Source organism: Shewanella sp. SM68 (assembly GCF_025653925.1).
Taxonomy (GTDB): domain Bacteria; phylum Pseudomonadota; class Gammaproteobacteria; order Enterobacterales; family Shewanellaceae; genus Shewanella; species Shewanella oncorhynchi.
Genome location: NZ_JAKKRU010000002.1, coordinates 1 through 57671, shown reverse-complemented (window position 1 = coordinate 57671; position 57671 = coordinate 1). Strand labels below are relative to the sequence as shown.

Sequence of the window (57671 nt, the reverse complement as noted above, 5' to 3'; positions counted from 1 at the left end):
TAATTTACTGGACAAATAGCACTCCCAATAGCGAATAAGAAAGCAAGGTACGAGGTTGGTTAACCATCGCAAGATAATTTTAGTTTACGAGCCATAGCCGATAATTGCTAACGGAAAATAACAATTGCCTCGGTAGACTTAAACAAAAGTGCGTGAAAGCAAAAGGGCGACTAAGTCGCCCTTCTTTATATAGGTACTGATATCGGTACTGTTTAAGCCGATTTAAAGCTTATGGCTTAAATTGAGTCACACCCAGTTCATCATCTTGCTTGCGCTTGGCTAGAATTTCAGCCGGACGCAGGCTACGACGTAGATCCATTTCATCTTCGCCGCGGATAAAGACACCACGCAGTGAGTTAGTGTAAACGTCGACGATTTCGACATCCACGAAAGTACCAATGTGTTTTGGCTGACCTTCGAAGTTCACCACTCGGTTGTTCTCAGTACGGCCGCGCAGTTCCATAGGATTCTTCACCGATGGTCCTTCAACCAGAATACGTTGCACTGTGCCCATCATGTGGCGGCTGTAGCGCATGGCTTGCTGGGTGATGCGGTCTTGCAGAATCGCCAGACGTTGTTTTTTCTCTTCCATATCGACGTTATCGGGTAAATCTGCCGCTGGCGTGCCCGGACGTGCGCTATAGATAAAGCTGAAGCTGTGGTCGAAACCTATGTCTTCAATTAACTTCATGGTATCGGCAAAGTCTTCTTTGGTTTCGCCAGGGAAGCCAATGATAAAGTCCGAGCTGATTTGAATCCCTTCACGGGCTTTACGCAGGCGGCGGATGATTGACTTATATTCAATCGCCATATGGCCGCGTTTCATCGCTGTGAGAATACGGTCAGAACCCGATTGCACTGGCAAGTGCAAGAAGCTTACAAGCTCAGGGGTATCTTCGTAAACGTCGATGATATCTTGTGTAAATTCAATAGGATGACTGGTCGTGAAGCGGATACGGTCGATACCGTCGATGGCTGCCACGAAGCGCAGTAATTCCGCAAAAGTACAAATTGCGCCATCGTGAGTTGCGCCGCGATAGGCATTCACGTTTTGGCCGAGCAAGTTTACTTCGCGCACACCTTGCTCCGCCAATTGGGCGATTTCAAGGATAATATCGTCCGATGGACGGCTGACTTCTTCGCCGCGAGTATAAGGTACAACACAGAACGAGCAGTATTTGCTGCAACCTTCCATGATAGACACAAACGCGGTTGGGCCTTCGGCGCGTGGCTCTGGCAGACGGTCGAATTTTTCGATTTCAGGGAAGCTGATATCGATAACCGCTTTGTCGCCACGGCGCACTTGCTCGATCATCTCGGGCAGACGGTGCAATGTTTGTGGTCCGAAAATAATGTCGACACATTGGGCTCTGTCTTTAATGGCTTTGCCTTCTTGTGAGGCAACGCAGCCGCCCACGCCAATAATCAAATTGGGATTTTTATCTTTAAGCGTCTTCCAGCGTCCTAGCTGATGGAACACTTTTTCTTGCGCTTTTTCGCGGATAGAACAAGTGTTGAGCAGGAGAATGTCTGCCTCAGACGCTTCTTCAGTCAAGGTATAACCTTGGTATTCGCCTAACAGATCAGCCATCTTGGATGAGTCATACTCATTCATTTGACAGCCCCAAGTCTTGATATGGAGTTTCTTACTCATCAGTTGTGTCGCCCTAAGATGACCAATAAAAATAGCGCGACATTTTACCTGCTGTTACGGCTGCTGACCAGCTTTGTCCACACTTTTAGCTGTTGGCTTTTGACAAGGGTGATACCCTCACAAATGCTAGGTTTTTATTGTTCGGCTGCATTTGGGCAAGATTAATATTGTTAACAGGTTGAGCTTTCATTATTTCCAGCAAACTATTCGGGCTTGAATGCCTATGTCTTCACGGATTTCGAATCGAAATGCGCTCAACATTTCCGTGGTATCTTGATATAAGGCATAATCGAGCGGGTTTGTGAAAAGTCGCTTGAGCAGAAATACAGAAGGGCTTAAAGGTGCTAACTAAGGTCGTAACTAAGGTGGTAAGTAGGATGAGCCAGATTGAAGATACACATGCACAGATGATATCCGACACCACAGATTCTAACGTGACTCATGCTGACGTTACTCATGCTGAAAGTACTGAGTTCGATGTCATTCTTGTCGGCGGCGGCATGGTTGGTGCGGCGACGGCAATTGGATTAGCCCAACAGGGTTTGCAAGTGGCGGTGATTGAATCTTTTACGCCAGAGGCTTATCAAGCCGAACAGCCATTAGATGTGCGAGTCTCGGCCATCAGTGTGGCTTCTGAAACGCTGCTTGAACGTCTTGGCGTCTTGGACTCATTGCTCAAGATGCGTAATGTGCCTTATTTGGGCTTAGAAACTTGGGAGCTCGATGGCTGCATCACCCAATTCCACAGTTCGCAAATTGGTGCCAGCCATTTAGGTCATATAGTCGAAAACCGTTTAATCCAACTTGCCCTGTGGCAACAGATGACACAATTAGCTGGCATCACCTTATATTGTCCCGATAAAGTGGTGACATTTGCCCGCGATAGCGACGGTGTGAGCATGCACTTACAGTCAAATAGTAAACTTACCGCTAAGTTGTTGGTTGGCGCCGATGGTGCTCACTCGCAGGTACGCCAATGGGCGGGAATTGGCATTTCGGGTTGGGATTACGCTCAATCGGCCATGTTGATTAATATCAACACCGCACAGGGGCAACAGGATGTGACTTGGCAGCAGTTTACGCCCAAAGGGCCACGTTCATTATTACCTTTACCTGGCAATAACGCTTCGCTGGTGTGGTACGACGATGCCAATCGAATTAAACAGTTAATGCAGCTTAATAATAAACAGCTTGCAGATCAGATAAGAGTGCATTTCCCAGCGCGTTTGGACGCTGATTTTACCGTTGAGAATAAAGGCAGTTTTGGCCTCACTCGCCGCCATGCCCAGCGCTACTATAGTCATAATGTGGTGATTTTAGGCGATGCCGCCCACACCATTAATCCCCTCGCTGGCCAAGGGGTGAACCTTGGGTTTAAGGATGTCGAAGCATTTTTGGCGGTAATAAAGGATGCATTAGCCCAAGATAATATCTGGTGGTCGAATGAAGTGCTTGCCCAATATCAGCGCAAGCGTTATCGCGATAATCAATTGATGATGACGGCGATGGATTTGTTTTACGCCGGTTTTAGCAACGATATTCTGCCGATAAAGCTGCTGCGTAATGGCGCGTTAAAGTTGGCAAACATCAATTCCCCGCTCAAAAAGACTGTCCTTAAATATGCTATGGGACTTAATTAACGCTTTGTTGTTCTGTGTTCTGACCTTGTGTTCTGCTCCTGTGCGATGACGTGGCATTTGTTGACTTGGGGTTTGAGTGCTAAAATGCCGCGTTTTTAGCTGGTATGGTCAGTTCAGTCGGCGCTTTGCGCGGCTGTCATCGACGAAATAACGATATTGAGTGTCATGAGCGAAATAAAATTAATAGTTGGTCTGGCTAATCCAGGTGCTGAATATGCACACACTCGCCATAATGCGGGGGCTTGGTACGTTCTTGAGTTAGCGAGAATTTGCGGCGTGACTTTAGTGGCTGACAGTAAGTATTTTGGCTTGACTGCCAGAGCCGTATTGCACGGTAAAGATGTCCGCTTATTGATCCCGACGACTTATATGAATTTAAGCGGTAAAGCGGTTGGCGCTTTGGCGAATTTTTTTCGTATCACGCCGGAAGAGATTCTGGTCGCTCACGATGAACTCGATCTGCCGCCCGGTGTGGCTAAGTTTAAGCTCGGTGGCGGTCATGGCGGCCACAATGGTCTGAAAGATATTATTGCTAAACTGGCTAACGATAAAAACTTCTACCGTTTACGCTTAGGTATCGGTCATCCCGGTGATAAAAATCAAGTGAGTGGTTACGTACTGGGAAAAGCACCTGCTAAAGAGCAAGAGCTTATCGAGGCGGCGATAGATGAAGCCGTGCGTTCTACCGAAATTTTGTTTAAACAAGACATGGTGAAAGCCATGAACAGATTACACTCCTTTAAAGCGGAGTAGGTTTTGCCTTTGGCGAGACTCAGTGTCAAGTGATTCAAGTGATTTAATTATTCAGTAATGTGCTGCCATAGGGCAGGACGACTAAACCTCGCTGATGAGTGTGACTTGTCAGCCAATAATCGAGAGAAAGGTAAGCATATGGGTTTTAAATGCGGCATTGTTGGTCTTCCTAACGTAGGTAAATCAACGCTTTTTAATGCGTTAACTAAGGCTGGCATCGAAGCGGCTAACTTCCCGTTTTGTACCATTGAACCTAACACTGGTGTTGTACCTGTGCCGGATCCACGTCTGGATGCGTTAGCTGCGATTGTGAATCCACAACGTGTGTTACCTACCACCATGGAATTCGTGGATATTGCGGGTCTTGTGGCTGGCGCATCTAAAGGTGAAGGCTTAGGTAACAAGTTCCTCGCTAACATCCGTGAAACCGATGCGATTGGTCATGTCGTACGTTGTTTTGATGATGACAACATTGTTCACGTTGCTAACAAGGTTGATCCAGCTGGCGATATTGAAGTCATCAACACTGAATTAGCGTTAGCTGACTTAGACAGTTTAGAGCGTGCGGTTCAGCGTCAGCAGAAACGTGCTAAAGGTGGCGATAAAGACGCTAAGTTTGAAGTGGAAGTATTAGAAAAAATGCGCCCCATTTTAGACGAAGCTAAAATGTTGCGTTCAATGGATTTATCGAAAGAAGAGCTGGAAGCGGTGGCTTACCTGAACTTCTTAACCTTAAAACCGACCATGTATATTGCTAACGTTGCGGAAGATGGTTTTGAAAATAACCCGCACTTAGATGCCGTTCGCGCCATTGCTGCCACTGAAAACGCTATCGTTGTTGCCGTATGTGCGGCGATTGAATCTGAACTGGCCGAGATGGAAATCGAGGAGCGCGATGAGTTTATGGCGGATCTGGGTATCGAAGAACCAGGTTTAGATCGTGTGATCCGCGCAGGTTATGAATTACTGAATCTGCAAACCTATTTCACCGCAGGCGTGAAAGAAGTGCGTGCTTGGACTGTGCCAGTGGGTGCGAGTGCTCCGCAAGCGGCGGGCGTTATCCATACCGATTTTGAACGCGGTTTTATCCGTGCCCAAGTGATGGCATTTGATGACTTTATTGCCCACAAAGGTGAAGCTGGCGCGAAAGAAGCCGGTAAGTTACGCGTGGAAGGTAAAACCTATATTGTTAAAGATGGCGATGTGATGCATTTCCTGTTTAACGTATAGCAAAGCTTATTCACGCTGTAAGTCTCGATAAATTAAGCTAAGTATGAGCAACAAGGTGTTATTTAGCACATCTGTTGCTCAGTTTGGTGAAGTAATAGCCGAACAGCTTAACCTAAGGGAAATAGCGAAAAAAAGCTGTTGACCTAGATACCTCGAATAAGCATAATACGCCCCGTTCCTCGCTGAGAGGGGCGCGTAATATCGATGTGGCAATGTAGCTCAGCTGGTTAGAGCACAGCACTCATAATGCTGGGGTCGCAGGTTCAAGTCCCGCCATTGCTACCATTTTATTTAAGATAAATTTCTTATATAAAATGAATCACGATTTACTCTAGCATTGATTGCTAGCATCTCTTCACGATGTAAACATGAAGCTGTGCGGGAATGGTGAAATTGGTAGACACGCCAGATTTAGGTTCTGGTGCCGCAAGGTGTGAGAGTTCAAGTCTCTCTTCCCGTACCATTTTTTAGATATATGAATTTAGAAACATCGGCGATAGCGGATGTTTGAAACAGAGTTAGTTGGGGTATCGCCAAGTGGTAAGGCACCGGGTTTTGATCTCGGCATTCCAAGGTTCGAATCCTTGTACCCCAGCCATTTTTCTCAGTTTCCAAGTTGATTGGGGTATCGCCAAGTGGTAAGGCACCGGGTTTTGATCTCGGCATTCCAAGGTTCGAATCCTTGTACCCCAGCCATTGGCAATGTAGCTCAGCTGGTTAGAGCACAGCACTCATAATGCTGGGGTCGCAGGTTCAAGTCCCGCCATTGCTACCATATTTAGCTCTGTTAAAGTGATTTTTCAGAGAAAAATCCAAAACTGTTGAATAGACAATTTTGGTACATTTTGATGCGGGAATGGTGAAATTGGTAGACACGCCAGATTTAGGTTCTGGTGCCGCGAGGTGTGAGAGTTCAAGTCTCTCTTCCCGTACCATCAAAATGCAATCTTCTATAGAAGATTAAACAAGTTTATTGGGGTATCGCCAAGTGGTAAGGCACCGGGTTTTGATCTCGGCATCCCAAGGTTCGAATCCTTGTACCCCAGCCAAAAAGTTAAAAAGCCTGTCTTCGGACAGGCTTTTTGCTTTTTAACTTTTAACTAATTTCAGCTTAGCGCTATTTTGCTTTGAGTTTCCCTTCAATTAGCCCGTCCAGCCTTTCCCTTGTTTCTATAATTCCCGTTGGTTGTGGCAATTCAGCTATTTTCAAAGTTAATCCACAGTGCCATTTGAGCTGACACTGTGGTGATCCGTTTTATTGCTTTTTGACTTCAGGAGCAACGGGTGGCGATTTTATTTCTGCTGGAGCCGCTGGAACGGCGACTTTTGCAGCTGCTTCAATGATAGTGATTGGCATTGCAGCATTCTTAATGACGGCATTCTCTGTGACCGCACTATCAATAACGGCACCTTGAGCCGCTTTAACATCACCTGTTGCAACGGCTTTGACTGCATCAGGTATTGCTAACTGTTGCTGTACTTGATTTGCCCCCGCTTCTAAGGCTTTTTGTTGTAACTTCTGTGGATCGGTATAGTCGGCTAATTCCTTCGGCCAACTAGGGACCCGTTTTTCTGCCTGATTACTGAATTGCTCAGAAATCACTAAGGGTGCACCGCCTTTCATCAGCATGACTGCCATTTGGTTGGTGTCTGAGTTCCAAACTAGACCCGCTTTTTCGGCCATTTCGGGGACAGGGGTGTAAGTCGACACTAAGTAGATGAGTGGACCTTCCTGTTGGATCTTGTCGGCCGTTTTGAGCAGGGATAGGGTGGTATCGTAATTTTTACCCAGCAATTCCTGCATACGGTTTTTGATGAGCGGTTGTTCGAATAATCCGACATCGTTCGGATCTAAACCGACAAGGGGTTTAAGCAGGGCCCACATGAGCTGGCCTTGAGGTGACATTAATAATAGTGGTGCAACGCAGGCGTTGAGCATTAATGCGAGCCACACAATATGCAGGCAGCGCATTTTTTTGAGCAGAGATGTACTCAAGATGATATTTCCTTGGAAGTACCAGCAAGTCGCCGGCGGCGGATTGTAGCTGATTGGCATAAGGTAAACGAGAGGGTGGCAAAGTAAATTTTAAGCAAAAAAATTAACCCAAATGTTGGATTTTATCCTTATGAATTTGAAAGGTATTTACAGGTGATACAATAAATTATTTGCTGCTAATTTAATCGAAGGTAATGGTTTTTGAGTGCTAAAAACAGATTTACCCCTAAGTGCTTTATTTTTAGCACTTATTTTTCTTCTTACTTTTTAATTTCTTTTTCAGTATTGAATATGTAAAGTTTGTAAACTTTGTTCTGTTTGATAATCGATCTCATTTAATCTCGGCGCATTAAATTAGTTTAATGCAGCTCATTTCTATCTTTAGCTGCATAGGGAAAGCAGACTCTGGAGGTATTTCTCTTTGGTTTGTTTTTGAGAGTGCATCATTGAAATTAAGAGTCAGTAAGTCATCTTTGTCCTTTGCCCGCATTATTCATGTTTATGTGTCTATGGCTTTATTGTTGCTGATGCTGTTTTTTGCGGTGACAGGTATAACGTTAAATCATCCTAATTGGTTTTCTCAAGCTGATCAGGAACCTAAGCGGGAACAAGTGCCAATCCCAGCCTATTTGTTACCCGTTAATGCCCAAGACTCACAATGGCGTCTGGCTGCGGGTCATTGGTTGAAAAGTGAATGGGCTATGGATATGGCGAGTGCCGATATCGATGAAGATGAAATTAGTTTAGTCAGTAAAGGGCCCGGCACTTACCGCAGCCTGACATTGGACTTGCTCGACGGGCAAGCCTATGTCGAAACCTTAGATTACGGTGTCGTTGCCGTAGTGAATGATTTGCATAAGGGCCGTAACACAGGCACAGCTTGGGCTTGGATACTCGATCTCAGCGCTGTGCTTATCATTTTATTTTCGCTCACTGGGGCTTATTTGTTGCTGCCTCAAACCAAGCGCCTCAAAAAGTCATTGTTATACATGGTACTCGTCAGCAGTAGTTGCGGGCTTGTGTATGTTTATTTTGTTCCATAAGGAGTGTAGGCCGAGTATGCGTCATCTTATTCGCACCATTGCGGTGAGTGCTTTGTTTGTCAGTTCTGTGGCGTTTGCGACGCCTAAAATGACAGTCGATTTAACCTTGCCTGAAATTACCGAAGGGCAATATCACAGACCTTATGTGGCCGTATGGGTTGAGGATGCCAAGGGGCAAACGGTTAAAACCTTAAGCCTTTGGGTATGGGATGAAGGCCATAAATGGCTGAAAGATATCCGTCGTTGGTGGCGTAAAGCCGGACGCGAAGATATGAGCTTTGTTGACGGTATTGCATCTGCGACACGTCCCGCTGGTCATTACAAAATCGATTGGGATTTAAAAGATGAGGCGGGAAAAGTGCTTGAACCTGCCACTTACACTGTATTTATTGAAGTGGTGCGTGAACACGGTGGTCGTGATCTTGTACGACAAAATATCGATTTAGCTGCAGGAGATTTCTCTGTGCAGTTGCCCGCCACGACAGAAACTGGCGTTATCGACATACGCTTAAGCGGCATGGCTCGTTGAGTCAATCCATTAAATATTTAGCCCGTATATTAATTTTTAAACTTAAGGAAAAGGCATGAAATTACGTCTTATTGCATTACTTGGCACACTTTGTATTAGCCCATTGGCAAGTAGCCACGACAGATGGATTTTACCTAGCCACTTCAACGTTTCGGCTGAAAGTGAAGAAATTGTGTGGATTACCTCAGATGTGTCTGCCAGCAATCAAGTGTTTATGATGGATAAACCTTTTAGTGCCAGTGATGTGCGTGTGTTACAACCAAATGGAAAACCAACGTCTCCAAGCTCAAGTTATACGGGCGGACGTAAGTCGGTGTTTGATGTGCAACTGATGCAAGATGGCACTTATAAGTTTGAAAAAGAAGTTTCACCTCGTTATTTTTCTCAATATAAAGTTAAAGGAAAAGAAGGGGTTGTACGCAGCCGTATGGATAAAAAAGCCACAACTGCTGCTATGCCAAAGGGAGCCTATGAACTTGAAAGTTCTTTAAATGTGTCGCGGGTTGAAACCTATGTCACACGTAATAAGCCAACTGAGGAAGTGTTAAAGCCTAAGGGGGAATATTTAGAACTAGTGCCTGTGACTCATCCTGCTGATATTGTTGAGAACGAAGCTGCTACCCTGCAATTTGTTTTCGATGGTAAGCCCGTTGAAGGCGTTAAAGTCGCCATTATGAAAGACGGTAGCTTATATCGTAACAAACCAGAGGAAATCGAATTTACCTCAGATAAAGACGGTAAAGTTTCAATGATCTTACCTTCAGCAGGACGTTATCTCTTACATGCGGCAATTGAGCGCCCTAATGCAGATAAATCCCTTGCTGATAAAACGGTTAGCGAAATCTTTTTGACCTTTGAGGCTGGGCTTGAATAAGTGAGTTAACCTCTAATTTGAGGTTTTTGCTTTGAGTCCTAATGCCCACGGTCTAAATGGCGAGTGGGCATTTTTGTATTCATTTCGTACTAAAACGTGTGCGAAATTTCCTTAGGTATACAGATTTGAATTTGATTACTGGTAACTCTGCTTAAGGTTGGGTAAGCTGCGTCAATGCATTGTTCTTGGTGCATCAAAAGCGCATAACGATTAGAATAGCGCAATTCCACCCTCATTTGACTGTGTTGACCTTAGCGTTGGCACGGGTTGCTTTTGTTTTAAAGGAGACGAAAGAAGTTATGACTAAGGTTCCTATGACAGTTGTCGGTGCAGAGCAGCTGCGTAAAGAGTTAGATATTCTCAAGTTTGACCGTCGCCCTAAAATCACTGAAGCAATTGCTTCAGCGAGAGAGTTAGGCGACTTGAAAGAAAACGCGGAATACCATGCGGCTCGTGAGGAACAAGGTATTTGTGAAGCACGTATCCGTGATATTGAGGGTAAGTTATCTAACGCGCAAATTATCGACGTCACTAAGATGGTGAATAACGGTCGTATCATTTTTGGCGCCACTGTGACTATTTTAAATCTTGATACCGATGTCGAAGTGACTTATCGCATAGTCGGCGATGACGAAGCGAATATTAAAGAAAACCTGATTTCAGTGAATTCACCAATAGCTCGTGGCTTAGTCGGCAAAAATGAAGGTGATGAAGTGTCTATTACTACGCCAGGTGGTATGACAGATTACGAAATCATCTCAGTACAGTATTTATAATCTGCTTATAATACTTTGCTTATAGTGTCGTGAGCGTGACTCATGCGATATCGCTAAAACCGTCCTAGGGCGGTTTTTTGTTATACGCGAATTAAGTTTGTTTACGGCTTGAGTTTAGGGCTTTAGCCAAGGATATCGATCGCGCTTCAGCGTTGAATTCGGGGTAAGATGGACAAAGTTTAATTTGTCTCTTTGTAGGTTTTTACCTAAGCTGCCATCCTAGCAAAATCAACATTGGCGAAATGTGTATGTTGTTTTTTTGCGCGAGTTTCACTTTATGGACCCACAGTTAAGCATCAAAAGCGAACAGTGAATAGGTTCATCTTTAGTTTGATAATGTTTTATAAGAGGGCACGCTTTGGTCAAACATTGGCGTACAGGATTGATGTTAGTTTGCGTGGCGATCATGTTGATTGCGCACTCGGCTAGTTATGCGCCAAAACCCTCAGTACAGCGCAGTGATGCAGCTCGCCATTATGCTCAGATGCATACTGTGAGTCTTGATAGCTCTACTCCCCATGCAAAGCGAAGCGCTGAGCCTCAAAGCTTACCCGATGCCGATATTATCGCCCAAGACAATGCACAGCTCAATGCCCAATTTAATGCACAGTCTGATGCGCAAACCGTTGAAAGCTGCGGCTCACCGAATAGTCATGATACCGATCTAGTCAATTCAGAATTAGAATCACAGCCAGCACCTTGTCCGAGCTCTGACTATGTAAGTCATTCTGATGACTTAGATTTTGCCCCGATAAATTCGCCGCGATTTATCAGTCTTGCCCAGCACGATGTGCGTGAGGTCAAGCCAGTATATGTACTCGCTGTAGATTTTACTGCCGAACCGACATCCAATGTCGTTGAACCCACCGATCTTGATATCACATCAGATTGGACGCTTTCTGCTGTTTCTTCCCCCGCCCGAATTTCGGGTTGGAAAGTCTCAAATCTTCAATATCGATTTAGCCAACAAGCCGCTTAACTCGCCTATTTAGGCATGACGTTGATAGGAGCCTACTCTTATCGATTTTTCATGCTGTTGCCTTTTTGTACTCACCGAAACTTTTTATAGCTGCTTAAGTAAGCAGTGATGATTTGAGCCTTACGAGCTTAGCCGCTGGTACTCAATTACGTGTTTCGGACTGATATCAATATGTTCGCTTAGCGATTTGATTCAAATGCTGAGCGTTAAATAGCGAGTTAATCCCATGGAAAGAAAACCCAATCAACGGCTGCTAAATCACTATTCAGCTTGGAAATACTTAGTGCTTATCGTCACTATTATCGTGATGCTATTCAGTGCCTTGCCGACATTTTACGGTGAGGATGCTGCGGTGCAGGTGGGCGCGAAGGCGGGTTTAACGCTCACACCTATTGCCCTTCGAGATAAGCTGCAAGCTGAAGGCGTGACGGTCAAACGTATCGACCAAAAAAATGGTGAAACCTTAATTGTCCTCGATGCGGATAACCAACAAACCTTAGTCAAAACTTTAGTCTCTTCTATGGTTGCAGAGCCAAAAGAATTGACTTTATCCCTTGCCAGTGCGGCGCCAAGTTGGTTACAAAACTTAGGCTTTCAGCCGATTAAACTCGGGCTCGACTTGCGCGGTGGCGTACAGTTCTTACTCGATGTTGATATTGATCCTGTTTATCAAACTCAGGCCGAGACGCTTGTTGATTCGCTACGTCAATTCATCCGTGAACAGAAAATTCGTGGTGCTAGCGTGCATTTGGACCAAAGTCATCAGTTAAACATGACGTTGCCCGATAATGATGCTCGTGCTGCCGTGCGTCAAATGATGAAAGAGTCCTATCCTCATTGGCAGCTATCCAATGCAGATGGCGCGGGTTTACTGATTAAGTTGAGCCAAGAAGAGCAAACGAAACTGCGTAATTTGACTGTGCAGCAAAACTTACAAGTGATGCGCAGCCGTATTGAAGAACTCGGTATCACTGAAGCTTTAGTGCAGCGTCAAGGGGAGCATCGAATTCGGATTGAATTGCCTGGAGTACAAGATCCTGCCGCCGCTAAAAACGTTATCGGTGCTACGGCGAGTCTGGCCTTTTTCGAGGTTAAAGAATCTGGCTCCGTTAATGCTATGGTACTCAATGACAAGTCTGGTAAGCCTATTTATGTGAGCCGCACACCAGTACTGGGTGGCGATCATATTGTCGATGCGAGGGCGAGTTTAGGCGAGATGGGCATGGCGGAGGTGAACATTAACCTTGACCGTGTGGGCGGGCAGAAAATGTCTGAGTTTTCCCGTACCAATATCGGCAAACCTATGGCGACGTCTTACAGCGAATACAGCCGTGATGAGCAAGGTAAGGCAAAGCAAACACAAGAGATTATCAGTGTTGCGACGATTCAATCCCAACTTGGAGATCGTTTTCGTATTACGGGTGCAGGCTCCTATCAAGAAGCACAACAATTAGCCCTGTTACTGCGAGCGGGCTCTATGACGGCGCCAGTGACTATTGTTGAAGAGCGCACTATTGGCCCGACGCTGGGTGCTGAAAACATTGAAAACGGTTTTGCGGCCCTTGGTTTAGGGATGGGGATTACCTTGCTGTTTATGGCGCTTTGGTATCGCCGTCTCGGCTGGGTGGCGAATATAGCGCTGATCTCCAATATGGTGATCCTGTTTGGTTTACTGGCGCTTATCCCTGGCGCTGTGTTGACCTTACCTGGGATTGCGGGTTTGGTGTTAACAGTCGGTATGGCGGTTGATACCAACGTACTGATTTTCGAGCGAATAAAAGACAAGTTAAAGGAAGGTCGCAGTTTTGCGCTGGCAATTGATACGGGGTTTGATAGCGCGTTTTCTACTATTTTTGACGCCAACTTCACCACTATGATCACTGCAGTGGTGCTTTACTCCATAGGTAATGGTCCAATTCAAGGTTTTGCCTTGACCTTAGGTCTAGGTCTGTTGACCAGCATGTTTACCGGTATCTTTGCTTCAAGGGCCTTGATCAACTTAGTTTATGGACGTGATGCTAGCCGTCATGTAAAGGTATAACCATGAAAAATATCAATCTAACTAAATGGCGTTATGTTTCGAGTGCTATCTCAATTTTGTTGATGCTAGTGTCATTAACCATAATAGGCGTGAAAGGTTTTAACTGGGGCTTAGATTTTACTGGCGGTGTCGTCACCGAAGTGCAGATCGATAGAAAAATTACCAGCAGTGAATTGCAACCTTTACTTAATGCCGCTTATCAGCAAGAGGTGAGTGTAGTCTCCGCCAGTGAGCCGGGACGTTGGGTGTTGCGCTATTCCGATATAAAGAGTGCCGATACAGAGCAAGGTAATATCGATATTCAGCAGGTATTAGCGCCGCTTAACTCTGAAGTGCAAGTGCTTAACAGCAGTGTTGTCGGGCCGCAGATTGGTCAAGAATTGGCAGAGCAGGGCGGTTTAGCGCTGTTAGTCGCTATGCTGGCGATATTAGGTTATTTAAGTTATCGCTTCGAATGGCGACTCGCATCGGGTGCCCTATTCGCGTTAGTGCATGACGTAGTGTTCGTGCTGGCATTTTTCGCCTTGACTCAGATGGAGTTTAATTTAACGATACTTGCGGCTGTACTGGCGATTTTAGGTTATTCCTTAAATGATTCGATCATTATCGCTGACCGCATTCGTGAATTATTGATTGCTAAGCCAAAGCTTGCGATTCAAGACATTAACAACCAAGCAATTGTGGCGACGTTTTCTCGCACTATGGTGACATCAGGGACAACCTTAATGACGGTCGGTGCGCTGTGGATCATGGGCGGTGGACCGCTGGAAGGATTTTCGATAGCAATGTTTATCGGTATATTAACCGGCACATTCTCTTCGATTTCAGTTGGTACCTCATTGCCTGAGCTATTAGGCTTAACGCCTGAGCATTATAAGGAACAAGTGATTTCTGAAACACCTTAGGGCTATGCCAATCGCTTAAATTAACAGCGAAAACAAAAAGGCCACTCGATTGAATGGCCTTTTTGTTAACACGATAAAATCAAGAAAAATTACTTTGCCTTTGGCAAAGCAATTTTCATTTCTGGTGATTGACGATAAATCACCAGAATATGACCAATAAGTTGCACTTTTGCGGATTGAGTTTCACGTACTATGGCATCAACGATGGCATTTTTTAGCTCTCTGTCGGCAGAGGCTACTTTCACTTTAATCAGTTCATGATAAGCGAGTGCGCTTTCAATTTCAGCGAGTACACCTTCAGTCAATCCATTGGCACCAAGCAGCACCACTGGCTTTAGCGGATGCGCTAGACCTTTTAAATGCTGTTTTTGTTTGGTTGTTAAGTTCATTTCTACCAACTTTTGCTGAGTTACTGTTGAAAAACGGCTATTCTACCCTTATATAGCCTTTGTGTAACTCTCAATTGTTGCGGATTTTAAATGTCAGGTATAAAACGTACGGCCAGTTCTAATCGCTGGATGCTAGAACACTTTGATGATCACTATGTCAAACTCGCCCAAAAAATGGGCTTGCGATCTCGCGCTGCGTTTAAGCTTGAGGAGATCCAGCAAAAGGATCAACTAATTCGCCCAGGCATGACTGTGGTTGATCTCGGCGCTGCTCCGGGAGGTTGGTCTCAAGTGGCAGTTAAATTAGCGGGAGATAGAGGTAAAGTCATCGCCTGTGACATTTTGCCTATGGATCCCATCGTCGGCGTCGATTTTTTGCAAGGGGATTTTCGTGAAGATAAAGTCCTTCAAGCATTACTTACTCGCGTCGGTGATGCTAAAGTTGACGTTGTGTTGTCTGATATGGCACCCAACATGAGTGGTTCAGATAGTGTTGATCAGCCCCGTGCCATGTATTTAGTGGAATTGGCGTTAGATATGTGCCATCAAGTATTGGCTCCTAATGGCTGTTTTGCGGTAAAAGTCTTTCAGGGGGAGGGCTTTGACGAATACATGAAAGCGGTAAAAGCAGTGTTTAAAGTCGTTAAAACACGTAAACCAGACTCTTCACGGGCTCGTTCCCGCGAAGTCTATCTTGTGGCGACTGGGTACAAGTTGTAGTAACCTAGCGTTAATAATCGCAAGACTTAATGAGGTCTAGTAATTTGAGTGACATGGCAAAAAATCTAATACTCTGGGTTGTCATCGCCGTTGTGCTGATGTCAGTGTTTCAGGGTTACTCCCCCTCTTCTTCGTCATCGCAGAAGATGGATTATTCTACCTTCTTAGATAATGTCCGTGATGGACAGGTCGCAACTGTTGAAGTTAAGAGCGACCAACGTACTATTGAAGGTGCTAAACGAACTGGTGAAAAATTCACTACTATCATGCCGTTATATGACCAAGATTTAATTAATGATCTTGATCGTAAAGGCATCACTATGAAGGGCCAAGAAGCCGAAGAGTCAGGGTTCCTTACCCAAATCTTCATCTCTTGGTTCCCAATGTTATTGCTTATCGGGGTATGGATTTTCTTCATGCGCCAGATGCAAGGCGGCGGTGGCAAAGGCGCTATGTCCTTTGGTAAGAGCAAAGCCAAGCTGATGAGCGAAGATCAGATTAAAACTACTTTTGCCGATGTTGCTGGTTGTGACGAAGCAAAAGATGAAGTGAAAGAGCTGGTTGATTACCTGCGTGACCCAACTAAATTCCAAAAATTGGGCGGCCGAATTCCAACGGGCGTGCTTATGGTGGGTCCTCCAGGTACAGGTAAAACCTTGCTGGCGAAAGCCATTGCGGGTGAATCTAAAGTACCTTTCTTCACTATTTCAGGTTCTGATTTCGTGGAAATGTTTGTTGGTGTCGGTGCATCCCGTGTGCGTGACATGTTTGAACAAGCGAAAAAGTCGGCACCTTGTATTATCTTCATCGATGAAATCGATGCGGTCGGTCGTCAACGCGGCGCGGGTTTAGGTGGTGGTCATGATGAACGTGAGCAAACACTGAACCAAATGCTGGTTGAGATGGATGGCTTCGAAGGTAATGAAGGCGTTATTGTTATCGCGGCAACTAACCGTCCAGACGTACTCGATTCTGCGTTATTACGTCCGGGTCGTTTTGACCGTCAAGTGGTCGTTGGTTTACCAGACGTGCGTGGTCGTGAGCAGATTTTGAAAGTGCATATGCGTAAAGTGCCGCTTTCTGAAGATGTGAAGGCGAGTGTGATTGCTCGTGGTACGCCAGGTTTCTCGGGTGCTGATTTAGCTAACTTAGTGAACGAAGCTGCCCTGTTTGCGGCTCGCGGAAATCGCCGAGTTGTAGGCATGGAAGAATTTGAGCGTGCAAAAGATAAAATCATGATGGGTGCTGAGCGCCGTTCTATGGTGATGTCTGAAGCCGAAAAAGAAATGACCGCTTACCATGAAGCAGGCCATGCGATTGTGGGTTGTTTAGTACCAGAGCACGATCCTGTGCACAAGGTGACTATCATTCCTCGCGGCCGTGCCTTAGGTGTGACTTTCTTCTTACCTGAAGCTGACTCAGTGAGCCAGAGCCGTCGTAAGTTAGAAAGCCAAATTTCGGTCGCCTACGGTGGTCGTTTAGCAGAAGAGCTTATCTACGGTACAGAGAAAGTGTCGACTGGCGCATCACAGGACATCAAATACGCGACATCTATTGCGCGTAACATGGTGACTCAGTGGGGCTTCTCGGACAAGTTAGGTCCATTGCTGTATGCAGAAGAAGATGGTGAAGTCTTCTTAGGTCGCAGCATGGGTAAAGCTAAAGCGATGTCTGATGAAACTGCAACCATTATCGATGCTGAAGTAAAAGTCTTTATCGACAAAAACTACGCTAGAGCTAGACAGATATTGACGGATAACCTCGATATTCTGCACTCAATGAAAGAAGCTTTAATGAAGTATGAAACCATTGATTCACTTCAAATTGACGATTTAATGAAACGTCGTGAAGTGCGTCAGCCTGCTGATTGGCAAGTGGATGACAATGGTTCTAACGATAAAGGTAATGGTCATGGTGAACCAGCAGCGAAAGCTGAAGACAGTGTGACTGCACCTGCTGATCCAGAACTGAAAGATCCTGATGAATCTCCAGCTAAGTAATGTGTTGTGAAACCAAAGAAAACCCCGTAAAGGGGTTTTCTTGTTTTACCTTGTTAGCAATTTGACTGCGCTGTCATTGATACTCTCTGCCACCATTGATATTTATCTTCTGACATTAGTCATTTCGGATAGAAAATGTAGGCTTGAAATTAATGACGCAAGTTATGCCAGTGAGTAAAATCGTAAGTGTTCGTATTACAGGAGTAAATGCGTGTTTGAACTGATTGCTGGCACTAAACGCCTCGCGTTATCTTCACCCATTGTGATGGGGATTCTTAATGTTACTCCCGATTCTTTTTCCGACGGTGGTCAATATTCTTCCTATGAGCTTGCCTGTCAGCATGCCGATGACATGGTGGCTCAAGGCGCGGGAATGATAGACATTGGCGGTGAGTCGACAAGACCTGGCGCTGCCGAGGTGAGCTTAGCCGATGAAATTGCGCGGGTGATCCCGTTGGTGAAATATGTTGCGGCGCACCATGATGTGTGGATTTCGGTCGATACCAGTAAGCCTGAAGTCATGCGTCAAGCTGTTGCTGCGGGCGCACATTTGATTAACGATGTGCGCGCCCTGATGGAACCCGGTGCGCTTGAAGCTGCTGCAGAGTTGCAAGTCCCCATATGCTTAATGCATATGCAAGGTGAACCCAAAAGCATGCAATTTGCACCGACTTACCATAATGTTATTGAAGAAGTTTCTGCCTTTTTAACTGAGCGGATTGAAGCTTGTTTGCGAGCAGGGATCCCCCGTGAATTATTAATACTCGATCCGGGATTTGGTTTTGGTAAAAGCTTAGAACATAACTATGAATTACTGGCGAAGCTCGACTGTTTTGCCCAGTTTGATTTACCGATATTGATAGGATTGTCTCGTAAGAGCATGATAGGAAACCTCTTAGCAAAACCGACCTCAGAACGTCTTGCTGGGAGCCTTGCTGGCGCTATGATAGCGGCCCAAAAGGGCGCTCATATCATTCGTGTGCATGATGTTACTGAAACTGTGGATATGCTCAAGGTGTTACAAGCGACACAAGCGTATTTTTAAGCATCGTTATGCTCTCGTTAAGCATTTAATTAATATTATGATCCCAAATCATTGGGACACATTTGAGTTTGTGGAGCGATATGAAAGAACGTAAATTTTTTGGAACTGACGGTATTCGGGGAAAAGTCGGTTCAGGTCAAATGACGCCTGAGCTCGCGCTTAAGTTAGGTTGGGCAGCGGGGCGCGTGTTATCCCGCAGTGGTACCAAAAAGGTGATCATAGGTAAAGATACCCGTATTTCGGGCTATATGTTTGAGTCAGCATTAGAAGCTGGCCTTTCTGCTGCAGGCCTTAATGTGATGTTAATGGGACCTATGCCAACGCCAGCAGTAGCCTATTTGACGCGCACGTTTCGCGCCGAAGCTGGGGTGGTGATCAGCGCGTCACACAATCCGTATTACGATAACGGTATTAAGTTTTTCTCCACCGACGGCAGTAAGTTAGACGATAACCTAGAGCTAGAAATTGAAGCAGAGCTTGAGAAGCCCCTCGTTTGTGTTGAGTCACATCTATTGGGGAAGGTATCGCGTATTGAAGATGCCCGTGGCCGTTATATTGAGTATTGCAAAGGTAATTTTCCTGCAGAACACACGTTAACTGGGCTAAAAATTGTGGTTGATTGTGCCCATGGCGCAACTTATCACATAGCGCCAGCTGTGTTTCGTGAGTTAGGTGCCGAGGTGATTGCTATAGGTGATAAACCCAACGGGATGAACATCAATGATAAAGTGGGCGCGACGTCCATGGGTAAAATTTGTGAAACCGTTCTAGCCGAAAGTGCCGATTTAGGTATTGCACTCGACGGTGACGGTGACCGTATTATGATGGTCAACAGCAAAGGCGAAGTGATCGACGGCGATCAAATTTTATATATTCTGGCCTGTGATGCGAAATCCCGTGGCGTATTACGCGGTGGTGTAGTTGGTACGTTAATGTCAAACCTTGGGCTTGATCTCGCCTTGCAAGCATTAGACATCCCCTTTGCGCGTTCGAAAGTGGGCGACCGTTATGTGATGGAACTACTTAAAGAACTCGATTGGCGCATCGGCGGTGAAAATTCAGGGCATATCCTCAATCTTGATCACGGCACAACTGGTGATGGCATAGTTGCGGGGATTTTAGTGTTAGCGGCTATGCGTCGTCAGAATGCCACGCTAGAAGAACTGACTTCTGCGATGGAAATGTTGCCGCAGGTGTTAGTCAATGTGCGCTTTGAAGGCGAGCATGACCCTCTTAAGTCAGATAAAGTTAAAGCGGCGCAGGCACAGGTTGAATCTCAACTGGGCGTGCGTGGCCGAGTATTATTACGTAAGTCAGGTACTGAACCTTTGATCCGTGTCATGGTTGAAGGTGACGATCATAGTGCAGTATTGGCGCACGCAAATTTGATTGCGGATGCGGTAAAATCGGCAAGCTAATATTTACTAATTTTGTAATGAGTGCGGCTGATACCAATTTAAAATTAAGGTGTTAGCTGCACAAATGAACAGAAAACAGCTTTGGCGTGTAAAAAATAAGCATTCCAACCTGATATCTGAAAAAATTCGAATTTAGCTATTGTAACTTAATAAGTGGTTCGCTATTATTCACGCCGCTTTCAGAGGAGACAGTGATGGCACTCAGACGTCCTATGGTAGCTGGCAATTGGAAGATGAACGGCAGTGCGGCATTAGCCCAAGAGTTGTTCAAAAAATTTGCCTCTAAGCTCCAAAATGATTCAGCTGAAGTGGTTTTATGCCCGCCTTCTATCTATCTAGAGAGCGTTAGGCAACTGCTAGAAGCAAACAAGGAAGCGTTAGACGGTTCACTTGTTAGGATGGGCGCTCAAAACCTAAGTCAACATGACTTTGGCGCTTATACCGGAGAAGTTTCAGGTCAGATGCTCAAAGATTCAGGATGTCGATATGTAATTATCGGGCATTCAGAACGTCGCCGTATGTACGGAGAGACGAGTAATATCGTAGCGGAGAAATTCGCCGCTGCACAAAAGCATGGCTTAACCCCAATTTTATGTGTGGGTGAGTCAGGTCCAGCACGCGAAGCAAGACGCACCTTCGAGGTGATTGCTGAAGAGTTGGATATAGTGATCCAGAAAAATGGCACTATGGCTTTTGATAACGCTATTATCGCCTACGAGCCGCTTTGGGCTGTAGGAACAGGTAAAAGTGCTACACCAGAGCAGGCACAAGAAGTTCATGCGTTTATTCGCAAACGCCTCTCTGAAGTGTCTCCGTTTATCGGAGAAAATATCAGGATTCTCTACGGTGGTAGTGTGACACCGAGTAATGCTGCAGATTTATTTGCCCAACCTGATGTTGATGGTGGACTGATTGGCGGTGCTAGCTTAAACTCTAGCGAGTTTTTAAGTCTGTGTACCATAGCGATGAGCGCATAATATGTATGAAGTTCTAGTAGTTATTTACTTGTTGGTTGCATTAGGTCTAATCGGCTTAGTATTAATTCAGCAAGGTAAGGGAGCTGACATGGGGGCCTCTTTTGGCGCCGGTGCATCAGGTACTCTTTTTGGTTCAAGCGGTTCAGGTAACTTCCTGACACGTAGTACGGCGATTCTTGCCATTGCGTTTTTCACTTTAAGTCTGCTTATTGGTAACTTAAGTGCAAACCACGCAAAAAATGAAGATTCATGGAAAGATTTAGGTTCAGACACTGAACAGGTTACCCAACCTGTTGAGCAAGGAACCCAAAAGTCAGAAACGAAAATTCCTGACTAGTAAAAGGTGTCGCCGAGGTGGCGAAATTGGTAGACGCGCAGCCTTGAGGTGGCTGTGACCTAACGGTCGTGCGGGTTCAAGTCCCGCTCTCGGCACCAAATATAACTAAGATAGACGAGATAAGTTCTCTCTTAGTTATTGCAAGAAATGACGATAGTCAATATACTTGCACACAGTTGACGCGGGGTGGAGCAGCATGGTAGCTCGTCGGGCTCATAACCCGAAGGTCGTCGGTTCAAATCCGGCCCCCGCAACCAGCTCCTAGTAACGAATAGTGTTTGAATTCGTTATGGTTTACAGGTTCTTGAAATTAATGACCTCGTGATTACGGGGTTTTTTGTTATCTGGGACTTTTAAATTTGTCGCATGCTTCGTATGTGGCGTTGTACTAGGGCTATTAAGCCCTTTTTTGTTTTTTCGGGGGTCAATCTTGGCAACGTTAGAATTCAGACTGGCAGAAATGCTCAAAGTACCTGTGGAAGCATTAGGCTTTCAGCTGTGGGGCATTGAATATGTTCAAGCGGGTAAGCATTCCACACTGCGAGTGTTCATTGATGGTGAGAATGGTATCAATATTGAAGATTGTGCCAATGCAAGTCGCCAAGTCAGTGCTGTACTCGATGTTGAAGATCCTATTTCTACAGAATATACCCTAGAGGTTTCTTCGCCAGGCGTAGATAGACCCTTATTTACTGCTGAGCAGTACGCGGGCTATGTAGGCGAGGATGTAAAGCTTCAATTGACTATGCCGGTTGACGGCAGTCGTAATTTAAAAGGCGCCATCACTGCGGTCGACGGGCAAATGCTCTCGCTGAAAGTGAATGGTAAAGAGTTAGTTGTCGCATTGGATAATATCCGCAAAGGCAACTTAATCGCTAAGTTTTGATGGTTTCAAGGTGAACGAGGCAAGACGAGATGAATAAAGAGATTCTGCTAGTCGCTGAGGCGGTTTCAAATGAAAAGGCCGTTCCACGCGAGAAAATTTTTGAAGCGCTAGAGATTGCTCTGGCCACAGCAACCAAGAAAAAGTACGAAGGTGATATTGACGTTCGTGTTGCTATCGATCGTAAAACCGGTGGTTATGATACTTTCCGTCGTTGGATGGTAGTTGATGACCACGGTGAAGCGTTAGAAAACCCTTATCGTGAAATCACTTTAGAAGCGGCACGTTACGAAAATCCGGACATCCAGCCTGGTGAGTTTATCGAAGACGATATCGAGTCAGTGGTGTTTGACCGTATTACCACTCAAACCGCTAAGCAAGTAATCGTACAGAAAGTACGTGAAGCTGAACGTGCGCAAGTGGTTGAGCAGTTCCAAGATCAAGAAGGTGAGTTAATCACTGGTGTGGTCAAAAAAGCGACTCGCGAGAGCGTAGTGGTTGACTTAGGTAATAACGCTGACGGCGTATTGTTCCGTGAAGACTTAATTTCACGCGAATCTTTCCGCCCTGGTGACCGTGTGCGTGCATTATTGTACTCAGTACGTCCAGAAGCTCGTGGTGCACAGTTATTCTTAAGCCGTACTAAGCCTGAAATGCTGATCGAGCTTTTCCGTGTTGAAGTGCCTGAAATCGCTGACGAACTGATTGAAATCATGGGCGCTGCTCGTGATCCAGGCGCTCGCGCTAAGATCGCCGTTAAGTCGAATGATCGCCGTATCGATCCTATCGGTGCGTGTGTGGGTATGCGTGGTGCGCGTGTACAAGCCGTTTCGAATGAACTGGGTGGCGAGCGTGTTGATATCGTGTTGTGGGATGATAATCCAGCACAATACGTGATCAATGCCATGGCGCCAGCCGATGTTGCCTCTATCATAGTCGACGAAGATAACCATTCTATGGATATCGCTGTTGAAGCCGATAGTTTGGCACAAGCCATTGGACGTAATGGCCAGAACGTACGTTTAGCAACACAACTGACTGGTTGGGTTCTGAACGTTATGACAGTGGAAGATATGAATAAGAAACATCAGGCAGAAAGTGCCAAGGTGGTTGATTTATTTGTTAACTCACTGGATGTCGATGAAGATTTTGCACAAGTACTGGCAGATGAGGGCTTTACGTCGCTCGAAGAAGTTGCCTATGTGCCTGTGTCTGAACTATTGGCGATTGACGGTTTTGACGAAGATCTCGTCGAAGCTTTACGTGAACGTGCAAAAGCGGCGATCTCAACTCGAGCTCTCGCTACTGAAGAAGCACTGGATGGTGTGGAGCCAAGTGAAGAGTTGCTAGCACTTGAAGGTGTTGAAAGACACTTAGCCTATGTTTTCGCTAGCAAAGGTATTGTGACTCTAGAAGACTTGGCTGAACAAGGCATTGATGATTTGATCGAAATTGAAGAATTGACAGAAGAAAAAGCAGGTGAGCTCATCATGGCAGCCCGCAATATCTGTTGGTTTGGCGAAGAAGCATAAGTCGATCAACAGGGGGATTTAACTGATGGCAGATACTACCGTAGAGAAATTGGCCACGGAAGTGGGTAAAAGTGTTGAACGTCTGATTGAGCAATTCTCTCAGGCTGGAATTAAGAAAGGCCAAGCTGATAAAGTGACTGAAGCTGAAAAGCAGCAGTTACTGGATTATCTGAAAAAGCAGCACGGTGGCGAAAATGCGCCAACGAAAATGACGCTGCAGCGTAAAACCGTATCGACCCTAAGTGTGGCCGGTAATGGTGGTCAATCTAAAGATGTTAAAGTTGAAGTTCGTAAAACACGAACTTTCGTTAAGCGTGATGCTAATGAGGCTACTCTGAAGGCTGAAGAAGAAGCGAAAGCCGAAGCAGAAGCTTTGGCAAAAGCAAAGGCCGAAGCAGAAGCTGCTGCGGCAGCAAAAGTGAAAGCTGAAGCAGATGCTAAGGCAAAAGTGGAAGCAGAAGCTAAGGCGAAAGCTAAAGCAGCAGCCGAAGTGAAAGTGGTTAAAGATATGTCACCAGAAGCAGAAGCGGCTCGTCTAGAAGCTGAACGTTTGAAAGCGGCGCAAGAAGCGGCAACCAAACGTAAGCAAGACGAAGAAGCGGCTAAAGCGGCAGAAACTGCTCGCTTACTCGCTGAAGAACATTCTAAGCGCTGGGCCGAAGAAGAGCGCCAACGTTTAGAAGCCGAGAAAAACGGTGATCATCACATCACGACATCTAAAGTAGCTCGTGCTGCTGAAGATACTTCTGATCTGGATGAAGAAAAACGCGGACGTCGTGCTCGTAACAAGAGCAACGCGAAAAAACGTGGCGGCAAAGATGCCCGTGACGGCCGTGAAAAGCACATGCGTAACCGCAGTACTGCACCTGAGTCTATGGCGCATGGCTTCAATAAGCCAGTGGCAGCAGTGAGCCGTGATGTGCGTATCGGTGAAACTGTTACTGTTTCTGAACTTGCGCATTTAATGGCAGTGAAAGCGACTGAAATCATCAAACAGATGATGAAAATGGGTTCTATGGTCACGATCAACCAAGTGTTAGATCAAGAGACTGCCCAGCTAGTTGCTGAAGAAATGGGTCACAAAGTTGTGCTTATCCGTGAAAACGAACTTGAGCACCAAGTGCTACAAGACCGTGATGATGAAGATGGCATCAAGCTAGAATCTCGTGCACCAGTTGTGACTATCATGGGTCACGTTGACCACGGTAAGACTTCGTTACTCGACTACATTCGCCGCGCTAAAGTGGCTGCTGGCGAAGCCGGTGGTATTACTCAGCATATCGGTGCATACCATGTTGAAACTGAAAATGGCATGATCACTTTCCTTGATACTCCTGGTCACGCCGCGTTTACCGCAATGCGTGCCCGTGGTGCCAAGGCAACGGATATTGTTGTGCTAGTTGTTGCTGCCGATGACGGTGTAATGCCGCAAACAATCGAAGCTATTCAACATGCTAAAGCTGGTAACGTGCCATTAATCGTGGCTGTGAACAAGATGGATAAACCGGAAGCGGATATCGATCGCGTTAAGAGCGAATTGTCACAACACGGTGTTATGTCTGAAGATTGGGGTGGAGACAACATGTTTGCCTTCGTTTCAGCTAAGACAGGTGAAGGTGTTGACGAACTGTTAGAAGGTATCTTACTGCAAGCTGAAGTTCTCGAACTGAAAGCGGTACGTGATGGTATGGCTGCCGGTGTGGTCATTGAATCACAATTGGACAAAGGTCGCGGCCCTGTGGCTACGATTCTGGTTCAAGAAGGTACGCTGCGCCAAGGTGATATCGTTCTGTGTGGTCTTGAGTACGGTAAAATTCGTGCAATGAAAGACGAAAACGGTCGTTCAATCACTGAAGCGGGTCCATCTATTCCTGTTGAAATTCTAGGTCTGTCAGGCGTTCCGTCTGCAGGTGATGAAGCAACAGTCGTTCGTGACGAACGTAAAGCTCGCGAAGTTGCCCTGTATCGTCAAGGTAAGTTCCGTGATGTGAAACTGGCACGTCAGCAAAAATCTAAGCTAGAAAACATGTTTGCGAACATGACAGACGGCGAAGTGAAAGAACTGAACATCGTTCTTAAAGCAGACGTACAAGGTTCACTCGAAGCGATTACTGATTCGTTAACAGGTTTGTCTACCGACGAAGTGAAAGTGAACATCATCGCTCGCGGTGTGGGTGCACTGACTGAAACGGATGCAACCTTAGCGGCAGCCTCTAACGCTATCATGGTTGGCTTTAACGTACGTGCCGATGCACAAGCCCGTAAGACTATCGAAAGTGAAAGTGTTGATTTACGTTACTACAGCGTTATCTATAATTTGATTGATGAAGTGCGTGCAGCGATGACAGGTATGCTGTCTCCTGTGTTCAAACAACAAATTATCGGTCTGGCTGAAGTTCGTGATGTGTTCAAGTCACCTAAGCTGGGTGCAATTGCTGGCTGTATGGTGACCGAAGGTACCATCAAGCGTAGCGCGCCAATTCGCGTACTACGTGATAACGTTGTTATCTACGAAGGTGAACTCGAATCGCTACGTCGCTTTAAAGACGACGTTGCTGAAGTTCGCAATGGTATGGAATGTGGTATTGGCGTTAAGAACTACAACGATGTTCGCGTTGGCGACCAAATCGAAGTATTCGAAACCGTCGAGATTGCTCGTACTCTGTAACGATAATAAGGGCGGCTTTAGCCGCCCTTATCAATTTAAGCTATGGTAAGAAATATTATGGCAAAAGAATTCAGTCGTACTCGTCGAATCGCTCAGCAGCTTCAGCAAGAACTTGCTCAAGTGCTACAGCGCGACATGAAAGATCCTCGTATTGGCTTTGTGACTGTGAATGACGTCGACGTCTCTCGCGATCTCAGCTATGCCAAAGTGTTTGTGACTTTTTTTGAAGAAGACAAAGCTGTCGTTCAAGAAAAGCTAAACGCTTTGATCAGCGCAGCTCCTTATATCCGCACTTTAGTGGCGGGTCGTATGAAGCTGCGTGTCATGCCTGAACTGCGTTTTATCTACGATAGCTCGCTGGTTGAAGGTATGCGCATGTCTAACTTAGTTAGCCAAGTGATCAACCAAGACAAAGCGAAGCAACAGCAATTTGGCAGCGAAGACGTATCGGTTGAAGATGAAGTCTTAGGTGATGATATTGCTGATGACGCAGATGAAACGGAAGGTAAAGATTAATGGCTCGTCGTCCAAAAGGTCGTTTTATCGATGGGATAGTGCTGCTGGATAAATCCACTGGCATGAGTTCTAACTTTGCATTGCAAAGGGTAAAGCGCTTTTTTAATGCGAATAAAGCTGGGCATACGGGTGCACTTGATCCGTTAGCGACAGGTATGTTACCTGTATGCTTAGGCGAAGGGACTAAGTTTTCTCAGCATCTATTGGATGCCGATAAACGCTACTTAGTCACGGCAAAGCTTGGCGAACGGACAGATACCAGTGATTCCGATGGTGAAGTGGTGCAAACCCGCGCCATTGATTTTACCGAGGCGCAGCTATTAACTGCGCTTGATTTCTTCCGTGGTGAAACTCAGCAAGTGCCTTCTATGTATTCCGCGCTGAAATATCAGGGTCAGCCTCTGTATAAATATGCCCGTGAAGGCATAGAAGTGCCGCGTGAATCTCGCCCTATTACGGTATTTGAGCTAAATTTCATCGGTCTTGAAGGCGATGAGCTGACCTTAGACATTCATTGTTCTAAGGGCACTTATATTCGCACTATCATAGACGATCTCGGTGAGATGCTCGGTTGCGGCGCCCATGTGATTATGCTGCGCCGCACCCAAGTTGCACAGTATCCCTATGCCAGAATGGTCACTTTAGAACAACTTGAAACGCTAGTTGCTCAAGCACATGAACAACAGATAGATCCGAGCGTATTACTCGACCCTCTGTTATTGCCTATGGACACGGCCGTGGCCGATTTTCCAGAGGTGAATGTGCCGGATGCGATAGCTCCTTACTTAATGCAAGGTCAAGCGGTTCGAGTACCAGTTAATGCAGATTTGAAAACCGATGAGTTGGTACGTATCACTTTAGGTGACATTCGCCGATTTGTGGGGATTGGCACAATGAACGAAGATGGCTTATTAGCGCCGAAACGACTCATTGTTATCCATGACGAACCTGCAGAAACGCATTAGCCCGCTATCCATCGACAAATGATTAAATTAGTTGATGCATTAGTCCCCGCCTTTTATTGCGCTAGGGTGGGTTTATGGGTAAAATAGCGCGCCCTCTGGCTGAGTTAGTGATCGGCTAGAGATTCATATTATTTATTTGGAGATATACATGTCACTAAGTCCTGAAGCAAAAGCAAAAATTTTGGCTGATTTTGGCCGTTGTGAAAACGACACTGGTTCAACTGAAGTTCAAGTTGCTTTGTTAACTGCGCAAATCAACCATTTGCAAGATCACTTCAAAGAGCACATTCATGATCACCACTCACGTCGTGGTCTGTTACGTATGGTTAGCTCACGTCGTAAGTTAACTGCTTACCTGAAACGTACTGATTTAGCACGTTACACTGCTCTGATCCAAAAGTTAGGTCTACGTCGTTAATTTCGCGTCGACTAACGTGAAAAAGGAGGCTTAGCCTCCTTTTTTATTGCCTAAAATTCAACAGAATATTTATTGTGTAAACGAGAAATATAAAGAAGTTACAGTCAAAATCAGTCTAACGTTTAGGTCCGTTATGCTTAGCTTAATGTGATTAAGCATCGAATTGATTAAGTGCCAATGTAAGTGTCCTAAGCCCCACGTAAACCATCAAGACTACTTATTGTTGCTGTTTGTGTTGCTATATACAGCGCTTCAAATTCTGCTTGGGGTAGAGGTTGACTAAAATAGAAACCTTGGCCGACTTGGCACTGATTTTCTTTCAACCAATCCAATTGCTGCTCGTTTTCAATGCCTTCGGCCACAATGGTCAAATTAAGCTGCTTTCCCAACATTAAAATGGTCGATGCAATTGCGCTATCCCCTGGTAGATCGGAAACGAAACAACGATCGATTTTCATGGTAGTGATAGGCAAATGGCGCAGGTAACAGAGTGAAGAATACCCTGTGCCAAAGTCATCGACGGCAATACCAAATCCGGCTGATTTCAATTGTTCAAGCTTAGCGATAGCGAGTTCAATGTCGTTCATCAACGAGGTTTCAGTGATTTCAATTTCCAGCAACTCGGGTTGGATTTGATAGCGTAATGCCATCTGTTTGATATCGGGAACTAAACTTGCATCGGCAAATTGCTGTGAGGCAACATTAATCGCAATTGGGATGGCATAGTTATATTTTTTCTGCCATTCCCTAAGTACTTTACAGCTTTGCTCTATCACCCAACGACCTATAGGAATGATGATACCGGTCTCTTCCGCGACGGGAATAAAGGAAATGGGGCTGATGAGTCGTCCGTCTTTTTGCCAACGGATCAAGGCTTCACAGGCGATGACTTTGCCCGTTTGCAGATCAAGTTTCGGTTGGAAATACAGTAAAAATTCATTGTTTTTTAACGCATCATGTAAAGATGCTTCAGTGCGTAAACGAACTGCTGCTCGCTCAGTCATCTGTTGTTTGAAGAAGGCCCATTGATTCGAGCCTGCAGCTTTCGCGCTGTACATGGCAATGTCAGCGTGACGGATCAAATCTTCAGCGCTGTTACCATCTTCGGGATAAATAGAAATCCCAATCGATGCGGCAGGATGAATTGCATGTTCATTTAATTGAATCGGGACATTGAGCTGGATCAGTAGCTTATCTACAAAATCTGCTGCTTGGTCTGGGGTGTGAACTGTATCGGCCAGAATAACGAATTCATCGCCAACTAAGCGGGAAACTGTGCCTTTATCACCAACGAAGCGTTCGAGAATACGGGCGATACGAGCGAGGAATTGATCGCCTAATGCGTGGCCAAGGGAATCGTTGATATTCTTAAAACGGTCTAAGTCGATAAACATCAATGCAAAGCTGCGTTTGTGTACTCGCGAGCGTTGGATAGTGACTGCGATGGTTTCAAGCAATAATGTGCGGTTAGGTAAACCCGTTAGCGGATCTCGGGTCGCCATTTTGCGCAGTTTGGACTGGGTTTGGCTAAATTGAATAAGAATTTGGTTGAATTTTGAGGTTACTAAGCCGAGTTCATCATCCTTGTGTGCGTTGGACATAGGTAAGAGATTTTCATCTGGAGAGTCGGGTTCGATCTTATCTATGGCCTCACTGATGCGTGCGATAGGCTGAGTCAGGAAGCGATGGAATACCACGGACAGCACTAAGGTGAGTAAGAGTGCACGAGCGAGAGTAGCAAAAAAACTAAATCTTAACTGCGAGAAGAGGGTGTTTGTTAGTTCTTGGGTATCGTAGAAAACCGTCAATGTACCAATGAGTTGCTGTTGTTGGGTACCTTCAAAATAAAAAGGCCTATACAAAGGGCGAGAAATTTCTTTGAGATCATCAAATAATTTATTACTTAAACTGATAAAAGTCTGTGAGTTATTCTGCTTATTATTACTGACAGAAACAAACATTGAGCCATCGTCCAGCTCAATCACCGCCGAGCCAACATGTTCGACTTTGATGGCACCCTCTAAAGTTTGACGGGCTAAATTATCATCTAATGCCCATACGGCATTTGCTGCAGGTTGTTCAACTGAATCAAGGAGTTCTTGCTGAGTGGTCGTGAGTTGTTGTTTGGTTGATACGACGACTAAAGCGATTTCAACAATAAAAATGGCAATGGCAAAAAATAGGGCAGTAAATACGACTATGTTAGTTTGTTTCCACGTCAGTGACTTAAAACGGCCTGTCATCGGGCGCATCCTTCATGATAATTATTCACCATCGGCGAGATTTTCCGTATCAATATAAACCGCAACTCTTTGTTGATTTAACCACTTTAGTGAAAAGTTACGTATTTGTCATCATTATCTGCTCTTTATCTATTGATCCGAATTGCAGTATACTTACGCGCGTAATTCAAGGTCATTAATTAAGGAATGGGTCACGTGAATCCTATTGTAAAGAGTTTTGAGTATGGTCAACATACAGTCACCCTGGAAACAGGTGTTATAGCGCGTCAAGCTGATGCAGCCGTTTTAGCGAGTATGGGTGACACGACAGTGTTAGTCACTGTTGTCGGTAAAAAAGATGCAGATGCAGGCCGTGACTTTTTCCCTCTGACTGTTAACTATCAAGAAAAAACCTACGCAGCGGGTAAAATTCCTGGTGGTTTCTTTAAGCGTGAAGGCCGTCCTTCAGAAGATGAGACATTAATCGCTCGTCTGATCGACCGTCCAATTCGCCCTCTTTTCCCTAATGGTTTCAAAAACGAAGTTCAAGTTATCATTACTGTAGTATCTGTCGATCCACAAATCGAGCCAGATATCATCTCTATGATCGGTACTTCTGCGGCACTGGCTATTTCTGGTATTCCATTCAGCGGTCCTTTAGGTGCTGCACGTGTGGGTTACATTGATGGCGAATACGTGTTGAACCCAAGTGTTGCGCAACTTGCAACCAGCCAACTGAACTTAGTAGTTGCTGGTACTGCTGGTGCAGTATTAATGGTGGAATCAGAAGCCCAAGCATTGCCAGAAGAAGTGATGTTAGGTTCTGTTGTTTACGGTCACGATCAACAACAAGTGGTTATCAAGGCGATTGCTGAATTTAAAGCAGAAGCCGGTAAACCAACTTGGGATTGGACTGCACCAACGCAAGATGCCGATTTAGTTGCCCAAATCAAAGAGCTTGCTGAAGCTGGTTTAGGTGATGCGTATAAAATCCAAGTTAAACAAGATCGTTATGCTCAAGTTTCTGTTGTTAAAGCAGCAGCAAAAGAAGCCTTGTTAGCGAGCAATCCAAGCGTTGATTTACGTGAAGTTGACAACTTACTGGGTAGCTTAGAGAAGAAAGTGGTTCGTGGTCGCATCATCCGTGGCGAGCCACGTATCGATGGTCGTGAACCAGACATGATCCGTGCCTTAAGTGTGTTAGCGGGCGTATTGCCACGTACTCACGGTAGCGCATTGTTCACTCGTGGCGAAACTCAAGCGTTAGTCACTTGTACTTTAGGTACTGAACGTGATGCACAGAAGATCGACAGCATCATGGGCGAGCGCACTAACCGTTTTATGCTGCACTATAACTTCCCTCCATACTCTGTTGGTGAAACAGGCATGGTGGGATCACCTAAGCGCCGCGAAATCGGTCATGGTAAGTTAGCTTGGCGCGGTATTAACGCTGTTATGCCTTCAGCGGCTGAATTCCCATACAGCGTACGCGTTGTATCTGAAATCACTGAATCTAACGGTTCAAGCTCTATGGCGTCAGTATGTGGTACTTCTCTCGCGTTGATGGATGCCGGTGTACCTATCAAGACTTCTGTAGCGGGTATCGCTATGGGTCTAGTGAAAGAAGGCGATGATTTCGTTGTTCTTTCTGACATCTTAGGTGATGAAGATCATTTAGGTGACATGGACTTTAAAGTTGCGGGTACGCGTGATGGTATTACTGCATTGCAGATGGATATCAAGATCGAAGGTATCACTAAAGAAATCATGGATATCGCACTGCAACAAGCCTATGGCGCACGTGTGCATATCCTGAACGTGATGGATCAAGCGATTGGTTCACACCGTGATGATATTTCTGATCACGCTCCACGTATCACTGTTATCAAGATAAACCCAGAAAAAATCCGTGACGTTATCGGTAAAGGTGGCGCAGTTATCCGTGCTCTGACCGAAGAAACGGGCACTACGATTGAACTAGAAGATGATGGTACTGTGAAGATCGCTTCTTCAAACGGCGAAGCAACTAAAGAAGCTATCCGTCGTATCGAAGAAATCACTTCAGAAGTTGAAGTGGGTCGTATCTACAATGGTAAGGTTATCCGTATCGTTGATTTCGGCGCATTCGTGAACATTCTGCCGGGTAAAGACGGTTTAGTACACATTTCACAAATCAGTGATGAACGTGTTGCTAACGTGTCTGATCACCTTGAGCTGAACCAAGAAGTTGCTGTTAAAGTAATGGAAGTGGATCGTCAAGGCCGCGTACGTCTGTCAATTAAAGAAGCACAAACGAAAGAAGCTGCTGCTGAATAATGAGTCTTTGACTTATTTATAGGCACACACTTTTTAAGTGATTGCATCAAAAGGAGATCAAATGATCTCCTTTTTTGTTTTGGTATTAAGAAAGTCAGTATTAATCTTAATTCCCTAATAGCGGTCCTGTGGTGGGATTGCTATCATGAAGATTCTTCTGCGTATGTTGGGAATCTAAAAAGGTAGAAATGGATGAGTCTTAAAATTAGAACCGCTGTCGTTGCTGTGCTGGCGAGTGCCAGTCTGTTGTTAGCCGGATGCGCAACCACCCAGTCTCCTTTAGATAACCATAATGATGTTGAAGGTAAATTGGTTGTCGCGCCTGTCATGCCTGATTATAAAGTCGAAGTGACACTGGCAAAACTCAACGAGATTTTGGCTACGGTCGAACTGACGAATGAACAGAGAGCCAGATTTCATTACGATCGTGGTGTGATTTACGACAGTGTGGGCTTAAGACTGCTCGCACGGATTGATTTTATGCAAGCGTTAAAACTTCAGCCTGATCTTGCTGATGCCTATAATTTCCTTGGAATTTATTACACCCAAGAAGGTGAATACGACAGCGCCTATGAAGCCTTCGATGGCGTATTAGAGTTAGCACCTAATTATGATTATGCCTATTTGAATCGCGGTATTGCTTTGTACTATGGCGACCGTATTGATTTAGCGACTAAAGATATGCAGGCGTTTTATGCAGGCGATAATAAAGACGGTTATCGGGCATTATGGTTGTATTTGATTGATTTGAAAGCTGACTCCGTTGAAGCTAAAAAACAGTTAGCGCAGCATCGTCAGAATTTAGAAAATGATGCTTGGGCGACCGTTATCGTCGATTATTATTTAGGTAAAAAAAGCCGTGATGAGGTGTTTTCTGCCGCTAAAGTCGGCTTAACATATCCGAAAGAATATGCTGAACGTTTATGCGAAGCTTATTTTTACCTTGCAAAAATGGCGATAGAAACTAAGCAATATCAAGATGCTGCAAACTATTTTCGCTTAGCATTGGCAACCAATATCTATGATTTTGTCGAACATAGATATGCGCGTATTGAACTCGCCAAAGTCAAAGGTTTGCTCGAAGCCACAAAATAACCTCTCTCAGCCCGAGTTCATCTCGGGCTTTGCCTAGCCAAGCTCGAACTGAGGCGCTATAATTTGCGCCTTTTTAGCGATACAAGTGCATAGGTTAACATGTCAGGCAATAAAGTAGAGGTCGATAAACGTCGCACCTTCGCGATCATATCGCACCCCGACGCGGGTAAAACAACCATTACCGAAAAAGTGCTGTTATTCGGAAACGCTTTGCAAAAAGCGGGTACGGTTAAAGGCAAAAAATCGGGTCAGCATGCTAAGTCTGACTGGATGGAAATGGAGAAAGACCGTGGTATTTCTATTACTACGTCTGTCATGCAATTTCCCTATGGTGGCGCCCTTGTTAATCTACTCGATACGCCTGGTCACGAAGACTTCTCTGAAGATACTTATCGTACTCTGACGGCCGTTGACTCCTGTTTGATGGTGATCGACTCTGCTAAGGGTGTTGAAGACCGTACGATCAAGTTGATGGAAGTGACACGTCTGCGTGATACGCCGATTGTGACCTTTATGAACAAACTAGACCGCGATATTCGTGATCCTATCGATCTGATGGATGAAGTCGAAAGCGTGCTGAATATTGCCTGTGCACCTATTACTTGGCCTATTGGCAGCGGTAAAGAATTTAAAGGTATTTACCACATACTACGTGATGAAGTGGTGTTGTATCAAGGCGGTATGGGACACACGATCCAAGAGCGTCGTGTAATTAAAGGCATTAATAATCCTGATCTTGAGAAAGTGATTGGCAGTTATGCCGCTGATTTGCGCAATGAGATGGAATTGGTACGTGGCGCGTCGAATGAGTTTGACCATGCGGCTTTTTTGAAAGGTGAGTTGACCCCAGTATTTTTTGGTACTGCTTTGGGTAACTTCGGTGTGGATCATATTCTTGACGGTATCGTTGAGTGGGCACCTAAGCCACTTCCTCGCGAAAGCGATGTGCGAGTGATCATGCCTGACGAAGAAAAATTCACTGGTTTTGTATTTAAGATCCAAGCAAACATGGATCCAAAACACCGTGACCGTGTTGCCTTTATGCGTGTCTGTTCAGGTCGTTACGAGCAGGGCATGAAAATGCACCATGTGCGTATTGGTAAAGATGTTAACGTTAGCGATGCATTGACCTTTATGGCGGGCGATCGTGAGCGTGCTGAAGAAGCTTATCCCGGCGATATCATCGGCTTACATAACCATGGCACTATCCGTATTGGCGATACGTTTACCCAAGGTGAAAAATTCCGTTTCACTGGCGTACCTAACTTCGCCCCTGAAATGTTCCGCCGTATTCGTCTGCGTGATCCGCTTAAACAGAAACAGCTCTTAAAAGGCTTAGTACAGTTATCTGAAGAAGGTGCTGTACAAGTATTCCGCCCAATTGATACTAACGATTTGATTGTTGGCGCTGTGGGTGTACTGCAGTTTGAAGTGGTTGTTGGTCGTCTGAAGAGTGAATATAACGTCGAAGCTATTTACGAAGGTATTAGCGTGTCTACCGCTCGCTGGGTTTATTGTAAGGATGAGCGTAAGCTTGAAGAGTTCCGCCGTAAGTGTAGCCAAAACTTGGCTCTCGATGGTGGCGATAACTTAACCTATATTGCACCAACTATGGTTAACCTTAATCTTTCGATGGAAAGATATCCTGATATTGAGTTTGCGAAAACCCGCGAACATTAATAGGGTTCGGTCTAGAATAGTGGTTGAAATGGCGGTGAATTCACCGCCATTTTTGTATCTAATGAAAATTAAAAATCGGTTCTGGATGTGAATGATGGCGAATTGGATCACAAAAACATGGCAGGCTTATATTCATTGGTGCGACCGAATGGGGCTGACACCTGAAAATCGTCGCTGTTGCATGCCGCACCTTGAAGATCCTCCATTAGCGGTAAAATGCGCCAAAGCTTTGGTGGTTGACGAAACTGTATCACCACCCGAACCTCATTCAATTGGTAAATCGACCGCAGAGTGAGGTATTTACTGTGATTGATACCCACGCCCATTTGGATTTTGCTGAGTTTGATGTTGACCGCGACGATGTGGTGTTACGAATGCACAGTGTTGGCGTAGATAATCTGATTATTCCCGGTGTGTCCCCGCAGCACTGGCACAAACAGCTCGCCGTTGCCGAACAATACCAAACTTATTTTGCCCTTGGTATTCATCCTTGGTTTTGTCCAGAGGATGTTGATGCTGGGATCTTAGCATTAACATCTCAAGTTTCTGCGTTACTAGAATGTCCTCGCTTTGTTGCTATTGGTGAATGTGGCTTAGATAAGCTCTATTCCTCAACGTGGCCTCAGCAGCTCGCATTTTTTGAGGCACAATTAGCTTTAGCTAAGTCCGTTAATCTGCCAGTTATTATTCATAGCGTAAAAGCACATTCAGAGGTTTTAGAGTGTTTGAAAAAGTATCAATTGCCTAGAGGCGGTGTGATACATGCTTTTTCTGGCAGTACTGAAATTGCACTGGAATATATCAAATTAGGTTTTAAGCTGGGAATTGGTGGTTTGATTATGAACCCTAATGCTAAAAAATTGCTCAAAACTGTCAGCGAATTACCACTTCAGCACTTCATACTTGAGACTGACTCTCCTGCAATGACACCGATAAATGTTACTGAAAAACGTAACCAGCCCGCTAACCTTGTTCTTTTTATAGACGAAATTGCCAATTTGCAAAAAAAATCAAGTGTTCTAATATCAGAACACTTGATGTTGAATGCAATGCAACTGTTTGACCTTTAGCTGTTTTTAAATAAACAGGTGTATGTCGCACTAGCATTCTGCACTAAGCGATTGAAATTAAACTCCAAAAATATGATCAAAACGACGATTTTCGACTTTGCCTCGGGTATAATCTGACTCGGAAATAGGTTGATTAACAACATAATTAAAAAGTGTTAACAATAGGGTGATGGTTAATGAATATATTGATGAGTTTAGTAGGGGTGGTCACCCTACTTGCGATAGGTTTCCTCCTATCTAATAACAAAAAAGCAATTAATTTACGTACAGTGGGTGGCGCTTTAGCTATCCAGGCTGCCTTCGGTGGTTTTGTACTGTATGTTCCAGTTGGTAAAGACATTCTGAAAGGGATGTCTGATGCGGTTTCTAGCGTTATTGGTTACGCACAAAACGGTATCGGTTTCCTGTTTGGTGATTTAGCTAACTTCAAACTTGGCTTTATCTTCGCAGTTAACGTGTTACCCGTTATCGTGTTCTTCTCTTCTCTGATCGCGGTTCTATATTACTTAGGCGTTATGCAGTGGATCATCCGTATCATCGGTGGTGGTTTACAAAAAGCATTGGGCACAAGCCGTACTGAATCTATGTCAGCAACTGCTAACATCTTCGTTGGTCAAACTGAAGCCCCATTAGTGGTTCGCCCATTCATTCCAACTATGACGCAGTCTGAACTGTTTGCGATCATGGTGGGTGGTTTGGCATCAATCGCGGGTTCAGTATTGGCTGGTTACGCGCAGATGGGTGTACCTATTGAATACTTAGTTGCCGCTTCATTCATGGCTGCACCAGGTGGTCTATTAATGGCTAAACTGATGCACCCAGAAACTGAAGTTGCTAAAAATGACATGAGCGATTTGCCAGAAGATCCTGACAAACCAGCTAACGTGCTAGACGCCGCTGCTGCAGGTGCTTCATCTGGTATGCATTTAGCCTTAAACGTAGGCGCTATGTTGTTAGCCTTCGTTGGTTTGATCGCTATGGTCAACGGCATTATTGGTGGTGTGGGTGGTTGGTTTGGCGTTGAAGGTTTAACACTTGAACTGATCCTTGGCTATGTGTTCATGCCTTTAGCCTTCCTTATCGGCGTACCTTGGAATGAAGCTTTAGTGGCTGGTTCTTTCATTGGTCAAAAGATCATTGTTAACGAATTCGTTGCTTATTTGAACTTTGCTCCATACTTAAAAGATATTGCTGATGGCGGCATGGTAGTTGCTGAAACTGGTTTAGCTATGACAGACAGAACAAAGGCGATTATTTCGTTTGCTCTGTGTGGTTTCGCTAACTTGTCTTCTATCGCGATTCTGCTTGGTGGTTTAGGTGCTATGGCTCCTAACCGTCGTCATGATTTAGCTACAATGGGTATTCGTGCGGTTATCGCCGGCTCTTTAGCTAACTTAATGAGCGCAACACTTGCTGGTTTGTTCTTAGCTATCTAAGTCTAAGTAGCAACAGTAGGGGGAAACCCCACTAACTGGGTCCTGGCCATGCAGGGCAGGGCCTAAGTTAATTCAACCATTTTCCAGTAGTGATTCCTGTAGTGAATAGTTTCTCCAATTGAAAGACACAGAATGCAACTGAAGTGTAGCTGTCATTCTGTCTTAAATGTCGTGAGTCTACGGTTACGTTAATTAATCGTAATGCAGAAGTCGCGACTTTGTTCACAATTAAGAATTTTGTGTTTGTGATTTTACGCTAGATTATTGAGATTTTTTTTAATCTAGGTAGAATGCGAACGCCACAAAAAGAACGCTACCCTCGATGGTAGCAAACAAGATAAATGGGGTTGATGATGAAAAACGTTAAAACTTTAGCTTTAGCCGCTACTGCAGTAGCAGCAATCTCTGGCAACGCATTTGCTGCTGATCGTACTGATCTTCACGGTACTGATTATAAGTGGATGCAGTTCAACGCTATGTACTCTATTGGTGAAAAGCCAGATAACCCAGCAACAGGCGATCAACACAACTACTTAGAAATGGAATTCGGCGGTCGTTCTGGCGTATTCGATCTATACGGTTATGTTGACGTATTCAACTTAGCAAACCAATCAAGCAGCAACGGTGACAAGAACCCAGGTTCTGGCACAAGCAAAATTTTCATGAAGTTTGCTCCACGTGTGTCTATCGATGCTTTGACTGGTAAAGACTTATCTTTTGGCCCAGTTCAAGAAGTTTACTTCTCTACTCTGTTCAACTGGGATGGTCTGAATGGTGAAGGCGTTAACTCTTCATTCTGGGGTGTTGGTGCTGATGTAAACGTGCCTTGGTTAGGCAAAACAGGTATGAACCTATATGGTTTCTACGACCTGAATGCTAAAGAGTGGAACGGATATCAGTTCTCTGCTAACTGGTTCAAACCTTTCTACTTCTTTGATAACAAGAGCTTCCTGTCATTCCAAGGTTACATCGATTATCAATTCGGTGCAGATGAAGACCAAGCTGCTTTCGTACCAAAAACGTCAAACGGTGGTAACATCTTCTTCGGCCTATACTGGCATTCAGATCGTTATGCTCTGGGCTATGGCTTGAAAGGCTTCAAAGACGTTTATCTGTTAGAAGATGGTGCTGGTGCTCTAGCTCTAGAATCAACAGGTTGGTCACACTACCTGTCAGCAACTTACAAGTTCTAATCTCTTGTAATTATTGCTTGTTGGAGCCGCATTATGCGGCTCCATCTTTAGTTTTACCATGAGTCTTTATCTAAGCCTATTAGGCTAACAAGTGGGTTTATATAAAGGTTTGTGTTTTTCTCGCGCTAAAATGGATTTTTCGCGGAAAAGTAGGAGCAAGATTTTATTCGTATCCTCTCTTCCGGTCTTCAAGGATTCAAGTCGTGGTCACTTATAAGTTATTTTAAGTGTCAGGATGCCTATTGCTCTTTATGACTTAGGCAAGATTGAATACCTACAACAAGGTAGTTTGTACAAGCAAATTACTCGGCACCGCCTGAAGGCCCGGCCATATAAAAATAATCAAAATAATGCCACCTCTCAAGCGTTGCTTTTATGCGACTGATTTCTATTCATTTAATTTTTATTTTGGAGAGCTATTATGACTGATTTAAAAAAAGCAGCACAACGCGCCATTGAGTTAATGGACTTAACGACTTTGAATGATGACGACACAGATCAAAAAGTGATCGACCTGTGCCACAAAGCGAAAACGGCTGCGGGCAATACTGCCGCTATCTGCATTTACCCACGTTTCATCCCGATTGCACGCAAGACGTTAGATGAAATCGGTGCTGAAGATATCCAAATCGCCACTGTGACTAACTTTCCCCATGGCAATGATGACATTGCCATTGCTGTGTTAGAAACTCGCGCCGCTGTTGCCTATGGTGCTGACGAAGTTGACGTGGTATTCCCATACCGCGCACTGATGGAAGGCAATGAAACAATTGGTTTTGAATTAGTTAAAGCCTGTAAAGAAGCCTGTGGTGAAGTCTTGTTAAAAGTCATCATCGAATCTGGCGTGTTAGCTGCTCCTGCACTTATCCGTCGTGCATCTGAGCTTTCAATCGATGCAGGTGCTGACTTTATTAAAACCTCTACTGGTAAAGTGCCTGTAAACGCCACACTTGAAGCAGCTGAAATCATGTTAACTGTGATCAGCGAGAAGAATACCCAAGTAGGCTTCAAGCCTGCCGGTGGTGTGCGTGATGCTGCACAAGCGGCTGAATTCCTCGGTGTTGCTGAGCGTATTTTAGGTGCTGATTGGGTTTCACCACGTACCTTTAGATTTGGTGCTTCAAGTTTACTAAACAGCTTGTTACACACACTAGAATTAGCTGATGCGCCTAAGCCGACTCAAGGCTATTAATTGCAAACTATCGCTGATTAATACTATCAGCGTATAGCGAGCCTAATTAAGTGTGACCTAAATCTATTTGGCAAACTCAAAACTTCGATAGTATGAACTTGTAATATTGCTACAGTTTTGATGTTTCATTGCAAAGATAAGCACTAGCTACAAGGTTGTTAGTGCCTATCTTGGAGGCAGTATCATGTTTCTAGCTCAAGAGATTATTCGTAAAAAACGTAATGGTTTAGCGCTAAGTTCCGCAGAAATACAGTTTTTTGTTCAAGGTATCACTACTAACGCAGTGTCCGAAGGTCAGATTGCCGCATTAGGCATGGCTGTGTACTTTAATGACATGAACATGGATGAAAGAATCGCTTTAACGACAGCGATGCGTGATTCTGGCACTGTACTTAATTGGCAGTCATTGGGACTCAATGGCCCTGTTATCGACAAACACAGCACTGGCGGTGTGGGTGATGTGATTAGCCTTATGCTTGGCCCTATGGCTGCGGCTTGTGGTGGTTATGTGCCTATGATTTCTGGGCGTGGCCTAGGTCATACGGGCGGCACGCTCGATAAGTTTGATGCCATTCCGGGTTATCAAACTGAGCCATCAAGTGAATTGTTCCGTAAAGTGGTTAAAGAAGTCGGTGTGGCGATTATTGGCCAAACAGGCGATCTCGTTCCTGCCGACAAACGTTTCTATTCTATCCGCGATAATACCGCCACCGTTGAATCCATTTCCCTCATCACTGCGTCGATTTTGTCTAAGAAATTAGCCTGTAATTTAGATGCACTAGCGATGGATGTGAAAGTCGGTAGTGGTGCTTTCATGCCAACCTATGAAGCATCGGAAGAATTAGCTCGCAGTATTGCAGCTGTTGCTAATGGCGCGGGCACTAAAACGACAGCTTTGCTTACCGATATGAATCAAGTGCTTGCATCTTGTGCCGGTAACGCGGTTGAAGTGAAAGAAGCCATCGACTTTTTAACGGGTGCTTACCGTAACCCGCGTTTATATGAAGTCACTATGGGTCTTTGCGCTGAGATGTTGCTTCTGGGCGGTCTTGCAAGCAATGAAGCCGACGCTCGCGCTAAACTGAATCGTGTGCTCGATAATGGTCGCGCTGCAGAACTTTTTGGCAAGATGGTGTCGGGTCTTGGTGGTCCAGTCGATTTTGTTGAAAACTACAGTAAATACCTACCGCAATCACAAATTATTCGTCCAGTTTTTGCCGATATGCAAGGTTATGCCTATAGCATGGATACCCGTGAATTAGGTTTAGCGGTTGTGACCTTAGGTGGCGGCCGCCGTAAGCCCGGTGATGCACTAGACTATAGTGTTGGCTTAACTCAAGTGTGTGCTTTAGGCGATAAAGTAGATTCATCGACTCCGATTGCCGTTATCCATGCACAGTCTGAAGCTGCCTTCGCGGAAGCTGAACTTGCGGTGAAAAAAGCGATTCACATTGGTGAAACCGCTCCAGAAAAAACACCTGAGATCTATGCCTATATTCGTGCATCGGACCTTTAAGGAAGAATTATGAAACGTACCATTATTATGATGTTGGACTCCTTTGGAGTCGGTGCTTCTGCTGATGCAGCAAGCTTTGGTGATGTCGGTTCCGATACCTTTGGTCATATTGCTAAAGCATGCGCCGAAGGCAAAGCCGATATTGGCCGTGAAGGCCCGCTGAAATTACCTAACTTAGCGCGCTTAGGTTTAGGCCATGCAGCGATGGAAAGTACTGGCGCCTTTGCACCCGGTTTTGGCGATAATGTTGAGCTGATTGGTGCTTATGGTCATGCACAAGAGTTAAGTTCGGGTAAAGATACGCCGAGCGGTCACTGGGAGATGGCGGGCGTGCCCGTACTATTCGAGTGGGGTTATTTCAGCGAGCACCAAAATTCTTTCCCTAAAGAACTGACGGATAATATCTTAGCCCGTGCAGGTCTGGATGGATTCTTAGGTAATTGCCATGCCTCAGGTACAACCATTTTAGAAGAGTTAGGCGAAGAGCACATGCGCTCTGGCAAGCCTATTTTCTACACCTCTGCTGATTCAGTATTCCAAATCGCTTGTCATGAAGAAACCTTCGGTTTAGACAATCTCTATCGTCTTTGCGAAATAACCCGTGAAGAGTTAGAGCCTTACAACATAGGTCGCGTCATTGCCCGTCCATTTGATGGTACTGGTCCAAGTGATTTTGCCCGTACCGGCAATCGTAAGGATTATTCGCTCGCGCCACCTGCAAAAACTGTACTCGATAAGCTGAAAGAGGCTGGCGGTGAAGTGGTGAGTGTAGGCAAGATTGCCGACATTTATGCTTACTGTGGTATCACTAAAAAAGTGAAGGCGAACGGCTTAGAAGCACTTTTCGATGCGACTTTAGCCGAAGTGAAATCTGCGGGTGATAACACTATAGTGTTTACTAACTTCGTTGATTTCGACTCTCACTACGGTCATCGCCGTGATGTTGCTGGCTACGCCAAAGGGCTAGAATATTTTGATGCCCGTTTGCCTGAAATGCTCGCATTATTAGGTGAAGACGATCTGCTGATTTTAACGGCGGATCACGGTTGCGATCCAACATGGCAAGGCACGGATCATACCCGTGAATATGTGCCAGTATTAGCCTTTGGCGCTGGATTGAAAGCGGGATCGCTGGGTCGTCGTAATAGCTTTGCCGATATCGGCCAATCTATTGCGAGCCACTTTAAGCTTGAACCTATGGCCTATGGCGAATCGTTCCTTTAGGCAAATTAGCATTTATTTCGATTTGGCGGCTGACATTTGCCGTCAGTAAACAAAGACTTAAGTCTTAATAAAATAAACAGGGGTTATTTCGATGGCAACACCACACATTAATGCTGTAGAGGGCGCATTCGCTGAGACAATGCTGTTTCCAGGCGATCCATTACGTGCAAAATATATTGCTGAAACATTCTTAGAAAATGTTGAGCAAGTGACTGATGTTCGAAACATGCTAGGTTTTACTGGTACTTACAAAGGTAAGCGTATTTCAGTAATGGGTTCTGGCATGGGCATTCCTTCATGCTCTATCTATGCAACTGAATTAATTCGTGATTACGGCGTTAAGAACCTGATCCGTGTGGGTACTTGTGGTGCGATCAGCACTGACGTTAAAGTACGTGACGTGATCATCGGTATGGGTGCATGTACTGATTCAGCGGTTAACCGTTTACGTTTTAAAGGCCAAGATTTTGCCGCTATCGCTAACTATGAGCTGATGAATGCGGTTATCGAATCTGCGAAAGCTCGTGGCACTAAAGTTCGCGTAGGTAACATTTTCTCTGCGGACCTGTTCTACACTCCTGATCCACAAATGTTTGACGTGATGGAGAAGATGGGCGTATTAGGCGTAGAAATGGAAGCGGCTGGTTTGTACGGCGTTGCCCATGAGTTTGGTGCACGTGCCCTGTGCGTAGTGACTGTATCTGACCACATCCGCACCGGTGAAAAGACTTCTGCAGAAGAACGTCAAACCACATTCAATGATATGATCATCATGACATTAGAAGCGGCTATTACACTGTAACTGTTATTCTGTAAGAGTGTGCTACTGAAAAAAGGGTTCGCAATGCGAACCCTTTTTTTATGCCAATTTTTAGCGGCTGTTCTATTCGACTTTGTAATTAATGGTTTGGTTATTAGAAATTGCTTGTTTATGGCTTATCTAGAGCTTAGCTATCAATAGATTAGTGATTTACCTTATCCATCGAAATAGATATTAACCTGTTGAATCTGTGTCGAGATCACTTGGTTCACTGGGTGTTTTTGGCGTCGAGGTTTCGGCTGCAGCGGCTGTTGCTTTAGTCGCGTGTTTTACCCGACGGACACTTTTCACTTTAGGTTTAACCTTAACAGGTACCGCTTGTTCCGCATCGTTTGCCGCGTTTTCAACTGTTGTATTATCCTGTAATTCCAATGATTTTTCTGACGTTTTTTCGGCCTTAGTTTGCACGCTGGTCTGAGTGAGCTTATCGGTATTTGCCTCTGTCACTGCTTTTGGTGCCTTAGTTGGCTTAGTCACTTTCTCTTGTGGGTTATCAGTGGTTGCCACCGGTTGATCTTCGGTTAGCTCTTGCGCCAAACCATCATTAACACTTTCTGATGGCTCTTCAGCTATGGATCGTTTCTTAGGTTTTTTCGGCGCTTGACGCAACTTAACCCGAAAGCGGCGGCGGTCGAAGTCGGCACGTTTGAAAGACAAAGAGCGCGAAAGCAACATACCAATCAAGCCTGCAACCAACAGCATGATTTGTTGTTGCTCCATGTTTAAATTATGGGCTTCTTTGATTTCGTTGAAAAATAACTTGGTATCAAGCCTAACTTCGACATAACCTAGATTTTTCCCTTCTTGGATCACGGGCTCTACATAGGGAGGATATTTGCTTAGCAGCAAATTCATATCTTCAGAGTCAGGATCAACTACATCCTTAGTGATGCTTTGAGCGAAGGATAGCCGCATGCCTTGGTCACTGAAGATGGCGGCGGACATCACCTTAGGATCTTCCACTAAAGCGCTGGCGAGCCATTGCAACTGCTCGTCATTTTGCAGTTGTAGCGCGGGTGCGGCACCATAAGCGGTTTGCTGTACCAGTAATCTGGCCATCTTTTGAGTTTGGGACTTTAGAAGCAGCTGACCTTGTAGTAGGCTTGTTTGCCACAATTGCACTAAGCCGAATATTAAGGCGAATGCGGCGGCAATTTGGATCAGTCTACTGATTTTATGGCTTTTCTTTAGCCCTTTAAGATATAACACTTTGACCCTTAAAATGTAGAGCGCTTGCCTAATCATAATTGATTCTGAGTGAGCCCGATAGTTGGAGAATTTAAGTCCGATGGAAAGCTTGAACCAAGATGCGCTTTTTTTGTGGTTAGTCTCTGGCCATTCCCCAAGGTTTGAACGCCAAGGGCAAGTGTTTGAACGTTATCAAGAGTCAGCAAACCCCGCTGGTGTTTCACGTGTGCGAATTATTTATCAAGATGCCGTGGTAGAGGCGACAATATCGGCATGGATAGCGCAATTACCTCAGTCTAACGTTATCGGTATCGCCCATATCGAACGACAAGTTGGTTTACATTGTATCGAGTTGGCACTGGTAAATTTGCCTTCTCAGGCGCAGTTAGCGGCATTCCCGCAGTCTTTAGCTGAACTGCATGTCATTCATGCTGATTTGCCTTGCTTGAATCATCCCGGCTTATTAGTGATGGATATGGATTCCACAGCGATTCAGATTGAATGTATTGATGAATTAGCGGTCATGGCAGGCGTGGGTGAGCGCGTGGCGGCGATTACTGAACGTGCTATGCAAGGTGAGCTAGATTTTGAGCAGAGTTTGCGTCAGCGCGTTGCACAGCTTAAGGGCGCCGATGCCAGTATTATCACGACCTTGTGCGACAACTTGCCTTTGATGCCAGGGCTTGAGCCCATGCTTTTAGAACTTAAATCCCATGGCTGGCGTTTAGTGGTTGCATCTGGCGGCTTTACGCCTTTTGTTGGCCATTTAAGGCAGCTTCTAAACTTAGATGCGGCCTTTGCTAATGAGTTAGTGATCACTGACGGTAAACTTGCGGGGGAAGTAACAGGTAAAGTTGTGGATGCGCAGTTTAAAGCAGATGTGGTTGAGCGTTGTAGTGAGCAGTGGCAAATTCCAAAAGGCCAAAGAGTCGCGATCGGCGATGGCGCGAATGATATTCCTATGGTGATGGCAGCGGATTTTGGTATCGCTTTCCATGCCAAACCTAAGCTGGCAGCGGCGGCGGATGCCAATATTCGCCATCTCGACCTGCGGGTTCTACCTTATCTGCTACAAATCTAGGTTATTCATTTATTTAAATATAAGTCTGGATAGAGACTGAGTTAGAGCAATGACTCTTGTCTTTTATTGATGAGCTGGTAGTTTAGGGATATTGATAAACTACCAGTGACTTATTTTGACTCAGCTCGCCCAAGGCTCAATTTCGACCATTTCACAGTCTTCAATCTACCTGCCGTACCGCGATGGTCAACTGCATCTACGCCAGTTATTACCGGCTGCGCCTGATTTTTCTAAAACGCCTATCCTCATGCTCCATGGCGCTATGTCTAACGGTCGGGTGTTTTATAGCCTGAGTGGCCGTGGTCTTGGTTGTTATTTAGTGAAGGCGGGATTTGTGGTGTATGTGCTGGATACTGCAGGAAGAGGGCTCAGCTTGCCTAAAATCGATCGTGATTTTACCTTAGGGCAGGGGGAAGTGATCCGCGAGCAGTTACCTTTAGTGCAGCAGGCGATTCTCGATTTACATCAAAAAGTCTGCCAAGAGCAGACGACTCGTAAAGCCGTGGCGCCTTCGCAGGTGCATTGGTGTGCCCATTCATGGGGCGGCGTGTTGATGGCGAGTAGTTTGGCCCGATATCCTGATTTGCAGCAAAGCGTTCGTTCACTGCTTACTTTCGGTAGCAAACGGACAATTCGGGTTAAGTCCTTCAAAAAGTGGTTAATGGTTGATGTTTTTTGGAATCGTTTAGCGCCAGGTTTAGCGATGGGCCAAGGTTACCTCGCCGCCGATAAGCTGCGCATTGGTATGGACAATGAGAGCCGTGCCTCATTAGTTCAAAGTATCGATTGGGTGCGGGGCGATTGGATCGATCACGATGATGGGTTTGATTATGCGAAAGCGGCAAAGCGCGCTCATTGGCCACCGGCTTGGTTTATCTCAGGGCAAAACGATACTGTGTTGGGGCACCCTGAAGATGTGGCGGATATGGTCGTAGAGTGTGGCTTTAAACGGGTTAAATCGACGCTTCTCGCTAAGGAGAATGGCTTTAAGCATGACTATGGCCATGCAGATATGCTGACGCATTTAGATGCCACCAGTGATCATTTTCCTAAGATAAGGGATTGGTATTTAAGTTTTGATCTGGCGGTATTGAACAATTAAGACTGCTTTTTATGAAGTACTGGGTATCTTAATTCGACTTCTTGGGTAATATCTAACAGTTCGCCGACACCAATCACACGCCATAACTGTTCTTCTAACTGTTTAGCTTTATGGTTTGCATGAATATTAATGTATTCCAATTCACGGCGTAGGTAGTTCATGTCAGGCTTCTCTGTCGCGCCGCGATAAATCCGTAGGGCGAGGAATCTGCCTAATGCTTTGCTCTGATTGATAAAGGTTATCTGTGCTTCGACATCACCGATTTCAGTTGCAAGAGTGCACTTTAAAAAGATTTTTCCGCGAGATTGGCGAATTAACTGAATAAACACTTCAATAAAATCCATGTCCTGTTGGGGTTTCATTTGGCGGATAGGTTCGAGAATATCTCGCTTAAAAAAACCGTCTTTTAGCAGTGGCGCTAAATTATATTGCAGAGTATCTGAGGTGCCCGCGGCAAAAATATCGCTGATCTCATCCTGTTGTGTACCAACGCCTAAACAAGCGACTTGGGCAGATTTTGTCGTTTTTTCAACAAAATAGGGCACAGAATGTAAATCATGCATCAAAATATTTTTTAAACCATCGGCAAGTTCTTTGATTTCACTATTGTTTTCGGTGAGTTGCTCTAATTTTTCTTTGTTATGGGCAATAAGTTTATTTAAAAATTCTACCCCAACATGGGGCGTATGGCCCATAACGGCGGTTAAATGCAAGGTTACACCATTCTTGCGGGTACGCACTAAGCGGTAGGGGAGGTTATCTAGCTGTGTTTTGCCTGCAATGGTTTGGAGCTTTGGGAAGCTTAACAGTAGTGGTTTATTTGATGAAAAATCTGCAGGATTATCCAAGGTTAATTGCATGCCTCGGCTTGAAATATCTAAAGTAATGCCCGTGGCTTTGTGCTTGTCTTGAGTCACATTGACTAAGGTTTTAAAGGCGAAACGCGCTTCTTGGCGTCGCTCGCTAAACTGCATGGAAACTAACTTAATTTGATTGGTGGTCAGTCTTTGTTGACCAAAGGTTTTTAGGGCGTTGGCATTACTATCGTCTTGCCAAGCTTTGTAATGGCCTCTGGTATCTTCGTTGCTGATTTCGATGAGCTGAAGCAAATGGCTAAATTGTGATAATTGTTGTTCGACCAATGGGCTAAATTTTGCTTCATCTCCGGGGAGGGTCGCACGTCGATAACCCTTATCATGATAAATTTTATCTTGGGTGACTTTGAAGATCCGCCAGCTGGGCTTGGTCGATGCAAAGCCTAAAAATAAAGGCATCATGCCCTTAGCTTTAAGCTCTGCTAAGGTGGCAGAGTAAAAATATAAGCAACCTTGGGCATTATAGGTAAAGCTAAAAAATAGCCCATGGTCGGGATTTTCAGGATGATTAAGTAGCTCAGATAAACGGCTTGGTGTCAGCATAGCTGGTAACTGGCTCACATCATTTTCATCTTGAAAATAATGCACTATCTGCTGGTTATCTCGGCTGAGTAGCATGTGGCTCAAACCTTGCGTTTGAGTATTGAAATATAAAGGTAAGTGCGGTAAATGGGGTAAATAATGACGCTCAAATCCAAGCCCTGTTGCTGTGACTATCACATCATTCACATCTACTTTGTAACGCAGTTTGTAGCCGCGGATTAAATTGCCAAGCATTTCACTTAAGGCTTCGCTGCCCCCAATACGCTTGAGTCTTAACCAAATATATTCGCCATTGGTTTGGCTATCGACAACCTCATAGTCAACACCGAGCTGGAGATCGGGATAGTAAAACTCTTCACTGAGTTCCAGTAATTTTATTTTAAGGGGATGGTCGAGATCGAAGGGATGGTTGGCTGCAAGACGAATACGGGCACCACCTACGGATAAATCTGCAGTTATCCCTTGTACTTCACCACGGCCGGTTTGCGATGCTGCGATGCGAATACTGTAATTCATCCGCTCTTCTGTGCGGTTGAAATAACTGCCTAATACCACGCCTGGCACCATAAAAGGCTCTGACTCAGCGGCTTCCACTTGCGTGACATTTTGGCGCAACTTTAACCGACGTTGTTGGTGAGCATTTAGCACATACTCGTATACTCCCAAGGTATATTGGTTGCGAAACAGTGACATGGCCTCATGCATACTGTTTTTGGCGGGTTCATCTAAAAAATGTCGCTGTTGACCTAACATCACTTCAACACAAGGAAGCTCAGATTTATCCCTGAGATCGATAATTCGTGTGCATGGTGAAGCCAAACGACTGAGTTCCATTTTCACTAGAAAACGGGTCGAATTGGTTTCATCTATCGTCAGCTGCTGGAAAATCTCTTGGAAGTTAGGTTCCATGAGCAATGGCTTGAGCTGTTCGATGAGTGCACTATGGTTATCTAGACTCATGTAGGGTTCTTTTTAATGCTTATTTTGTATTGGGCTGTTAGTCTTATGTCGGCAGTATTCGCAGTTACTTAAATTGATTTTATACAGATTTTAATGAGTTATGGCAAAGAATAAAACGGCGTACGTATGTAATGAGTGTGGACAAGACTTTCCCCGTTGGCAAGGGCAGTGTAGCGCTTGTCAGGAATGGAATACGATCACTGAGGTGAGGCTCGGTGCAGCTTCGCCTGGGCGTAGCACTAAGTTTGTCGGTTATGCCGGAGCAAGCAGCAATGAAGTGAAGACATTAGATCAAATCGATCTCAATGCCTTACCGCGGATCTTGAGTCATTTTGGCGAATTAGACCGAGTACTCGGTGGTGGGATTGTACCAGGTTCTGCCATTTTGATAGGCGGACATCCAGGCGCAGGTAAGAGTACGCTTTTATTGCAAACTCTGTGTCATTTGGCCGAGCAAATGCCTGCACTTTATGTCACGGGTGAAGAATCGTTGCAGCAGGTAGCGATGCGCGCCCATCGCCTTGGTTTACCAACCAATAAATTGCGGATGTTGTCTGAAACCAGCGTCGAGCAAATTTGCGAAGTTGCCCTTAAAGAATTGCCGAAAGTCATCGTCGTTGACTCGATTCAAGTGATGCACATGAGTGATGTGGCATCGAGCCCTGGCAGTGTGTCGCAGGTGCGTGAATCCGCTTCTTACTTAACCCGTTTTGCGAAAGAAAATGGCATTGCCGTGATTATGGTCGGCCATGTGACCAAAGATGGCAGTTTGGCTGGGCCCAAGGTATTGGAACATTGTATCGACTGCTCTGTGATGTTCGAAGGGGATAGCGATAGTCGTTACCGCACTTTGCGCTCCCATAAAAATCGTTTTGGCGCGATCAATGAATTAGGCGTATTTGCCATGACAGAGCGCGGCTTAAAGGAAGTCGCCAATCCTTCGGCAATCTTCCTCTCTCGTGGTGAAGAAGAATCATCTGGCTCGCTTGTCATGGTGGTTTGGGAAGGCACCCGGCCCTTGTTGGTGGAGCTGCAAGTGCTGGTGGATAACTCAGCTATGTCTAACCCGCGCCGCGTGGCTGTGGGTATGGATGCAAACCGTTTGGCCATGTTGCTTGCCGTAATGCACCGCCATGGTGGTTTGCAGATGTCGGATCAGGATGTGTTTGTTAACGTGGTGGGCGGCGTGAAAGTAACGGAAACCAGTGCCGACTTAACCTTGCTGCTTGCAATGGTATCGAGTTTTCGCGGTGATATTTTGCCTAGCGATTTAGTTGCCTTTGGTGAGGTCGGGCTGTCCGGCGAAATTCGTCCTGTGCCCAATGGGCAAGAGCGATTAATCGAAGCCGCTAAGCATGGTTTTAAGCGAGCAATCGTGCCCAAGGCCAATGTGCCGAAAAAGCCTCCAGCTGGGATGGAAGTGGTGGGTGTTTCTAAGTTATCCGAAGCGCTAGAAGCGATTTAGCATCAAATGCTCGCGAGTGAGATTAACACCAGCAAGCAAAACAGCGCCATGAGGCGCTGTTTGTATTTGTGAGCTGGTGTTTTAAGCTGTGATATTGTGTTTTTCGATAAACAACATAAGTTCACGATTCAGCAAAGAAGCATCACCTAGGTTCAGTTCCACCATACGTTTTAGGTGGCTGATACTATCAACATCGATAAAGTTACACTTCAAACCTAATTGGGCATTTTTTTGATGGACCAACTCAGTTTCCATACGGATCTCAATGTCAGATTCTGGTAAGGCAAAACTGAGGGTAATAGCATCACCCGAATTAATAAAATTTTGCGGTTCTTCAACCAAGGCACCATTTAGACTCAAATCGAGAATGGTCGTCTCCCACTGTGCACCACCTTGTTGTAGATGTGCGCTCGTGGCAAATAGAATCCGCGAAAACTTACGCCTTTCGTCCATACCCAATCCTTTTTCTTTCATAGTCAGCTAAGTGTAGTCCCATCAGTGCCTCTAAGCATAAGTCATATTGATGTGGCTGTAAAAGCAGAGTAATTTTTTGTTCAATAAAGCTACCAAGATCGCATATTCACGCAGGCGGTGTGAATGACGAGGTGTTCGTTACATAAAGCGTAAGTGTGGCTCCTTGTACAACAACCCCTGAAACGTTAATACGCCAAGTATCAATACACTAAGTATCAAGGTTTGGTTGACTTGCCATATTCTAATATTGGGAGATGAAGGAGGGGGTGAAGTTAGCGTACGTTTACGCGGCACTGGCAGACTCTTATCGTGATTAATGTGATATTAAGTAGCAGTTATTACATAGGTTTAGGCGTTTTTTTAAACAACAGATTTCAGTTTTTGCCGCTAATTTTTTATCGAAGTGTAGGCGATGTCTTAGCTATCTTTGGGAGATTCCAGTATCATCCGCGGCCAACAACGGCTGCGTCTACATGATTAATGGCTTTTTAATCATCGCGAAGCATCACTGCTTGCAGATCATGGATTTTTCCCACAGTAGGAAAATGATGTGGATCTCTCACCCAAGTCTGATGGATTTGGGGCTCTAATCTGCCGCAGCCAGCGTCGCCAATTGCGTTTTAGGGTAATTGGTACCGACCCCATTTTAAGAGATCACAAGGTATAACAACATTATGTCTGAGCAATTGAGTTCAACAGCCGTACCCTCTGGTTCGTTTCTGGACCGTTATTTTTCTATTCAACAACGTGGCAGCACAGTTCGCCAAGAAGTGATTGCGGGATTAACAACTTTCCTCGCTATGGTCTACTCGGTGATTGTGGTGCCAAACATGTTAGGCCAAGCGGGATTTGATCCTGGTGCCGTGTTTATCGCTACCTGTTTAATTGCATCATTTGGTTCTTTGCTCATGGGTTTATGGGCAAATTTACCTATGGCGATTGGCTGCGCGATTTCGCTCACCGCCTTTACGGCCTTTAGCTTAGTGCTCGGTCAGGGCATGTCGATTCCGGTTACCTTAGGTGCGATTTTCCTAATGGGCGTGACCTTCACGCTTGTGAGTGTGACGGGTATTCGTCAGTGGGTGCTGGCTAATTTACCTAAGGGTATTGCCCACGGTACTGGCATAGGTATCGGCTTGTTTTTACTATTGATTGCGACTAACAGCGTGCAATTGATTGTGGCCAATAGCGCAGGCTTGCCGGTGAAGTTGGGCGACATTAACAGCTTACCTGTTATCGCGACTATTCTAGGTTTAGCGGCAACTATCGGTTTAGAGCGCCGTGGTGTACCTGGCGGTATTTTGTTGGTGATTATCGCGTTATCGGTATTTGGTTTAGTGTTCGATCCGAGCGTTAAATACCAAGGTTTGTTCGCCTTGCCTGATTTTACCTCAGAGCATTCACTGATTGGTCAGCTCGATATTATGGGTGCCTTTAATCCTGTGGTCTTGCCTATCGTATTAGCGTTAGTGATGACGGCGATTTTCGATGCGACCGGCACTATTCGTGCTGTGGCTGGCCAAGCTAATTTACTCGATAAAGACGACAATATTGTCGGCGGCGGTAAAGCCTTAACTTCAGACTCAGTCAGCAGTATGGTGGCAGGTTTAGTCGGCGGTGCACCAGCGGCTGTGTATATCGAGTCGGCGGCGGGGACTGCAGCGGGCGGTAAGACAGGTTTAACCGCGACTATCGTTGGCGTACTGTTTTTATTGATGATGTTTTTAGCGCCATTAAGCTACTTAGTGCCTGCCTATGCGACAGCGCCTGCTTTGATGTATGTGGGTTTGTTGATGCTGAGTAATGTGGCGAAACTCGATTTTGACGATAAAGTTGATGCCATGTCGGGCTTAACCTGCGCTGTGTTTATCATCTTAAGCTGTAATATCGTTACCGGTATTATGCTGGGTTTTGTGACACTGGTGGTAGGCCGTATTTGCAGTGGCGAATGGCGCAAACTGAAGTTAGGCGTGCTTGCCATCACCTTAGGTTTAGTGGTGTTTTATATGGGTGGCTGGGCGATTTAAGTTAGGCAAACTGAGTGATTTGAACTGAGTTATTGAGAACAGAAGCGAGTGCAGTCTTAGGATTAGCACTCGCTTTGATTTTGTGCTCTGTACTCACAATAGGCACGTAATAAGTCTTTCCAAGTAACAATCCCAACCAATTTACCGTCCTCTAACACGGGTAAGCAGCCTATATTGTTATCTAATAACATGCGGGTGGCCGTGTCTAAATTGATGTGAGGTGCGACGGTAACCGGATTACGCGTCATCACTTGATGGACACGTTTTTGTAGGGTTTCTAAGTCTCTTGCGGTTTCCGCGCTACTGCCCAAGTTCGGGCTAATCGCGCGCAATAGATCCCGCTCCGATAACACGCCTTCAAGTTGATACTCATCGACGACCAACAAGTGATGAAAGCTCGCTTGGTCGAAGATTTCCTTCGCCACAGTTAATCGATCGTCCATTTCAACCGTGACGACTCGGGTACTCATAATATCGGCGATAATGATCGGCATGATGATCCCCTGTTAAGCTTGCGCATCCTAGGATGCGCTCTGTTAATGCGCTGCATTACAGTTACTTATAACAGAGTGGTGCAAGTTTAGCCAACACCCATTACAAAGTTTTAACTCAAAGATCTTGGACCTCTGGCTCATCATCCGCTGTGATTGGCATCCGCTCCGATTCGGGCAAGTGTGCGCCTATGTAGCGTTGATACTTTTTACCTTTCAGTTTGTGGGTGTCCACCAGTACTAAGCCATCGATACAATCGCCAAAGTCGGCGTCGATACCAAAGGCGAGAAACTTAACCCCATCGGTTTTACACAGTTCACCATATTGTTTGTAGAGCGTAGGTACGGCCGCTCCCATACTCGCGAGCACTTGTTTGAGTTGCTTAAAGTTACTCTGATAATCCTCGGAGAAATACAAGTCATCTAACTTAGCTTTTTGGGATTTAGATAAGCCAAAGGGTGACATGGAAACTGCCATCTGCTGCGCAGGTGCAAATTCCCGCGCATAAAAGTGCACTAGCATTTCCCTAGCACTTCCAGGCAGTTGATTACTGATGGACACAGGGCCAAATAGATAACGATATTCAGGATGCTTGGCGAGATAAGCCCCAATGCCAAACCACAGATAATCTAAACTGCGTTTACCCCAATATTTAGGCTGCACAAAGCTGCGACCGAGTTCTAACCCTTGCTTCACAAAGGGCATAAAGCTGTCGGCGTATTGGAATAGGGATTGGCTGTAGAGTGCGTTGTCGCCATATTTTGCTAAGACTTGCTCACCACTGGCAAAACGATAGGCGCCGATAATTTCAAACTGCTCTTTATCCCACAACACTAAGTGTTGGTAGTAGGAATCGTATTTATCGATATCGCGGCGCTTGCCCGAACCTTCGCCTACGGCGCGAAAGGCGATTTCCCTCAGGCGGCCAATTTCCCGCATGATGGGATTACTGTCGTGGTGTTGGTACAGATAAATCAACTTGTTATCTTGCGTTTCCCCTAGAAGTTCACATTGTTGCAGTGCCGCTTGCAGTTCACGGCGCGATTCGGGGTGGGCGATAGCGCTCTGGGTGATAAACAGTGGATCTTTATCTTTGCCAATACGATACAAGTGATTTTTAAGCAGTTTTATCTTGGTCTTGAGTGGAAAGTCCATTGAGCGTACGGCTTCATTGGGAATGAGCTCGCCAATGCGGATCGGCATATTACGTTTAGCCTGCTTGAACATTTCCTTCACTAGCAGCAGTGTCGCAAGTGGCTTGTAAATCATAGATGCGCCGTAGAAAGTGGCAGAGTTTTTGGCATCTAAAAATATTGGCAGTAGGGGCGCATTGCAGGAAATCGCCATCTTTAAAAAGCCTGAGTGCCATTGGGTATCACGCACGCCGTTAGGGCGAAGGCGCGAAACTTCGCCCGACGGGAAAATCAGCACAGCGCCTTCGTTACGCAGGTGCTGGTGGATTTTTTCTAAATGCTGTTTCGGTGTGCCGCCCGTCATATTGCGCACTGGCAGTAAGATTGAGTGCAGGGGTTCCAGCGCCATCAAGAGTTCGTTGGCGACGACTTTGATATCAGGGCGAATTTCACTGATCAGTTTGATCAGCGCTAAGCCATCGAGCGAACCTATGGGATGGTTGGCGAAGATCACCACTCGGCCTTCACAGGGAATGTTTTCTACCTCGTTGGCGGGTACGGTAAAGCTAAAGTCGAAACTCGCCAGCACTTGCTCGACAAAGTCCACGCCTTGTAAATAGGCATATTGATTGGCGATATCGTTACATTGTTTTTCATTGAGCAGGTAACGCAGCATGGCCTTGGCGGGTTTAGCGAGCCAAGGTTTGTCGTTGATAGAAGGCAGATTTTGTTCAACCATATTATCAACGGTAAAAATCATGCTCTTCGCCTTAAGCGCTGGTGGCTGCACGGCATGGTTATTATGGTTAAGATTGCTGTTGAGCGTCTGGTCATTGTGTTCCATAGCGTTATCTGATTGATGAGTCATGTTATTTAGTTGATTCATAGTGTTAGGCAACATCCCTTGGGCGAGTTTCGCCGGTATTTGTGTTTGGCATTTGCTGCGCTGCCGTTTTTTGTTGTTTGTTTTTGTGCGCCTCAGGCGGCTGTTGCACTAACGCTATGCTGCTGAGAATATCGAGATTGAGTGTCTGTTCATTCCAGCGACACAGCTGTAATTCACCGTTAAGGGTTTCGGTGATTAAGCTGCAGTTTTCAACCCAGTCACCGTCGTTGGCGTAGATGATCTGCCGCTGCTCAGGCGTACTTTGGGGCGTGCAGTATTGTGCTGCTCTGGGGTGAGTTGAGAGTTCTGGCTGATGGATATGGCCGCAGATCACGCCGTCAACATCGAAATGCTGGGCATAGTTGAGCACCGCTTGGCGATAATGTCCGATAGCGGCTTGAGCCTTACCTACTTTCGATTTGATGTAACTTGCCAGTGACCAATAGGGATAACCTAAGCGTTCCCGCAGGCTGTGGAGATTGCGATTAAGGAACAGTAATAAGTCATATAAATGATCGCCCAATATGGCGTAGAAACGGCCGACACACACATCGGCATCAAACTGATCCCCGTGGAGCATCAACAATTTATGGCCGCCAATCCCGTGGTGAATATGTTGGCGGGCTATTTTGATATTCCACAGGCTTAGCTCGGCATAGGGTTTGATCAGTTCGTCGTGGTTGCCCGGCAGATAAATCACTTGTGTGCCGTTTTGTGCCAGTTCAATGAATTTTTGTAGCACCTTATTGTGGCTATCGGGCCAATGCAGCTTACGTTTCAGCGCCCATAAATCGACTATGTCACCGACCAGATACAAGTGCTGACAACGCACAGTTTCAAGCAAACTGAGCAGGTAGTCGGCCTTGCAATCTTTACAGCCTAAATGGATATCCGATAGCCAGAGGGCGTTAACTGTGATGCTTGGTGTATGGGGTGATGCCGTCTGGTCTGAAGTTAATGCGGATGGGGTAAAAGAAGCTGAATTGAATCGATTTGAGGGTGTTGGTGCTGATGTCGGAACTGATGTCGGTGATTGCGTCGAGCGGTTAAAGATAGGAGGTGAAAGGCTGGGGTCATTTATCTGTCCCTGCGCAGTTGTTTCAAATTCCTTGAAATTAAATCCTGTCATCTCGTATTCACCCCATTGTAGTGGTCAACTAAATTTGGCCACGGCTTTAGAATCTTCCCAAAATCTTCGCTCTGATTCATTTGGGCTTAATCCTGCATTATAATGATGTGGCCTGACTTGGCTGTAATAGCCAATAATATAATCAGTCACATCTTGTTTAGCTTCAACAAAACTCTTATAGCCTTGCGTTGGCACCCATTCCGTTTTTAAACTCCTGAAAAATCGCTCCATTGGCGCATTATCCCAGCAGTTACCTCGGCGACT

Annotated in this window: 49 protein-coding genes and 9 tRNA genes (1 of these 58 running past the window's edge); 46 read left to right on the top strand and 12 right to left on the bottom strand. The window is 45.3% G+C overall.

All coding sequences use genetic code 11. The annotated features are described in order from the left end of the window. Positions 1-15 carry the start of a PhoH family protein gene (locus L5M40_RS03370; protein ID WP_028761469.1) on the bottom strand. The gene continues 1035 nt to the left of window position 1, outside the view, so the window shows 15 of its 1050 coding nt (coding positions 1-15); the start codon lies at positions 13-15; the stop codon falls past the left edge of the window. Between the two features lie 214 nt (positions 16-229). After that, positions 230-1654 carry a tRNA (N6-isopentenyl adenosine(37)-C2)-methylthiotransferase MiaB gene (gene miaB / locus L5M40_RS03365; protein WP_006082739.1) on the bottom strand — a complete coding sequence of 475 codons (1425 nt, stop codon included), beginning with the start codon at positions 1652-1654 and terminating at the stop codon, positions 230-232. A gap of 377 nt (positions 1655-2031) precedes the next feature. Here miaB and L5M40_RS03360 point away from each other — a divergent pair, with 377 nt between their 5' ends. The 10 genes from L5M40_RS03360 (at position 2032) to L5M40_RS03315 (ending at position 6326) form a co-directional block, all read left to right on the top strand. After that, positions 2032-3294 (top strand): FAD-dependent monooxygenase, encoded by a 1263-nt coding sequence (locus L5M40_RS03360; RefSeq protein WP_263256235.1) that lies wholly within the window; start codon positions 2032-2034, stop codon positions 3292-3294. A 165-nt stretch (positions 3295-3459) separates the two neighbouring features. Next, positions 3460-4047 carry an aminoacyl-tRNA hydrolase gene (gene pth, locus L5M40_RS03355; protein WP_028761467.1) on the top strand — a complete coding sequence of 196 codons (588 nt, stop codon included), beginning with the start codon at positions 3460-3462 and terminating at the stop codon, positions 4045-4047. Between the two features lie 138 nt (positions 4048-4185). Then, positions 4186-5277, top strand: coding sequence for a redox-regulated ATPase YchF (gene ychF / locus L5M40_RS03350; RefSeq protein WP_028761466.1), 1092 nt, complete (start codon positions 4186-4188; stop codon positions 5275-5277). A 208-nt stretch (positions 5278-5485) separates the two neighbouring features. Further along, positions 5486-5562, top strand: a tRNA-Met gene (locus L5M40_RS03345). Positions 5563-5655: 93 nt separating this feature from the next. Continuing rightward, positions 5656-5740: transfer RNA gene (locus L5M40_RS03340), tRNA-Leu, on the top strand. A gap of 60 nt (positions 5741-5800) precedes the next feature. After that, positions 5801-5875: transfer RNA gene (locus tag L5M40_RS03335), tRNA-Gln, on the top strand. Positions 5876-5898: 23 nt separating this feature from the next. Further along, positions 5899-5973 (top strand) — tRNA-Gln (locus tag L5M40_RS03330). Positions 5974-5975: 2 nt separating this feature from the next. Further along, positions 5976-6052 (top strand) — tRNA-Met (locus tag L5M40_RS03325). Positions 6053-6127: 75 nt separating this feature from the next. Then, a tRNA-Leu gene (locus L5M40_RS03320) sits at positions 6128-6212 on the top strand. A gap of 39 nt (positions 6213-6251) precedes the next feature. Further along, positions 6252-6326, top strand: a tRNA-Gln gene (locus L5M40_RS03315). A 206-nt stretch (positions 6327-6532) separates the two neighbouring features. Here the strand turns inward: L5M40_RS03315 and L5M40_RS03310 are convergent. Further along, entirely contained in the window at positions 6533-7249 is a 717-nt protein-coding gene (locus L5M40_RS03310; protein ID WP_263256397.1) for a hypothetical protein, read from the bottom strand. A 470-nt stretch (positions 7250-7719) separates the two neighbouring features. Here L5M40_RS03310 and L5M40_RS03305 point away from each other — a divergent pair, with 470 nt between their 5' ends. The 7 genes from L5M40_RS03305 (at position 7720) to secF (ending at position 14420) form a co-directional block, all read left to right on the top strand. Beyond that, positions 7720-8316, top strand: coding sequence for a PepSY-associated TM helix domain-containing protein (locus L5M40_RS03305; RefSeq protein WP_212599331.1), 597 nt, complete (start codon positions 7720-7722; stop codon positions 8314-8316). Between the two features lie 16 nt (positions 8317-8332). Beyond that, positions 8333-8845 (top strand): DUF2271 domain-containing protein, encoded by a 513-nt coding sequence (locus tag L5M40_RS03300; RefSeq protein WP_105251693.1) that lies wholly within the window; start codon positions 8333-8335, stop codon positions 8843-8845. Between the two features lie 55 nt (positions 8846-8900). Continuing rightward, complete coding sequence (locus L5M40_RS03295; RefSeq protein WP_263178958.1) at positions 8901-9719, top strand: DUF4198 domain-containing protein; 819 nt, start codon at positions 8901-8903, stop codon at positions 9717-9719. A gap of 299 nt (positions 9720-10018) precedes the next feature. Then, a complete protein-coding gene (gene greA / locus L5M40_RS03290) occupies positions 10019-10495 on the top strand; it encodes a transcription elongation factor GreA (protein WP_028761461.1) in 477 nt (158 codons plus the stop codon). Positions 10496-10880: 385 nt separating this feature from the next. Further along, entirely contained in the window at positions 10881-11474 is a 594-nt protein-coding gene (locus L5M40_RS03285) for a hypothetical protein (protein WP_263256395.1), read from the top strand. A 226-nt stretch (positions 11475-11700) separates the two neighbouring features. Then, positions 11701-13515, top strand: a complete 1815-nt coding sequence (gene secD, locus L5M40_RS03280; protein ID WP_168822808.1) for a protein translocase subunit SecD — start codon at positions 11701-11703, stop codon at positions 13513-13515. Positions 13516-13517: 2 nt separating this feature from the next. Next, positions 13518-14420, top strand: coding sequence for a protein translocase subunit SecF (gene secF / locus L5M40_RS03275; RefSeq protein ID WP_028761458.1), 903 nt, complete (start codon positions 13518-13520; stop codon positions 14418-14420). Positions 14421-14509: 89 nt separating this feature from the next. On the opposite strand, the gene yhbY is transcribed toward secF, so the two are convergent. Further along, on the bottom strand, positions 14510-14809 hold the full coding sequence (gene yhbY, locus L5M40_RS03270; protein WP_006082725.1) for a ribosome assembly RNA-binding protein YhbY: 300 nt from the start codon (positions 14807-14809) through the stop codon (positions 14510-14512). A 90-nt stretch (positions 14810-14899) separates the two neighbouring features. Between yhbY and rlmE the strand changes: the two genes are divergently transcribed. The 14 genes from rlmE to rpsO all read left to right on the top strand — a co-directional run bounded on the left by rlmE (position 14900) and on the right by rpsO (position 28288). Continuing rightward, positions 14900-15529: a 23S rRNA (uridine(2552)-2'-O)-methyltransferase RlmE gene (gene rlmE, locus L5M40_RS03265; protein ID WP_006082724.1), complete on the top strand. Its 630-nt coding sequence runs from the start codon at positions 14900-14902 to the stop codon at positions 15527-15529. Positions 15530-15558: 29 nt separating this feature from the next. Beyond that, positions 15559-17529, top strand: coding sequence for an ATP-dependent zinc metalloprotease FtsH (ftsH, locus tag L5M40_RS03260; protein ID WP_263256234.1), 1971 nt, complete (start codon positions 15559-15561; stop codon positions 17527-17529). 211 nt (positions 17530-17740) lie between these two features. After that, the gene (gene folP / locus L5M40_RS03255) at positions 17741-18574 is read left to right on the top strand and encodes a dihydropteroate synthase (RefSeq protein WP_263256233.1); all 834 of its coding nucleotides are present in this window, start codon (positions 17741-17743) and stop codon (positions 18572-18574) included. A gap of 80 nt (positions 18575-18654) precedes the next feature. Next, the gene (glmM, locus tag L5M40_RS03250) at positions 18655-19992 is read left to right on the top strand and encodes a phosphoglucosamine mutase (RefSeq protein ID WP_028761454.1); all 1338 of its coding nucleotides are present in this window, start codon (positions 18655-18657) and stop codon (positions 19990-19992) included. Positions 19993-20186: 194 nt separating this feature from the next. Next, complete coding sequence (tpiA, locus tag L5M40_RS03245) at positions 20187-20969, top strand: triose-phosphate isomerase (protein WP_006082720.1); 783 nt, start codon at positions 20187-20189, stop codon at positions 20967-20969. 1 nt (position 20970) lies between these two features. Next, positions 20971-21306, top strand: coding sequence for a preprotein translocase subunit SecG (gene secG, locus L5M40_RS03240; protein ID WP_028761453.1), 336 nt, complete (start codon positions 20971-20973; stop codon positions 21304-21306). An 11-nt stretch (positions 21307-21317) separates the two neighbouring features. Further along, positions 21318-21404, top strand: a tRNA-Leu gene (locus tag L5M40_RS03235). 82 nt (positions 21405-21486) lie between these two features. Then, positions 21487-21563 (top strand) — tRNA-Met (locus tag L5M40_RS03230). A 173-nt stretch (positions 21564-21736) separates the two neighbouring features. Beyond that, the gene (gene rimP, locus L5M40_RS03225) at positions 21737-22192 is read left to right on the top strand and encodes a ribosome maturation factor RimP (protein WP_006082718.1); all 456 of its coding nucleotides are present in this window, start codon (positions 21737-21739) and stop codon (positions 22190-22192) included. A gap of 29 nt (positions 22193-22221) precedes the next feature. Then, the gene (gene nusA / locus L5M40_RS03220; RefSeq protein WP_028761452.1) at positions 22222-23721 is read left to right on the top strand and encodes a transcription termination factor NusA; all 1500 of its coding nucleotides are present in this window, start codon (positions 22222-22224) and stop codon (positions 23719-23721) included. A gap of 25 nt (positions 23722-23746) precedes the next feature. Next, a complete protein-coding gene (gene infB / locus L5M40_RS03215) occupies positions 23747-26389 on the top strand; it encodes a translation initiation factor IF-2 (protein WP_105251699.1) in 2643 nt (880 codons plus the stop codon). 57 nt (positions 26390-26446) lie between these two features. Then, positions 26447-26905: a 30S ribosome-binding factor RbfA gene (gene rbfA, locus L5M40_RS03210; RefSeq protein ID WP_263167003.1), complete on the top strand. Its 459-nt coding sequence runs from the start codon at positions 26447-26449 to the stop codon at positions 26903-26905. After that, positions 26905-27870, top strand: a complete 966-nt coding sequence (gene truB / locus L5M40_RS03205) for a tRNA pseudouridine(55) synthase TruB (RefSeq protein WP_113939302.1) — start codon at positions 26905-26907, stop codon at positions 27868-27870. The genes rbfA and truB overlap by 1 nt, the downstream gene beginning before the upstream one ends. A gap of 148 nt (positions 27871-28018) precedes the next feature. Further along, complete coding sequence (gene rpsO, locus L5M40_RS03200) at positions 28019-28288, top strand: 30S ribosomal protein S15 (protein ID WP_028761447.1); 270 nt, start codon at positions 28019-28021, stop codon at positions 28286-28288. A gap of 188 nt (positions 28289-28476) precedes the next feature. Here the strand turns inward: rpsO and L5M40_RS03195 are convergent, their stop codons facing one another. Then, positions 28477-30531, bottom strand: coding sequence for a putative bifunctional diguanylate cyclase/phosphodiesterase (locus tag L5M40_RS03195; protein WP_263256231.1), 2055 nt, complete (start codon positions 30529-30531; stop codon positions 28477-28479). Positions 30532-30726: 195 nt separating this feature from the next. Here L5M40_RS03195 and pnp point away from each other — a divergent pair, with 195 nt between their 5' ends. From pnp to deoD, 11 genes are all read left to right on the top strand, one after another. Next, positions 30727-32826 carry a polyribonucleotide nucleotidyltransferase gene (gene pnp, locus L5M40_RS03190; protein WP_105251702.1) on the top strand — a complete coding sequence of 700 codons (2100 nt, stop codon included), beginning with the start codon at positions 30727-30729 and terminating at the stop codon, positions 32824-32826. Positions 32827-33018: 192 nt separating this feature from the next. After that, positions 33019-33921, top strand: coding sequence for a lipoprotein NlpI (gene nlpI / locus L5M40_RS03185; RefSeq protein ID WP_168822816.1), 903 nt, complete (start codon positions 33019-33021; stop codon positions 33919-33921). A 99-nt stretch (positions 33922-34020) separates the two neighbouring features. After that, complete coding sequence (gene prfC / locus L5M40_RS03180) at positions 34021-35601, top strand: peptide chain release factor 3 (protein WP_263191233.1); 1581 nt, start codon at positions 34021-34023, stop codon at positions 35599-35601. A gap of 91 nt (positions 35602-35692) precedes the next feature. Beyond that, entirely contained in the window at positions 35693-35896 is a 204-nt protein-coding gene (locus L5M40_RS03175; protein WP_317629662.1) for a hypothetical protein, read from the top strand. A 10-nt stretch (positions 35897-35906) separates the two neighbouring features. Further along, positions 35907-36671 carry a TatD family hydrolase gene (locus L5M40_RS03170; RefSeq protein WP_263256229.1) on the top strand — a complete coding sequence of 255 codons (765 nt, stop codon included), beginning with the start codon at positions 35907-35909 and terminating at the stop codon, positions 36669-36671. 176 nt (positions 36672-36847) lie between these two features. Next, the gene (locus L5M40_RS03165; RefSeq protein ID WP_263167010.1) at positions 36848-38107 is read left to right on the top strand and encodes a NupC/NupG family nucleoside CNT transporter; all 1260 of its coding nucleotides are present in this window, start codon (positions 36848-36850) and stop codon (positions 38105-38107) included. A 353-nt stretch (positions 38108-38460) separates the two neighbouring features. Then, positions 38461-39300, top strand: a complete 840-nt coding sequence (locus L5M40_RS03160) for an outer membrane protein OmpK (RefSeq protein WP_113939307.1) — start codon at positions 38461-38463, stop codon at positions 39298-39300. A gap of 421 nt (positions 39301-39721) precedes the next feature. Continuing rightward, complete coding sequence (deoC, locus tag L5M40_RS03155) at positions 39722-40492, top strand: deoxyribose-phosphate aldolase (RefSeq protein WP_173497508.1); 771 nt, start codon at positions 39722-39724, stop codon at positions 40490-40492. 184 nt (positions 40493-40676) lie between these two features. Beyond that, positions 40677-42008 carry a thymidine phosphorylase gene (gene deoA / locus L5M40_RS03150; protein ID WP_173243376.1) on the top strand — a complete coding sequence of 444 codons (1332 nt, stop codon included), beginning with the start codon at positions 40677-40679 and terminating at the stop codon, positions 42006-42008. Between the two features lie 9 nt (positions 42009-42017). Continuing rightward, positions 42018-43232: a phosphopentomutase gene (locus L5M40_RS03145; protein WP_263176276.1), complete on the top strand. Its 1215-nt coding sequence runs from the start codon at positions 42018-42020 to the stop codon at positions 43230-43232. Positions 43233-43323: 91 nt separating this feature from the next. Beyond that, on the top strand, positions 43324-44034 hold the full coding sequence (gene deoD / locus L5M40_RS03140; protein ID WP_113939310.1) for a purine-nucleoside phosphorylase: 711 nt from the start codon (positions 43324-43326) through the stop codon (positions 44032-44034). A gap of 192 nt (positions 44035-44226) precedes the next feature. On the opposite strand, the gene L5M40_RS03135 is transcribed toward deoD, so the two are convergent. Beyond that, on the bottom strand, positions 44227-45297 hold the full coding sequence (locus L5M40_RS03135; RefSeq protein WP_206766073.1) for a YtjB family periplasmic protein: 1071 nt from the start codon (positions 45295-45297) through the stop codon (positions 44227-44229). A gap of 43 nt (positions 45298-45340) precedes the next feature. Between L5M40_RS03135 and serB the strand changes: the two genes are divergently transcribed. Both serB and L5M40_RS03125 read left to right on the top strand, forming a co-directional pair. Then, positions 45341-46321, top strand: coding sequence for a phosphoserine phosphatase SerB (serB, locus tag L5M40_RS03130; RefSeq protein WP_263161906.1), 981 nt, complete (start codon positions 45341-45343; stop codon positions 46319-46321). Between the two features lie 115 nt (positions 46322-46436). Then, positions 46437-47423: an alpha/beta fold hydrolase gene (locus L5M40_RS03125; protein ID WP_263176279.1), complete on the top strand. Its 987-nt coding sequence runs from the start codon at positions 46437-46439 to the stop codon at positions 47421-47423. Here L5M40_RS03125 and L5M40_RS03120 read toward each other — a convergent pair. Further along, the gene (locus tag L5M40_RS03120) at positions 47420-49801 is read right to left on the bottom strand and encodes a PilZ domain-containing protein (protein ID WP_028761432.1); all 2382 of its coding nucleotides are present in this window, start codon (positions 49799-49801) and stop codon (positions 47420-47422) included. The two genes, L5M40_RS03125 and L5M40_RS03120, sit on opposite strands and share 4 nt — an antisense overlap. Positions 49802-49901: 100 nt before the next feature. Between L5M40_RS03120 and radA the strand changes: the two genes are divergently transcribed. Then, positions 49902-51266 carry a DNA repair protein RadA gene (gene radA / locus L5M40_RS03115; protein WP_006082696.1) on the top strand — a complete coding sequence of 455 codons (1365 nt, stop codon included), beginning with the start codon at positions 49902-49904 and terminating at the stop codon, positions 51264-51266. Positions 51267-51347: 81 nt separating this feature from the next. Here the strand turns inward: radA and L5M40_RS03110 are convergent, their stop codons facing one another. After that, positions 51348-51719: a PilZ domain-containing protein gene (locus L5M40_RS03110; RefSeq protein ID WP_105251715.1), complete on the bottom strand. Its 372-nt coding sequence runs from the start codon at positions 51717-51719 to the stop codon at positions 51348-51350. A 695-nt stretch (positions 51720-52414) separates the two neighbouring features. On the opposite strand from L5M40_RS03110, the gene L5M40_RS03105 reads away from it, so the two are divergent. Next, positions 52415-53767 (top strand): NCS2 family permease, encoded by a 1353-nt coding sequence (locus L5M40_RS03105; protein ID WP_263176281.1) that lies wholly within the window; start codon positions 52415-52417, stop codon positions 53765-53767. Between the two features lie 62 nt (positions 53768-53829). Here L5M40_RS03105 and L5M40_RS03100 read toward each other — a convergent pair whose 3' ends face one another. The 4 genes from L5M40_RS03100 to L5M40_RS03085 form a co-directional block, all read right to left on the bottom strand. Beyond that, the gene (locus tag L5M40_RS03100; RefSeq protein WP_113939315.1) at positions 53830-54261 is read right to left on the bottom strand and encodes a CBS domain-containing protein; all 432 of its coding nucleotides are present in this window, start codon (positions 54259-54261) and stop codon (positions 53830-53832) included. 115 nt (positions 54262-54376) lie between these two features. Continuing rightward, complete coding sequence (locus L5M40_RS03095) at positions 54377-56278, bottom strand: lysophospholipid acyltransferase family protein (RefSeq protein WP_263256228.1); 1902 nt, start codon at positions 56276-56278, stop codon at positions 54377-54379. Between the two features lie 4 nt (positions 56279-56282). Continuing rightward, positions 56283-57407, bottom strand: a complete 1125-nt coding sequence (locus tag L5M40_RS03090; protein WP_259569244.1) for a UDP-2,3-diacylglucosamine diphosphatase — start codon at positions 57405-57407, stop codon at positions 56283-56285. A 24-nt stretch (positions 57408-57431) separates the two neighbouring features. Continuing rightward, positions 57432-57671: integrase core domain-containing protein (locus L5M40_RS03085; RefSeq protein WP_263256145.1), on the bottom strand; the 240-nt coding region annotated here is incomplete at its 5' end.

Coding starts and splice junctions, on each gene's coding strand:
- L5M40_RS03175 (WP_317629662.1), top strand. CDS start 35,693: ATGATGGCGAATTGGATCACAAAAACATGGCAGGCTTATATTCATTGG.
- L5M40_RS03295 (WP_263178958.1), top strand. CDS start 8,901: ATGAAATTACGTCTTATTGCATTACTTGGCACACTTTGTATTAGCCCA.
- deoA (WP_173243376.1), top strand. CDS start 40,677: ATGTTTCTAGCTCAAGAGATTATTCGTAAAAAACGTAATGGTTTAGCG.
- L5M40_RS03095 (WP_263256228.1), bottom strand. CDS start 56,278: ATGAATCAACTAAATAACATGACTCATCAATCAGATAACGCTATGGAA.
- serB (WP_263161906.1), top strand. CDS start 45,341: ATGGAAAGCTTGAACCAAGATGCGCTTTTTTTGTGGTTAGTCTCTGGC.
- rlmE (WP_006082724.1), top strand. CDS start 14,900: ATGTCAGGTATAAAACGTACGGCCAGTTCTAATCGCTGGATGCTAGAA.
- L5M40_RS03110 (WP_105251715.1), bottom strand. CDS start 51,719: ATGGACGAAAGGCGTAAGTTTTCGCGGATTCTATTTGCCACGAGCGCA.
- ychF (WP_028761466.1), top strand. CDS start 4,186: ATGGGTTTTAAATGCGGCATTGTTGGTCTTCCTAACGTAGGTAAATCA.
- L5M40_RS03300 (WP_105251693.1), top strand. CDS start 8,333: ATGCGTCATCTTATTCGCACCATTGCGGTGAGTGCTTTGTTTGTCAGT.
- secG (WP_028761453.1), top strand. CDS start 20,971: ATGTATGAAGTTCTAGTAGTTATTTACTTGTTGGTTGCATTAGGTCTA.
- L5M40_RS03285 (WP_263256395.1), top strand. CDS start 10,881: ATGTTAGTTTGCGTGGCGATCATGTTGATTGCGCACTCGGCTAGTTAT.
- prfC (WP_263191233.1), top strand. CDS start 34,021: ATGTCAGGCAATAAAGTAGAGGTCGATAAACGTCGCACCTTCGCGATC.
- radA (WP_006082696.1), top strand. CDS start 49,902: ATGGCAAAGAATAAAACGGCGTACGTATGTAATGAGTGTGGACAAGAC.
- greA (WP_028761461.1), top strand. CDS start 10,019: ATGACTAAGGTTCCTATGACAGTTGTCGGTGCAGAGCAGCTGCGTAAA.
- L5M40_RS03120 (WP_028761432.1), bottom strand. CDS start 49,801: ATGAGTCTAGATAACCATAGTGCACTCATCGAACAGCTCAAGCCATTG.
- glmM (WP_028761454.1), top strand. CDS start 18,655: ATGAAAGAACGTAAATTTTTTGGAACTGACGGTATTCGGGGAAAAGTC.
- L5M40_RS03100 (WP_113939315.1), bottom strand. CDS start 54,261: ATGCCGATCATTATCGCCGATATTATGAGTACCCGAGTCGTCACGGTT.
- L5M40_RS03160 (WP_113939307.1), top strand. CDS start 38,461: ATGAAAAACGTTAAAACTTTAGCTTTAGCCGCTACTGCAGTAGCAGCA.
- pth (WP_028761467.1), top strand. CDS start 3,460: ATGAGCGAAATAAAATTAATAGTTGGTCTGGCTAATCCAGGTGCTGAA.
- nusA (WP_028761452.1), top strand. CDS start 22,222: ATGAATAAAGAGATTCTGCTAGTCGCTGAGGCGGTTTCAAATGAAAAG.
- ftsH (WP_263256234.1), top strand. CDS start 15,559: ATGAGGTCTAGTAATTTGAGTGACATGGCAAAAAATCTAATACTCTGG.
- secF (WP_028761458.1), top strand. CDS start 13,518: ATGAAAAATATCAATCTAACTAAATGGCGTTATGTTTCGAGTGCTATC.
- yhbY (WP_006082725.1), bottom strand. CDS start 14,809: ATGAACTTAACAACCAAACAAAAACAGCATTTAAAAGGTCTAGCGCAT.
- L5M40_RS03105 (WP_263176281.1), top strand. CDS start 52,415: ATGTCTGAGCAATTGAGTTCAACAGCCGTACCCTCTGGTTCGTTTCTG.
- L5M40_RS03360 (WP_263256235.1), top strand. CDS start 2,032: ATGAGCCAGATTGAAGATACACATGCACAGATGATATCCGACACCACA.
- L5M40_RS03090 (WP_259569244.1), bottom strand. CDS start 57,407: ATGACAGGATTTAATTTCAAGGAATTTGAAACAACTGCGCAGGGACAG.
- L5M40_RS03145 (WP_263176276.1), top strand. CDS start 42,018: ATGAAACGTACCATTATTATGATGTTGGACTCCTTTGGAGTCGGTGCT.
- L5M40_RS03165 (WP_263167010.1), top strand. CDS start 36,848: ATGAATATATTGATGAGTTTAGTAGGGGTGGTCACCCTACTTGCGATA.
- deoD (WP_113939310.1), top strand. CDS start 43,324: ATGGCAACACCACACATTAATGCTGTAGAGGGCGCATTCGCTGAGACA.
- L5M40_RS03135 (WP_206766073.1), bottom strand. CDS start 45,297: ATGATTAGGCAAGCGCTCTACATTTTAAGGGTCAAAGTGTTATATCTT.
- rpsO (WP_028761447.1), top strand. CDS start 28,019: ATGTCACTAAGTCCTGAAGCAAAAGCAAAAATTTTGGCTGATTTTGGC.
- infB (WP_105251699.1), top strand. CDS start 23,747: ATGGCAGATACTACCGTAGAGAAATTGGCCACGGAAGTGGGTAAAAGT.
- deoC (WP_173497508.1), top strand. CDS start 39,722: ATGACTGATTTAAAAAAAGCAGCACAACGCGCCATTGAGTTAATGGAC.
- secD (WP_168822808.1), top strand. CDS start 11,701: ATGGAAAGAAAACCCAATCAACGGCTGCTAAATCACTATTCAGCTTGG.
- truB (WP_113939302.1), top strand. CDS start 26,905: ATGGCTCGTCGTCCAAAAGGTCGTTTTATCGATGGGATAGTGCTGCTG.
- miaB (WP_006082739.1), bottom strand. CDS start 1,654: ATGAGTAAGAAACTCCATATCAAGACTTGGGGCTGTCAAATGAATGAG.
- tpiA (WP_006082720.1), top strand. CDS start 20,187: ATGGCACTCAGACGTCCTATGGTAGCTGGCAATTGGAAGATGAACGGC.
- L5M40_RS03310 (WP_263256397.1), bottom strand. CDS start 7,249: ATGCGCTGCCTGCATATTGTGTGGCTCGCATTAATGCTCAACGCCTGC.
- nlpI (WP_168822816.1), top strand. CDS start 33,019: ATGAGTCTTAAAATTAGAACCGCTGTCGTTGCTGTGCTGGCGAGTGCC.
- L5M40_RS03195 (WP_263256231.1), bottom strand. CDS start 30,531: ATGACAGGCCGTTTTAAGTCACTGACGTGGAAACAAACTAACATAGTC.
- rbfA (WP_263167003.1), top strand. CDS start 26,447: ATGGCAAAAGAATTCAGTCGTACTCGTCGAATCGCTCAGCAGCTTCAG.